Below are 55,282 nucleotides of genomic sequence, written 5' to 3'. Positions count from 1 at the left end.
ACATCGCGCGCCTGGTGGCCGACGGTTTGGGGTTGAAACTCAGGCTGGTGCCCACGTCGTGGGAAGACTGGCCGCTGGGTGTGGCCTCCGGCAAATATGACGCCGCGGTTTACAACATCACCGTGACCAACGAACGCAAGACCAAATTCGATTTCGCCACCTATCGGCAGGATACGCTGGGCTTCTACGTCAAGTCCGACAGTAAAATCACCCAGATCAAAACGGCGCCGGATATCGCCGGTAAAAAGATCATCGTCGATTCCGGCACCAATCAGGAAGCGGTACTGCTGGCCTGGGACAAGGAGAACCGCGCCAAGGGATTGGCGCCGCTGCAGCCGGTGTACGTCACCGATAAGGCCGCCTCCACGCTGGCCATTCAGTCGGGCCGCGCCGACGCCACCTTCGGGCCCAACGTCTCCGGCGCTTATCAGGCGCGGCTGACCGGTAAAACCCGGCTGGTGGGCATCGTGCCCGGCGGCTGGCCGAAGACCGCCAACATCGCCGTCACGCTGAAGAAAGGCAACGGCCTGGTGGACGCGGTGCAGGCTTCGCTCAACAGCGCCATCGCCAACGGCAGTTATCTGCAGGTGTTGGATCGCTGGGCGGAGAGCGACGAGAAGATTGCCCATTCCGAGATTAACCCGCCGGGACTGGGGGATTGAGAGAGCAACAAACAGGCCCCGCGCAGCGGGGCCTTATCGCCGGTCAATCGAGAAGCGTCATTCCTCTGCCGCTTTTCGCCTCCCCAGCTTGCGGTACAGCGTGCTGCGCGAAACGCCGAGCGCCTTCGCCGCCCGGCTGAGATTGCCGCCCGCCCTGTCGATCGCCGCCTGCAGATCCTCGCCGCCGGCGTCGGCGCATGCCTGGCGCGGCGACAGTACCGCGATCGACTGCGGCAGATCGTCCAGGGTGATCACCGCGCGATCGTCCGCCAGCGCCAGCAGCACCTTGAGCGTACTTAACAATTGCCGCACGTTGCCGGGCCACGGATAGCGCGCCAGCATCGCCAGCGCCTCCGGCAACAGGCGAATGTCGCGCCGCTCGCCGCCCAGCTCCCGCCACAGCTGTAGAATGAAGGTCTCCAATTGCGCCCGCTCTCTGAGCGGCGGGATGCGCAGGCTGTATTCCTGTATGCGATACAATAAATCTTCGCGAAACGCCCCCGTTTGCACCTGCCGATGCAGATCGTGGTGCGTCGCGCAAACCAGCGCGAAATCGACCGCATAGGCGTTGCGGCTGCCGAGCGGCGTGACCGTTTTCTCCTGCAACACCCGCAGCAGGCGCGTTTGCAGGCCCGCCGGCATGTCGCCGATTTCATCGAGGAACAGCACGCCGCCGTCCGCCTCGCGGATCTTGCCGATATAGCCTTTGGGGTTGGCGCCGGTAAACGCCCCCGGCGCATAGCCGAACAGTTCGGACTCGATCAGCGGTTCCGGCAGCGCCGCGCAGTTGATCGCCACGAAGTTGCCGTTGCGCCAGCGACTTTCCTGAAACAGGCGGCGGCTGAAGTGCTCCTTGCCGCAGCCGGTTTCGCCGGTCACACACAGAGAAAGGCCGGCGTTGAGAATGCGCAACGCTTTCTGATGCTGCTCGTCGTGCCGTTCCGCCGGCGGCGTCGAACGCAGAGCGCTAACGCGACGCTGGGGCGCCTCAAGCAGCGAATAATAGTGCCGTTGATTGCCGGCCAGCGTCTGGCGCGGCGCGCCGGAGGGTTGCCGCAACAGATCGGGGAACAGCTGAGCGAATTCAAGCGAGCCGAATGCGGCCGGCGAGAGTTGGAACTCGACCATCGCCAGCCGATTGGCGGCGATCAGCACTTCGTCGTGAAACACCAGCAGCAGTTCCTGCGCGCTGCCCAGGCGGCCAGCGTCGGCGTGCAGGCGCAGCGTCCAGTGACGATCGGCGATCGCGCTTCTGACCCAGCGGTGTTCGATATGGCGCACCGCCTGCATGATCAGACGCTGCGCATCAGGATACGGGCGCTGGGCCGGGGCAGAGAGATCCAGTATGCCGGCAATATGGCCATCCGGCCGGTAGATCGGCGCGGCGGTGCAGTTCAATCCGGCGTTTTGGTTGAGAAAATGCTGATCGCCGCGCACTTCGCAGAAAGCGCCCAGCGCCAGCGCAGTGCCGATGGCGTTGGTGCCCCGCTCCGCTTCTCCCCACTGGTTGCCCGGCGCCAGCGCAAAGCGCGACGCCTTGTGCAGAAAATCGTGATTGCCACGGGTTTCCAACACCAGCCCGTCGGCGTCGGCGATCACCACGATGGCCGGTTGACGCGTAATTTGCGCGCCCAACTGTTCGATCAGCGGCTGTACCCGTTGCGGCACCCAGTCGTTGCGGCTGCGCAGTTCTTCGAGCAGACCGGCTTTGATAAACGGGATATGTTGATCGGCGCGCGTCAGGCCGTAACTGCGGCTGCGCTGCCAGGATTCCGCCAGCGGGTGGGTCAGCAAACTGGCGCTCTCAGTGAGCAAGCGGTCGTCAGGCAACATGCGTTTCTCCCCCGGCTGCAAGTGTTGCAAATATGTATCATAGATGTGTATCAGGCGTTGCGACACGGAACACAAAAAATCATCGTCGGCAGCGGAACCGCTCGATTGGCCTACCCTCATCAATGCTTAACGTTTTAATAAATAGCCATTTTTTTAAGAACGCTACGTCCGTCGCTAATCTGGCACGGGGCGTGCTTCTCTGTGCTGCGGCGACAGGCCGCACTCACAGGCGCAGCGCAATAGCGCCGGTTATCATCCGCAGAGAGGTGCTTCACATGAAATATGTTCACCCCGGTTTGCCTGGCTCGCTGGTTTCGTTCCGTCCACGCTATGGCAACTACATTGGCGGCAAATTTGTCGAACCGGTATCCGGCAACTACTTCACCAACACCTCGCCGGTGACCGGCCAGCCGATCGCCGAATTCCCGCGTTCCGACGCCAAAGACATCGAGCTGGCGCTTGACGCGGCGCATGCGGCGGCGGACGCCTGGGGTAAAACCAGCGTGCAGGAACGCGCCAATGTGCTGTTGGCCATCGCCGATCGCATCGAGTCGCGGCTGGAGATGCTGGCGCTGACCGAAACCTGGGACAACGGCAAACCGATCCGCGAAACTCTGAATGCCGATCTGCCGCTGGCGGTCGACCATTTCCGCTACTTCGCCGGCTGCCTGCGCGCGCAGGAAGGCACCGCGGCGGAGATCGACCAAAATACCGTGGCCTACCATATCTATGAACCGCTGGGCGTGGTCGGCCAGATTATCCCGTGGAACTTCCCGCTGCTGATGGCCGCCTGGAAACTGGCGCCGGCGCTGGCCGGCGGTAACTGTGTGGTGCTGAAACCGGCGGAACAGACGCCGCTCGGCATCAGCGTGCTGATGGAAGAGATCGGCGATCTGCTGCCGCCGGGGGTGCTCAACGTGGTGCAAGGTTTCGGCGCCGAGGCCGGCGAAGCGCTGGCGCGCAGCAAACGCATCGAAAAAATCGCCTTCACCGGCTCAACGCCGGTCGGCCGCCACATTCTCGCCTGTGCGGCGGAGAACATCATCCCCAGCACCGTCGAGCTGGGCGGCAAATCGCCGAACATTTATTTTGAAGACATCATGCAGGCGGAGCCGGCGTTTATCGATAAGGCGGTTGAGGGGTTGGTGCTGGGCTTTTTCAACCAGGGGGAGGTGTGCACCTGCCCTTCACGCGCGCTGATCCAGGAGTCCATCTACCCGCAGTTCATGGAGAAAGTGCTGGCGCGTATCGCCACCATCCGCCAGGGCGATCCCTTCGACACCGAGACCATGATCGGCGCCCAGGCGTCAAAACAGCAGTACGACAAGATCCTGTCCTACATCGACATCGCTAAAAACGAGGGCGGCAAAATCGTTGCGGGCGGCGAGCCCGCTCAGCGCGGCGACGAAGTGCAAAACGGTTTCTACCTGCAGCCGACGCTGATCACCGGCGACAACAGCATGCGTTTCTTCCGCGAGGAGATCTTCGGGCCGGTGATTGGCGTCACCACCTTCAAGGATGAGGCCGAAGCCCTGGCGCTGGCCAACGACACCGAGTTCGGGCTGGGCGCCGGGCTGTGGACCCGCGACATCAACCGCGCCTACCGCATGGGACGCGCGATCAAGGCTGGCCGCGTATGGACCAACTGCTACCACCTGTACCCGGCGCACGCCGCGTTCGGCGGCTACAAAAACTCCGGCATCGGGCGCGAGACCCACAAGGCGGCGCTGTCGCACTATCAGCAGGTGAAAAACCTGCTGGTCAGCTACGACGCCAAACCGCTGGGCCTGTTCTGAAGCCGGCGTAATGAGATAACAAGAAGGCCACCCGCAGGTGGCCTTCTTTTTTCGCGTGGCCTACTTCGCCATGCCGAGATCGATCACCATGCGGCCGCGAATGGTGCCCGCCTTCATCTCCTCGAAGATGGCGTTGATATCGCCCAATGGCCGTTTGGTCACTTTCGGCGTCACTTTGCCTTCGGCGGCGAACTGGAACGCCTCTTTCAGATCTTCGCGCGTGCCCACCAGCGAACCCACCACCTGAATGCCGTCCAGCACCAGGCGCGGAATGCTCAGATCCATACTCTCCGGCGGCAGCCCCACGGCCACCACTTTACCGCCGGCGCGCACCGCATTGACCGCCGAGTTGAAGGCGGCTTTCGCCACCGCCGTCACCACCGCCGCGTGAGCGCCGCCGGTTTGCTGCTGAATGATCTCCTCCGCGTTTTGCGTTTTGGAGTTGATAGTCAGATCGGCGCCGATCTGTTTGGCGAACTCCAGCTGGCCATCATTGACGTCGATGGCGATCACTTTGGCGTTAAATACGTTCTTGGCGTACTGCAACGCCAGGTTGCCCAGCCCGCCCAGGCCATAGATGGCGATCCACTGCCCCGGCTTGATATCGGAAATCTTCACCGCCTTGTAGGTGGTGACGCCGGCGCAGGTGATGCTGCTGGCGGCGAAAGAATCGAGCCCGTCCGGCACTTTCACCGCGTAGTCCGCCACCACGATGCACTCTTCCGCCATGCCGCCGTCAACGCTGTAGCCGGCGTTTTTCACCGAGCGGCACAGGGTCTCGTTGCCGCTGACGCAGTATTCGCAGTGGCCGCACCCCTGGTAAAACCAGGCGACGCTGGCGCGGTCACCCACTTTTAACGAGGTGACGCCCTCACCGACGGCGGAGACCACGCCGATGCCCTCATGCCCCAACGTAATGCCCGGCACCTCGCCGAAATCGCCGTTTTTCACGTGCAAATCGGTGTGGCACACCCCGCAACACTCCATTTTCAACGCCGCTTCGCCGTGCTTCAGCGGGCGCAGTACTTTATCCTGAATGTCTACGGTATGGTTTTTCGTCACTACGGCAGCTTTCATGGTGTTTTCCTTAGCAGTGTGGGAAGTACAGTTGTTAATGTAGTGACTGTATTCGGCGAGGGCAAGCGCCGCGTGTTTTGTGTAAAAACAAATAATTAAATATGAATCAGTCTGATTATTTCATAAAAAACCATTAACAGACGGCGCGATCGCCTTGAGCTTGGCAGCCGTGAACGATCGCGCCTCTCTGGCTTGATTTACCCCTTGAAGCGATTAACAGGGATTTTGAGGTAGTGCCGCCCATCATCTTCGCAATCAGGCAGAACGCCGCCGCGAATGTTGACCTGCAGCGCCATCAGCATCAATTCCGGATGCGGCAACGTGGCGTCTCGCTGCTTTCTTTGCGCGATAAATTGGGCTTTATCCATGTTGGCCACCCAGGGGTTGTTCTCGCGCTGCTCTCGCACGGTGCTTTCCCAGCGGGCCTCACGCCCCGCCGGGCGATAATCGTGGCCGGTAAACAGGCGGGTATCCGCTGGCAGGCTCAAGATCCGCTGCAACGAATCCCACAGGGCTTCCGCATTTCCGCCGGGGAAATCGGCCCTTGCGGTGCCGCTGTCAGGCATGAAAAACGTATCGTGAATAAACGCCGCATCGGCAATGTGATACGTGACGGAAGCCAGGGTGTGGCCAGGAGACAGCAAGACTTCAGCGCGCAGGTTGCCGATAAAAAAGACGTCCCCATCCGCAAACAGCGCATCCCACACGGTCTCGGCGGGAGGCAGTTCCTTCAAATTATAGATGTCTTGCCACAGCCCCTGCACGGCGGTGATTTTTTCGCCTATGCCGCTGAGGGCGCCGGTTTTCTGCGCCAGCCAGGTTGCGGCAGAAAAATGGTCGGCATGCGGGTGCGTATCCAGCACCCAGGCCACGCCCCACCCTTGCTGCCGGATAAAGCTCAAAATGGTGTGCGCCTGCTGATGCGATACCGTGCCCGATCGGCGGTCAAAATCCAGTACCGGGTCGATGATGGCGCAGCGACGCGCCTCGGGATCGGCGACGACATACTGCAGGCTGCCGCTTTCCGGCTCATAAAATGCGTGCACTTGCGCATGAGACTGAACGGACTGATGCCGGCGATACCAGCTGAGCGCCTTATCGGCATCCGCGCCATATTCTTCGCATTGGCTGCGGAATCGCGCTTCATCGATCCGCCCTTCGCGCAGCGCATGTAGCAGAGCAAGGCAGGCTGAGCGCGCCCCGCTCCGGCAGTGCGCCAGGGTCTTCTTGCCCCGCCGCAACAGGTAATGGAAGGTATAAACAGTCTCCCAGGTCAGCGTGTCGAACGTGTAAGGAAGATAGACGTAGTCTATGCCCATGCCTTCAGCCAGCGTTTTCTCTTGCTGATGGGATAGATGCTCCCCCGGTTCTTCATCTGGTCGGTTGTTGACAATAAGCCGGTAGCCTTGTTGATGCAGGGTAGCGAAATCACTCGCTGCGGGCGCCCCCGAAAAGGAGAGCTGATGATGGTATGTACGGATGCGCATATTTTTTCCTTCTGTCTTATAAGCTTTTAAAAAGCATATAAAGGGCCAGCACCAAGAGCATGGCGGCGTAGAACACACGGATAATGTCCTCGCGTTTCTTCAGGCGCTCGGTGAGCGCAACCCCCACGACGCCCCCCAGAACACCGCCGACGATCAGCCAGCACGTGATGACGAGCGACACCTTGCCGGACAAGGCATAGCTTGCGCTCGTCGATAAACCCATGGCAGAAACCACCACCAGCGAGGTGGCCACCGCTTCAAGCAGCGAAAAGCGGAAAAACCAGAGCAGCGCCGGCACCACTAAAAATCCGCCGCCGATACCCAGAAAGCCGGCCACCGCGCCGAGCGCCAACACGCTGGGCCACACGATGGCGGGATGAAAGGTCGCACCAGGGGAAGCCAACCCGTTGCCGGCCCGGTGATTTTTTTTCAGCGTTAATCCGGCGACAATCAGCATCAGCAAAGCGAAAGGCAGGGTTAGATAGCGCCCGTCCGTGATTTTTCCCATCTGTGAACCTGCCAGCGTCCCGGCCACCGCGACCAGCGACACGACAATGCCGGTTCGCCACCGGACGTTTCCTTTGGCGGCGTGCGCAAAAAGGTTGAGCAGCGCACTGACGGCGACGGCCATGGCGCTGGTGCCTATCACCAAATGCGTATCCGGGATTTGCACCATATACAGCAGCAGCGGCACACAAACGATGGAGCCGCCTCCGCCTGTCAGGGCCAAGAGAAATCCGACTATTCCTCCGGTTATCACCAATAACATCAGGGTATAAAAAGTAAAATGGAAAAAATCCAATGCGTTAATTCCTGAACGGTGTTTGTGGCATTTATTAACGATCAGTTCGCATTGATTGTCAAATAACTTATTACATTTAGCTATTACATATAGCTAAATCGAATATGTGATTTTCAATATAACCATAAGTTCTATGAATTCCCTTTTAATTTGGGCATCAACCCCCTACTTTCTTATGAAAGGAGGCCTGCATGAAACCGGAAAAAATAAACACCCAGAAAAAAGTTGTTGTTATTGGCGGTGGTTCATCTGGAATAAGCGTCGTGGCAAGCATAAGGAAGCGAGTTAAAGGCATTGATATAACGGTAATTGAACCTGGCGACTGTCATTATTATCAACCGGCATGGACCTTGGTGGGCGGCGGGCTTTTTGATATCAATAAAACGCGGCGTTCCATGCGCGCCGTCATCCCCCCAGGAACCGCATGGATTCAGGATAGCGTGGTCAGAGTGGAGCCCGGCCAAAAATATGTCGAGACTCGCCAAGGGCAGAAAATAAACTACGACTTCCTTATTGTTGCCTGCGGCCTCGTTTTACGTTGGGATAAAATAGAGGGTCTTGAAGAAACGTTGGGAATGAATGGCGTCACCTCTAATTATCGTTTTGATCTTGCGGAATACACCTGGAAACTGGTTCGTGAAATGCAAGGCGGCGAGGCGATATTTTCTCAACCACCGATTCCGATAAAATGCGCCGGCGCGCCGCAAAAAGCCTTATACCTTTCATGCGATCACTGGCGGCGACAAGGTGTCCTTAATAATATTAACGTCAATTTTTGCCTGGCGGGCGCGGCGGTATTCGGCGTGCCGCAATTTGTTCCTCCGCTGACCGATTACTTGAAAAAATACCGCGCACAGGTCAACTTCCGGCATAATTTAGTTCGCGTTGATGGGCAGCGTCGGCAAGCAACCTTTTCTCTGGTCGGTGATGAAGAAGGCAAACGCGAAGTGACACTGCCCTTCGATATGCTGCACGTAGTGCCGCCGCAATCTGCGCCGGCGTTCATTTCGCAAAGTGGGTTGTCTGACGAGTCAGGTTGGTGCGACGTGGATAAATTCACCCTACGGCATAAGCAGTGGCAGACGATTTTTGCGGTTGGCGACTGTTGCGCCACGCCAAATGCCAAAACCCTGGCGGCGGCTCGCAAACAGGTGGTGGTGGTGGCAGAGAACATCGCGGCGCAGCTTAACGGCGCTCCTGATGCGGCACGGTATGATGGTTATGGCTCCTGCCCATTGACGGTAGAGAAAGGCAAGGTTGTTCTGGCGGAGTTTGGTTACGACAGTAAATTGCTCCCCACCTTTCCTCTGTTCGACAACACGCATCCCAGCCGTATGGCATGGTGGCTGAAGGCCTGGTTTTTACCCAAATTTTACTGGGCGGGCATGTTGCGCGGGGTCGAATGGTTTGCCAAAAGCAAGCCATAGCGACCGTCATCGTTATCCGCGCCTCGCGGCTTCCGCAGGCGCTTGACTATTTGGCGATACACAGCCACCATCGCTTGCGAGCCATCAGGCTGATTGCAAGCCGTCACCACTAACCGGTCGATCAACGATGAAAAATGCCCCCGCCGTTACGATTCACTACTGTTCACAATGCAATTGGTTGCTGCGCGCCGGCTGGATGGCGCAAGAGCTGCTCAATACCTTCGGCGACGATCTCGCCTCCGTCACCCTGATGCCGGGCACCGGCGGGGTGTATCAAATCAGCGTCGATGGCGTGATGATTTGGGATCGCAAAATTGACGGCGGCTTCCCCGATGCGGCGCAGTTAAAGCAGCGGCTGCGCGATCACAGCTTTCCCGAGCGTTCCCTCGGCCACAGCGACGGCAAAAAAGCCCGGCACTGAACGGCGTCAGCCCGCCGCCGGCGGCCGCGCGCCGAGAATGCGCGGCATCACTTCTTTCATCATTTCCATGAACTTGCGCAGGCGAGCCGGGTAATAGCTGGCGTAGGGATACAGCAGGTAGATAGGCAGCGGCGCGGCGCGCCAGGCCGGCAACACGGTTTGCAGCGCCCCGTCGGCCACATCGTCCCGCACCAGCCAGGAGGAGACAATCGCGACGCCCAGCCCCTCCAACGCCGCCTTGCGCACCGCGTACAGGCTGTCGGTGCTCAACCTCGGCGTGATATCGAACCGCCCCTGCTCGCCGTGCTCAACATGGGTCAGCACCACTTCATTGCGATAAAAACTGTTCAACGCCAGCCACGGCAACCGCGCCAAATCGTCAAGACAGCGAACCGGCTCTCGGCTCGTCAGCAGCGCCGGCGACGCTACCGTGCTGCGCGGCACCTCCGCCAGCAACACCGCCACGACCGACGGATCGGTCACCGCACCGACGTGAATGGCGCAATCCACGCCTTCGGGAATAAAGTCCGGAGAATGATCGTTCAGCGTCCACTCAACGTAAGTTTGTGGGTAGCGCCGCAAGTACTCGCCCAACGGACCGATCAGCTGATCCTGGCCGAAAGCGTGCGGCGCCCGCACGCGCAACACCCCGACCGGTTCGTCGCGCGCGCCGCCCAGCCCTTCTTCCAGGCTTTGCCATTGCTCGATCAGCCCCCGCGCCTGGCGGTAACAGCGCTCGCCGTCGTCGGTCAGTTTGAGGGCGTGAGTCGTCCGCTGGATCAGTTTGGCGCCCAGCAGCTGCTCCAACGCCTGCAGACGCCGACTGATCGTCGGTTGTGAGGTGCCCAGCTGCTGCGCCGCCGACGACAGGCTGCCGCTTTCGACGATGCGCACCAGCGTATGCAGCAAAGTTATGCGGTCGCCGTTGGGTAAATTAATTTTATTCATACGTTAAGTGTATAACAGTTTTACCTGCGAGGGGGCTACAGCGGAATGAAGCAAGCGGTAAAAATAGCCGCACATTCACTTTGCAGGGATCTTTGTCATGAGCACTTCCGCCACCTACGGCGCCCCGTCCGCCAACGTCGTGTTTCTGCTGGCCGCCGGCGCCGGCCTCAGCGTCGCTTCAATCTATTACAGCCAGCCCATGCTCGGCATGATGGGCGCCGATTTTCACGCCGGCGTCGCCGATGCCGGCATGGTGCCGACGCTGACCCAGTTGGGTTATGCGCTGGGCATTTTGCTGTTGGCGCCGCTTGGCGACCGATACGATCGCCGGCGGATCATTCTGATAAAAGGCGCGCTGCTGACGCTGACGCTGCTGCTTTGCGCGTTTGCCGCCTCGTTCCCGCTGTTGTTGCTCAGCAGCCTGGCGATAGGCCTGACCGCCACCGTCGCGCAGGACATTATCCCCGCCGCCGCCACGCTGGCGCCGGAGGCCAGCCGCGGCAAAACCGTCGGCGCGGTGATGACCGGGCTGTTGGCCGGCATTCTGCTGTCGCGCGTGTTCAGCGGCGCGCTCGCCGAGTACGCCGGCTGGCGCAGCGTTTACGCGCTGGCGGCGCTGGGCGTTTTGCCGATCACGCTGGCGATCTGGCGCATGTTGCCGCGTCTTCGCCCTCATAACGCGCTGAGTTACCCCGCGCTGCTGCGCTCGCTGGGGCATCTGTGGGCCGCGTATCCCGAGCTGCGGCGCGCAACGCTGGCGCAAGGTTTTCTGTCATTGGGCTTCAGCGCTTTCTGGTCAACGCTGGCGTTGATGCTGGCGGAGCGCTACCAGATCGGCAGCGCGGCGGCCGGCGCGTTTGGCCTGGCGGGGGCGGCGGGTGCGCTGGCGGCCCCGTTGGCGGGAAGTCTGGCCGATCGGCACGGCCCTGACGCCGTGACCCGCATCGGCGCGGGACTGGTTCTGGCCGCCTTCGCCCTGATGTTTCTGCTTCCGCTATTGCCGCTCCCGGCGCAGCTGGCGCTCATTGCGCTGAGCGCCGTCGGATTCGATCTGGGCATCCAGGCGACGCTGATCGCGCACCAAACCATCGTCTACGGTCTCGAACCGGCGGCCCGCAGCCGCTTGAACGCCCTCTTGTTCACCGGCGTATTCATCGGCATGGCGACCGGCGCCGTCCTCGGCAGCCGCATTCTGGCAAGCGCGGGCTGGCCGGGCGTCGTGGCGCTGGCGACGGCGGCGGGGGCCGTGGCGCTGTGGATCCGCAGCGGGCGCAAAACGGCGCGCGCAGCGGCCTGATATCGCCCTTTACCGGCGCAAGCGGTTGATTTCGTCCGGGTCTCCTGCGTTATACTGAGCGCTCTTTTAGCCACGTATTTAATAAAATTTTATGATTGAACGCTTGCTCGAAAACACGATGTACGCCTCCCGCTGGCTGCTCGCACCGGTTTATTTCGGCCTTTCACTGGCCCTGGTCGCCCTGTCTATCAAATTTTTTCAGGAGATCTTGCACGTCCTGCCCAACATTTTTTCTATCGCCGAAGCCGACCTGATCCTGACCCTGCTGTCGCTGGTCGACATGGCGCTGGTCGGCGGGCTGTTGGTCATGGTGATGTTCTCCGGGTATGAAAACTTCGTCTCGCAGCTGGATATCACCGAAGGGAAAGAAAAGCTGAGCTGGCTGGGCAAAATGGACGCCACCTCGCTGAAAAACAAAGTCGCCGCGTCCATCGTCGCCATCTCTTCCATTCACCTGCTGCGGGTGTTTATGGACGCCAAGAACGTGCCGGACAACAAGCTGATGTGGTATGTGATCATCCACCTCACCTTCGTGCTCTCTGCTTTCGTGATGGGCTATCTGGACAAGGTGACCCGCTCCAAGCACTAAACGCGCCGCCACGCCCGATCGTCAGGATCGGGTGTCTTCCCCTCCTTCGCTGTTTCCCAACCGTCGTCGCCGTCATGTCTTTCATCTGGCACATCTGATGATAATTTTATTATAATGTCATTACACTCATTATGGACCGAACGCCGGCCATCGCGCCGGATTCGCCGCAGACAGGATCACGCTCCCTCATGCCATTACATGGTCACCCCCTGCAATTCCACGATATTCAGGCGATTCTGCCTCATCGCTATCCCTGTCTGTTGGTCGATCGCGTGCTGCCCGCCGGCACCTGCATCGCCGAAGGGCGGCTGAGCGCCATCAAGAACATCACTGCCAATGAGCCGACGTTCTGGAGCGGCCATGCGCGCTTCGCCGGTTTTCCTGGCGTGCTGTTGGTGGAAGCGCTGGCGCAAAGCACCGGTCTGCTGGCGCATTACTATCTCGGGGCGCTGAACGAAGGGGAACATTACTACTTCGCTTCCATTCAGCGGGCGCGGTTTTATCGCGCCGCCCGTCCCGGCGACCAGGTGTTGATGGAGGTCGCCTTTGTACGCCGGCGCGGCGCGATCGCCCGCTTCACCGGCCGTGCCAGCATCGATGGCCGGCGCATTTGCACCGCCGATTTCATGTGCGCCCGTAAGTAAACAGGCCGCTTGCCAAAGGAGCCCTGCGAATACCATGTCTCTGGTTGACAGCTTACTCAGAACCCTCGATTTCTCCCCGCGTGGCCAGGTGATCGCTCGCGAAGCCGACGCCTGGGGCGAAATCATCGTTTCCGATCACAAGGACTACCGCACGCTGCGGTTTGACGGCATCTGCGAGCAAAGCAAGATGAGCCTCAGCAACCCCGCACAGCCGATCCACAACTACATCAAAGCGATGCTGATGGCGGTGGCCTGGCAGCCGCCGACGTCGGCGTTGATCCTGGGGTTAGGCGGCGGCAGCCTGCTGCGTGCGCTGCACGCGCTCGATCCGGCTATGCGCCTGGAGGTCGTCGAGCTGCGCGCCGCGGTAATCGCCGTCGCGAGCCGCTATTTTACGCTGCCGGCCACCGACACCATCAGCCTGCGCACCGCCGACGCCATGGACTTCGTGCGCCCGCCCGCCGAGACGCGTTACGATCTGATTTTCTCCGATCTCTATTCGGCGTTCGCCATGGATCCGCAGCAAGGCACCCAGACATTCCTGGAGAACTGCGCCGCGCGGCTAAATGACGGGGGCTGGCTGGTGCTGAATTACCACGATCTGCCCGACGAAAACAGCCTGCTGTACCACAGCCTGCACCGGATATTCGCCACCGTGCTGTTTTGCATCGCCCCCAGCGGCAACGTGATCATTTATGCTACGCCGGCCCAGGTGTCGCTGCCGCTCAGCACGCTGCGCACGCTGGCCGCCGGCAGCGGCGAGCTGTTCAACTGCGAACTCGGCTACCTGTCACGCAAGATAGAGCGGCTGCATTTCCGCTAAAGACGAGCGGCGGCGCGGTCTGGCTGGCCGCTTCGCTCACATGGTATTATCATTCAGTCATCATTCTCTGGAGGATCCTGATGGAAAAGAAAACGGCGCGGCTAACGGTGCTGATTGACCCGGACAAAAAGAAAGCCCTGGAAGAGCTGTGCCTGCAGCAGGACGTCACCCCTTCCCAGGTGGTGCGCCAGCTGATACGCGATTATCTGCACAAGCATCAGGTGGATTATCCCAGCCAGCCGACCCACGCCAATCCTCGCGTCGAGAGCAATTGAGGCGGCCCGCCCCACAAACCGTGAAGCGCGCTTTGCCCCCTGCGCGCGTCCCTAATCCGAATCCTCCACCGCGGTCTGTCCATCCTGCGCTATCGCTGCTACTGTTTTATCCGTTCATTATTCTCTCTTGGGAAAGGAAACGCGCCATGTTCAGCCATATTACCGTCGGCGTCAGCGATCTGGACGCCGCCGCCGCGTTCTACGACGCCATTTTGTTGCCATTGGGTTTACAACGGCGGGAAGTGACGCCGGACGGCGGCCCCGCCGCCCGCTGCTGGGTGATGCCGGGCCAAACGCTGCCGCGGTTTTATGCCTACCAACCCTTCGACAGACAGCCCGCCAGCGCCGGCAACGGCAGCATGCTGGCCTTTCTCGCCGCCGACGAGCTGGCGGTTAAACGCGCCTACGCCGCCGGCCTGCTGGCGGGTGGCAGCAGTGAAGGCGAACCCGGCGAGCGCGCGCACTACGGCAAAGGCTATTTCGGCGCTTACCTGCGCGATCCCGACGGCAACAAGGTCCATGTGGTTTACCGCGGAGATCTCGCCTGATGAAATGCTCGGTTTACATCGCCACCAGCGTAGACGGATTCATTGCCGGCCCGGACGGCGACATCGATTGGCTGCTGCGGCCCGAGTACGCGGTGTCGTTGCTCAATGGCCTGAGTTTTGAAGCGTTTATCGCCGACATCGACGCGCTGGTGATGGGCCGCCATACCTATGAAAAAGTCCGCGCATTTCCCGAATGGCCCTATGGAGAACTGCCGGTGGTGGTACTGTCGACGCAACCCGCACCGCACGGCGCAGAGCCTGTCCGCTGGATGAGCGGCGAACCGGCCAGCGTCGTGGCCCGGTTGGCCGAGGCCGGCTGCCGTCACCTGTATATCGACGGCGGCCAGACCGTGCAGCGTTTCCTGCAGGCCGGGTTGATCGACGAATTGACGATTACGCGCGTGCCGCTGCTGCTGGGCGGCGGCATTCCCTTGTTCGGCGCCGATGCCCCTGAGCAGCGCCTGCGTCTGCTCGCCGTCACCCAGTCGGACAACGGTTTCGTGCAAGAACGCTACGCCGTTCAGCGCGCGTCATAACGCAGCGCCAGTCGGCGGCCGCCGAAGGCGATAAGCAATGCCGCCAATGCCAGCAACGCCGCCGCGCCGTAGGTGACGCGCATGCCGTAAGCCGCGGCCGCCGCGGCGCCCGCCACCCGCTGCGAGGCCAGATAAAACAGCGCCCCCATCGCCGACGCGCCGGTGATCGCCCCCAGATTGCGCGCCAGATTGACCATGCCGGCGATCAACCCGCGTCGTTCGGGAAACAGATCCTTCATCAGCACCGTGTTGTTGGCCACCTGAAACAGCGCATAACCGGCGGTCAACAGCGCGATCGGCGCGACATAGCCGAGTACGCCCCAGCGGCCCAGCAGCGACAGCAATCCCGCCCCGGCGGCCACTGCCGCCAGCCCAAGCTGGGCGATGCGCTGCGATCCAAAGCGATCCACCAGATAACCCGCCGGAATACCGGTCAGGATCGCCACCGCCGGCCCCGCCGACATCACCAGCCCCACCTGCGCGGCGCTTAACCCCAGCGCGCGCGACAGATAAAACGGCCCGACCACCAGCGTGGCGGTCATCACCGTCATGACCAACGCGCTGGCCGCCAGCCCCGCCGTCAGGGCCGGATGGCGGAACATCGTCGGCGCCAACAGCGGCGACACGGCGCGGCGCTCCACGCGGATAAACAACCCTGCCGCCAACAGAGCGCCCAACATCAACGCCAGGTTAAGCGCGCCGAAATCGCCGCGTCCCAGAGTCATCGCCAGCGAGTAGCAAAGCAATGCGCCGCCCAGCAGCAGCGTGCCGGCGCGGTCGAAAGGTTCAGGGCGCGTCGCCGCCCGCGCCCCATCCGGCAAGTATCGCCAGGCGAGCCACAGCGCCAGCAGGCCCAGCGGCAGGTTGATCAAGAACATTGCCCGCCAGCCGAAGCCGGCGATCAGCGCGCCGCCCAACGACGGCCCCAGCGCGGTGCCCACGGCCGACATAGTGCCGAGCAGCCCCATCGCGCGGCCGATCTTTTCCGTGCCCAGCGCCTCGCCCGCCAGCGCCATGGTGATTGACATCATGACTGCGCCCCCCAGCCCCTGCGCCAGGCGCGCCGCCAGCAGCAGCCACAGCTGCGGAGCCAACGCACAAGCCAACGAAGCGGCGGTAAACAGCGCGATGCCCGCCAGCAGCAGGCGGCGACGATTGAGGCTGTCGCCCAAGCGGCCGATGCCGATGATGCAGGTGGTGACGGCCAACAAATAGCAGAGCAGCACCCACTGCACTGCCTGGAACGACGCATGGAATGCGGTGGCGAGCGCCGGCAGCCCGACGTTGGCGATGCTGATGCCGAGCGATGACAGCAGCATACACAGAGAAAGTGCGGCCAGTATGCCGCGGACGCCCTGCGGCGAAGGATGGGATAACATGATAAGCACTCCTGACATAGACTGAGGGTTAGCCTATGTCAGGGGTTGGGATGGCGGAAGGCGCATGCGATGCACTGTATCAATGCGTCTGACGCCTTATCTGGCGCGATGCGTTACCAGGCGGCGATCTCCGCCTCGGTGAGCGGCAGCGTTTGGGTTACGCCGGTTTCCGCCGCCAGGGTGGCCGCTTCCAGCACCGCCATCACCGCCAACGCCTGCGATGCGGTGACCGGGTTGGCGCCGGCGCCGCGCAGCGCGTCACGCACCTGGAAGTAATATTGGCGCTGATCGCCATCCGGCGTCGGCAGCGTACGCACCGGCTCCGTGCCGATAAACAGGCGCATCGCGTCGTCGTCTTTACCCCACTCCGCCGAACCCGGCGTTACGCCGGCCAGCAGTTGGCTCTCCTGCCCGTCGGCGCGCGCTTTGACCACGCTGCCTTTCTCGCCGTGCACGGTAAAGCGCGCGACGCCGCCCGCCACCAGCATGCTGCCATGTAAGATCACGCGGTGCGTCGGGTAGTTCAGCACCACATGCGCCCAGTCATTGATCTGCGCATTGGCGCGCAGCGTGGCGATGTTGGCCTGCACGCTGTGCGGCAAACCGAACAGCTGCAGCGCCTGATCGACCATGTGCGGCCCCAGATCGAACCACAGCCCGCTACCCGGCAGATTCTGCTCGCGCCAGCGCACCCGCACTTCTGGGCGGTAACGATCGATGTGCGACTCAAAGTGCGTTACCTTGCCGATCAGTCCCTGCTCGATCACCTGCTTCACGCCCAGGAAATCGCTGTCCCAGCGGCGATTCTGGAATACCGACAGCAGACGGCCGTGCTTCTCCGCCGCTGCAATCAGCGTGCGCGCCTGCGCCAAATCCAGCGTAAACGGCTTATCCACCACCACGTGCTTGCCCGCTTCCAGCGCAGCCAGCGCCAGCGGCGCATGGGTGGCGTTCGGCGAAGCAATCACCACCAGGTCCACTTCCGGCAAGCGGATCGCCTCCAGCGGATCGGCGATCACGCGCACGTGCGGCAGATCGGCATGGACTTTGGCGGCATCGCGCGAAGCCACCACGCTCAGCGCCAGACCCGGCACCGCGTTAATCAGCGGCGCATGAAACGCCTTGCCGACAAAGCCGTAACCAATCAGCGCCACCTGCAACGGTTGAGCGTTATCGTTCATCAGTGTTCTCCTCTAGCGGTCGTCGGCGACGACACAAAGTTCAATCATTGATTGCTCGTCCAGGTTATCCCACGGGCGATCGGTAAACAGGCGTTGGATCTGCGCCAGATCCGCCACGTGATGCGGCTCGCAGCGATCCAGCTTCATATGGTCGGCCACCAGCCAGCGCTCGCCGCTGTTGGCCAGCATGGCGCGTTTGACCTCTGCATCGGCTTCTTCGCCGGCGCTCAGCCCCAGCTGAGAATGCACCGCACAGGCGCCCAGCAAAGCGATGTCCGCGCGGTAGCGTTCCAGCAACGCCAGCGTCGCGCTGCCGGCGAACAGCCGTTGGCGCGCGTCCCACTGGCCGCCGAGCAGGATCAGTTGGATCTCCGGCTTATCGCTCAGGCACTGCGCGATATCCAGCGAGGCGGTGATCACCGTCGCCGGGCCGCGCAACGCTTGCGCCACCGCCAACAGCGTACTGCCCGCATCCAGCATCAGGGTGCTGCCGGGCGGGATCTGTGCGGCCACCGCGCGGCCGAGCCGCTGCTTGACCAGCGGCAACAGCGCCGCGCGCGCCTGGCGCGGCATGCCGGACGGTTCGAGCGCTATCGCGCCGCCGTGATGTTTCTGCGCCAACCCCTGCCGCTCGAGATCGGCCAAGTCGCGGCGCACGGTATCGACCGAAACACCGATGGCGCAGGCCAATTCCGCCACCGCCGCCTGCCCGCGTTCGCTGAGCAAATCCAGTAAATGGCGCTGTCGTGCCGCTTTGTGCATGGGATTATTCCGCATTAAAAAAGCATAAAACGGCAATATACAGCAGATAACAGCATTGGAGAAGCCGCAATTGTGCGCACCGGAGATCAAACATCTTTTCCCCTGCGGGACGATGATGAAGACATAACGCATAACAATCCGGAGAAACGCATGAACATCGATCTGACGTTTGAAGACCTGAGCGCCCGCGCCGCGCAATACAACGCCCGCGCTTCGGTGGAGGATTTTGACGCCTGCATGGCGGACTATGCCGCGCTGGCGCAGCGCGCCAAAGCGCAGACGCCGGGCATTTACGATCTGCGCTACGGCATGAGCGCCGCCGAGCGTCTCGATCTGTTCCCGGCCAGCGCACAACCCGCCCCGCTGCTGATCTTTATTCATGGCGGCTACTGGCATTCACAGCGCAAAGAGGAAGCCTGCTCGATGGCCGCCGCGTTCGCCCGCCGCGGTGTGGCGGTCGCCACGCTGGAATATACGCTGGCGCCGGAAGCGACGCTGGCGGAGATCGTGCATGAGGTGCGCAGCGCCGTCGCCTGGCTTTATCATCACGGGGCGCCGTTCGGCATCGATCCGGCGCGCATTTTCGTCAGCGGCAGTTCGGCCGGCGGCCACCTGTGCGGCATGCTGATCGCCGACGGCTGGCAGCAACGCTATCGCCTGCCGCCCGATGCAATCAAAGGCGCGCTGGCGCTGAGCGGCCTCTACGATCTGCGCCCGCTGTGCGATATCTACATCAACGACTGGCTGCACCTGACGCCCGAACAGGCGCAAACTCTCAGCCCGCTGTTTTTGCTGCCGGCGAGAGCGCATGCGCCGCAAATCCTGCTCGACGTCGGCCACCGCGAAACGCAAGGCTTCAAAAACCAGACGCAGGCCTATTATGACGCCTGCCTGGCGCGCGGTCTCGACGTCCACCTGCTGGCCGACCGCCACTGCAATCACTTTACGCTGGTCAACGAGCTGGCCGATGCGGAAAGCGCGATGTTTCGGCAGGTGATGGCGATGATCGACGCAACGCAACGGTAGCCTGCCGCTGCAACCGCAGCCTGGCGGCGATCGTAATCACCGCCAGCGCGGCGAATAAGGCTCCGCACAGCAGGCTGCCCTGTAGCCCCCACGCGGTGATGAACCAGCCGCCCGCCAGCGAGCCCAGCGCCACGCCCAGATTGATAAAGGCGATATACAGCCCGGTGGCGAACGCCGGCGCCTGGGGGGCTTCGGATGTCAGCCAGATCTGCGTCACGATCAAACCGCTGGTGTGCGCCGCTCCCCAATACAGACAAAGCGCTGTCATCGAACCGATATTCGCGCTGCCGTAGTGATACAGCAGCGCATAAGCCGCAATCAAGGCTAGCGGGTGCAGCAGCACCGTCAGCGCTCGATGGCGGCTCAACCCCTTGCCGGCCAACAGGTTGCCCGCGACTCCGCCCACGCCGAACGCCACCAGAAGAAAGCCGATGGCGCCGCCGCTGAGGCCGATTTCACGGCTGAGATATTCAGCCGCGTAAGCATAGACGGCGAACATGGCGGCAAAGATCAGCACGCAGGTGATGATATTCAGCCACAGCGTCCCGCTGCGCAGGATCGTCAGCTGTTTGCCATAACTGAGGCGCTGAACGGCGACGTCGGGCAACCGCATCAGCAATCCCGCCGCTGCCAGGAGATTGACCCAGGCACAGAACCGGAACGAGGCTTCATAGCTGAACTGCCCGGCGATCCATTTCGTCAACGGTATCCCCAACACCATGCCCATGCTGGTGCCGATGAACGCATAGGCGGTTGCTTTGGTGGCCTGATGCGGGGGATAAAGCGCCGCGGCCGCCACCATGGCCAGCGAAAAATAGATCGGATGAAACAACGCCGGCACAATGCGCAGCAGCATGAGCATGGTGAAGCTGTCCGTCTGAGCGGACAGCGCGCTGGCCGCCGCGAACACGGTCAACGCGATCAACAACATGCGTTTGCGATTGAATCGCGACGCCAACAGCACCAACAGCGGCCCGAGCAGCGCGATGGTCAGGGCGAAGATCCCGACCAGCCAGCCGGCCTGCGCCGTGGAGATGCCATACCGTGCGATGATCTGCGGCAAAATGCCCACCACGCCGAACTCGATGCAGTAGACGCCGAACAACCCCAGCGCGATAAAGAAAATCGGCGGCATCAGGCGCATTGCATCGCTCCCGTCGCGGCATAGACCGCCTGACAAATCTCGCCGACAAAGGCGCCGGACATGCCCTCCAGCGCCGTGTTGGTAAACGCGACGACGCTGAGCTGCCGGACAGGATCGACGAACCAGGAATGGCCATAGGTGCCGCCCATGCGCCAGGTCCCCACGGACTCCCGCGTTTGCGCGGCGATGGGGTCTTTCAGTACGGTAATGCCGAGGCCGAAACCGCGCCCCGGCCAAAACGGCATCGACAAATCACCGATCTGGTTGCTGGTGAACGCCGTCACCCAATCGGTTGGCAGCACCGGCGTTCCTCCCTGGCGCAACGCTTCCAGCAGGCGCAGGAAATCCTCGGCCGAGCCGACCATGCCGGCGCCGCCTGAGGCGTAAGCCAACGGATCCAACGCTCGCGCCGGCGACAGATGAAAACCGGCGCTGCCATCGATAAAGGGTAAATGATCCGGTTGGCGCAGGCGGCGCGGCTCGCCGGGATGATCGGCGTAAGCGGCCGCCAAACGTGCAGGATCCACCGCCAGGAAATCGGTATCCGTCATCGCCAGCGGCCCGGTCACCCATTTTTTTACTGCCTGCGCCAGCGGCAGGCCGCTCGCCTGTTCGATCGCCGCGCCCAGGACATCGGTCGCGATGGAATAGCGCCACGCCGCGCCGGGCGGAGCCAGCAGAGGGGCGCAGGCAATACGCCGCACGTTCTCCTGCAGGCTGACAGACGCCTCATCCATGCCGTCGGAGACCGCCGATTGGGCGTAGAATCCCCCTTCCGGCTGGAAAAAACGGTAGCTTAGTCCGGCGGTGTGGGTCATGAGATGCCGTAGCGTCATCAACGGCGTGGTGCCATCCGCCAGCCGCGGACGAAAATGCGGCAGCCAACGGGTGATGGGATCTTCCAGCTGCATACGGCCTTGCGCCATCAATGCCAGCGCCGCCGTGGACACGATCGGTTTGGATACCGAAGCCAGACGGAACAGCGTATTGAACGCCATCGGCCGGCCGGCTTCGCGATCCGCCAGCCCCGCCGCGCGGCGATAAAACGTATCGCCCCCCTGCGCCACCAAAACCACTGCGCCAACCAGCCGTTTTTCCGCCAGCGCGTTATCGATCGCCCGGTCTATCACGCCCGCGGTATGCCCATATGCACTCATCGTCATTGCTCCAGATAATCAGCCCATGCTGTAGTCACCGAGCATAGGGCCTGGCGATTAGCGGAAAAACAGGCTAGATTTCCCTTCATAACGGACATTAACGTCCGCAATAGGACAAACGATGGATAACTTAGCCGGCGTGAGCGCCTTCGTGCAGGCCGCTGAAACTCTCAGCTTCGTTGACGCCGGCCGCGTGCTCGGCATCTCGGCCTCGGCGGTGGGGAAAAGCATCGCCCGCCTGGAGAACCGACTGGGCGTGCGTCTGTTTCACCGCAGCACCCGCAGCATGACGCTAACCGCCGAGGGGCGGCGGTTTCTGCTGCGGTGTCAGCGTATTCTGGAGGAGATGGCGGCGGCGGAACGGGATATCAGTGATACGCATAGCGCGCCGCGCGGCAAACTGCCCGTCAGTCTGCCGCTGGTGGGAGGCCTGTTAAATCCGGTATTGGCGGAATTTGTCCGGAACTATCCCGATATTGAGCTGGAAGCCGATTTTTCCGACCGTCGGGTCGATGTCGTAGAAGAAGGTTTTGACGCCGTAATTCGGGTAGGCGAAACCGAGGACTCACGCCTGATGAGCCGCCAGTTGGGCACGTTTCATCTGCAGTTGGTGGCCGCGCCCGATTACCTGCATCGTGCCGGGATCCCGCTTCAACCGGCGGATCTGCATGGACATGCCGGTCTGTTATACAAATTCCCCTCTACCGGCAAAGTGGAACCCTGGCCGCTTGAAGGCTGGGAAAAGCGAATCGAGACGCTGGCGCACCGGTTGGTTTGCAACACCGTCGATACCCTGATTTATCTGGCGGAAAGCGGCCAGGGCATCGCCTGTTTGCCGGATTTTGCCGTAAAGCGTGCGCTGGAACAGGGACGATTGCAGCAGATATTGCGCGAGCATTGCCGCCACAGCGGCAGCTTTAAAGTCCTGTGGCCTTCCAGCAAACACCTGACGCCGAAACTGCGGGTGTTTATCGATACGCTGAGCGGGCGGCTTTTTCGGGATTAGATGGGGACTTACACCAGGAAGCAATCAGAGAGAAGAGAAATGCGAGGGAGCCGGAGGGCAACAATCGCCCCCTGGCACACTGACTCAGCCGTTTTTGCGGCCGATAGCGGAAAAGACGTTGAACACTTCACCCAGGCCGTAAATCGCGCCGAGCAAGACGGCCACCATTACCGGCACCAGGACCACCACGGTGGCCAAGCTTTCAATCATTTCTAACATCGTTCTCTCCTGGTTTATAAGCACAGCGAATCTGCGCCGGAAGAAAAGGTTTCCGGCCAAACGGTCGATTATCGTGGGGAGGCAGTCTAAAACGTGAGCTACATCACACTTGATGCGAGCTAATGTAACTTACACAATTACATTAACGCAATGCAAAAAATGCTCTGCGCGGAACGGGGTTTGGCGTGATTTTTTATTGCGTATCTGCTTGATATTGCGGTGAACAAGGGACGAAGGGATAGCCGGCGCGCAGCTCGACCTGCCCGGCCATTTCGGCGATGCTGGTCTGTGCCAGGCTGGCTTCCAGCGCGTGGCCGACGCGCGCAAACTCTTGCTCCAGCACCGGGGTAATGGCGTGGCCGATATAGCACGCCTCGTTAGGCCGGGAGCGATGCAGCGTGAAATAAGGTTGATCCTCCACCGCGCGATACACGTCCAGCAAAGAAATCGCTTCCGCCGGCCGCGCCAACAGCGCCCCGCCGCCTTGCCCCATCTGCGAATAGGTCAGCCCCGCCTCCGCCAACGCCCCGAGAATGCGCCGCACCACCGTCGGATTGGTGTTGACGCTGCGGGCGATATCTTCGGAACGCACCGTCTGGCCGCGACACAGCGTGATGTTGGTCAGAATATGGATGGCAACGGCAAATCGCGTAGAGGTAGACACCTTGGCACCTGCTCAGAGTTTCGCTTATGTCGGATTGAAACATAAGGAAAGCGTATCAATTTCCGGTAATACACATAATGAGTAGGGATAAGTGGAATGTCAACCTGCCCCCGCCCGAAGGCGGCGGCGGCTCAGGCTTCGGTACGGATCGCCGTGACTTTGTCGGGATAAAATGCCAGATGATCCTTGATCGCCACCACGGCGTTGTAAGGCATTTCATAGCTCCAGGCCACATTGTCCCCCTGTGGGCCGTTCAGCGTGAGGGAGAAATAACTGCAGTCGCCCTTATAAGGGCAGTAGCTCACATGCGTGCTTTTATGCAGCAGCCGCATATTCACATCCTCACGCGGAAAGTAAAACACCGGCGGATAGTTGGCTTCCTGCAAGATGAGCACATGACGGCTGTCGGCCAGGATTTGGCCGGCGCCGCGCACCACGACCCGCGTCGGATGGCGGGTCAGCGTAATCGGATGGTCCGGGCCGGGAATTTTCACCGGTTTGCCGGATGCGGAAACGAGCTCGGACATGGCGGCCTCCAGCGTGTGCGCCCCGCCCCTCGTGAGGCGTCTTCCCAGTATAGCCGAACGGTTTTGCCGACGGCCGCACATTCGGCGAGCGATCGCTTTTCACCGCGCCAAAATTAAGAATTTTTACCTGTTCGATTTTCTTTCGGAGGAATACATTCATCCCAACTTCTACCGGCGAGTTAATCGGATTATTTTTAATCCATTAATTAGCCAATTTACCAGGAACTCATTATGAATATTAAACGTGCCGCGGGTGTGTTGGTGGTGGTAATGGCGACGCTTTCCGTTACCGCATGTGGGCATATGTCCAATCGCGATCGCAACACGGCGATCGGTGCGGGCGTCGGCGCCGTGGGCGGCGCGGTATTGACCGACGGCAGCACGCTGGGCACCCTCGGCGGCGCAGCGCTGGGCGGCATCATCGGCCACCAGACCAGCCGTTAATTCTCCCGCCAAAAATAACCTCCGCAGGCCGACACTTTTTTAATCCATACGCGCCGGCCTGCTTTTATTTACTCCGCTGAAATTCCTCAGGGAGCGAACCTAAATAAATAACGTTAAGCGCGGCTTTATTATTCATTAACCTGCGCCAGGGTTATTTATTGCGCCGGCAGCCTGAAACGCGCCATCGCTTTTTCCAATCGTTCCGATTCGTCCTGCAGCAACTGCGAAGCCTCAGTCACCGCGTTCACCACGGCGCCGGTTTGCCGCGCCACCTGATTCAGCCCGGCGATGCGCGCCGTCACGTCCTGAATGCTCTCCCCCTGATTGAGCGACGCCAGCGAGATCTCCCCCATCAGTGCGCTAAACGTGTTCACCAGATCGATAATTTGACGCAAATTGCCCGCCAGCAGATCCACCGCTTGCGAACCCTGATCGATTTGCTGCAACGAGCGGTTGATCAGCTGCTGAATATCGCGCGTAGAATGGCTGCTCTTCTGCGCCAGCAGGCCCACTTCTTTAGCGACAATGGCGAAACCGCGGCCGTGAACGCCGGCGTGCGCGGCCTCGATCGCCGCATTCAGCGCCAGAATATTGGTCTGAAACGCCACGCTGTCGATCAGCGCCACAATGCCGCGCATCTCGGCCGATTGGTTGACGATCCCTTGCATCGAGACGTTGACGGTTTGCATCATCTTTTCACCGGCGCCGGCGCACTGCCTGGCCTGTTCGGTGCGTTGATTGGCCAGCTGCGCGTATTGGCCGTTTTCTTCCACCCGCGCCGCCAACTGCTGCACGTGCTCGGTCGCCAACTGCAATTCGCCGTCCTGCTTCGCCGACTGCGCCGTCAACTGTCGATTGCCGTCCGCCAGCCGCCCGACGCCGTTCAGGATCCCGCTCGCCGCATCGCGCACCTCACTCACCAGCCGCTGCAGGCCGTTTTGCATGTGGCCAATGCTGGTTTGCAACTGACGCATTTCGCGGTTAACCGCCCGTTCAGGCGGCAACGGCCGCGAAAGATCGCCGGCGGCCAGCACGTTGAGATGGGCGATCGCCCTTTGCAACGGTGCGATCACCCAACGAGCAACGCCGAACCACACGCCCAAGGCGATCAGCGCCAACGCCGCGAGCGCGCCGAGCGCATAGGTTTTGGCCTGCTCCAGCGCCGCCAATTGCCGCACGTTGACGTCATCGCCGCGTCGTTCGTTCAGCGCCTGATAAGCAAGATACTTCTCGTTGAAATCCGCCTGAAAAGCCTGGATCGGCACGGCGAAAAACGCATCGATGCTGTCGCTGCGTTGCAGCCCTTGCGCCTGCTCCTTCAAACCGTCATAGAACAGGCGATAACTGCCTTTCAGGGCGTCAGCGGCCTCGGGCGCCGTCTCGCTCAGACGCTCAAACCGGGCGAAGGCCTGCTCTGAAGCCTGCAACGCCGCCAGCGATTCATCCAGCAGGCTATGCCAGCTGCCGTCGGAGCCGGTGGCTTTATCCTGCAGATAGTAAATGCCCGCACGGTTCAGGGTATCGCTGGCCGTCAGCAGCGACAGCCTGGCGCGATCCATCGCCGCCTGCTGGCGATGCAAGGCGTCGCCCGTCACCAGGTTAATCTTGGCGTCGCGCAGAATATTGGAAATAAATACGGTGGAAAACAATTGCAGCAGAGAAAATAGCGCGATAACGCAAATTACGCCGCTTAATAACCCCATACTTTTGCCGAAGCCAAACGCGCGCGGCAGTGCCGCCGCAGATTTTACCCTGCGGCCCAGTGTCAGTTTTATGTTCATGATTTTTAGTCAGTAATACCAGGATGCCGCGAGTCTAACGAGCATTGATGACACTAATATTTCAGCCTGCTGTGTGCCGCCCCCGCCGACCAAAACAACCCAATAATCGGTATTGCCCGTCAACTCTCATTTTTACTTCTTGACTTGTTTAATACCGGATTTATAGTTTTCCCATTAAAAAAGAAACAAAGTTTCATATATTAACCGGCGCTAAATTTAATATATGAAACGCTCGATAAAATCGTCTCAAATATAAAACCGATGAGCGTAAGCACCCTGTTCACAGGTGAAACTCGCTCGCCTTAATAAACAGTCTACTTTCTTCAGGGGCCTGGCATGCGCAAGATTACGCTTTGTTTTTTCCTTGTTTCACCAGTGAGTTATGCAACCGTCGCCGCATTGTCCAACGACGTTGCCGCCACCGCGGCGCCGGTACAAAAAAGCCGTCCGGCATTTCCACATATTCATTGGCAAAGCGAGGATAATAAAAAGAATATTGATATCGGCGGCGCACTGCGCGCCAATTATCGCTATGAAGACTGGCACAGCAGCAATTATCGGAATCCTCCGCATTTACGCTTTGACGCCTTTCGCATCGATGCCGCCGGCCAGGTAAACGACGCGTTTTTCGATAGCGGATTCTGGTTTCAGGATCGGCGCAAATACGCCATCGACCGCGCCTATGTCGGCTACCATCTGTCTGAGCATTCCGCCGTGCAGCTCGGCGCGCCGTTCAAACCGTTCGGCCTGATGCCCTACCCGCAGTTCGGCTGGTCGTACGGCATTCCGTTTTACCTCGGCTTTGGCGTCAACACCGGGCTGGGCGCCAAATACCAATACCAGCATGACGATTGGGCCTTCGACGCCGCCTACTACCCGCGCATGATGCCGACCGGCGTGCGTTACGCCCCCGACGTCGCCAGCTACGACGATCTGAAAAACACCAACTACGCGTCACAGCACCTGCAGCGCAACGAAAAACGCGATCAGGTAAACCTGCGGCTGACGCGCGCTTTCCATCAGGGCGGCTGGAACAATGAGCTCGGCGGTTCGCTGGCGGCCTCGCGGCTCTACAACCAGGCGACCGGCGATAACGGCAGCTTCTGGGCGGCAGGCTTACATACGCTGGTGAATTACGATCCCTGGCATCTGTCCGGCCAGGTGATCCGCTACGGTTACGACGCCAAAGGCCCGGCCGGGGCCAACAATTCGGTGATCCTGATGGGGGGCAACGGCCTGACGCCGGCCTATCTGATCCCGTCGCAGGCCACCACCGCCGCCATCAACCTGGCGCGCGACGTCGACGTGCCCTGGGGGCCGGTGAAAAAGCTGCGGTTCTATAACGATTACAGCGTGCTCTGGAAGGACAGGCACGGCGGCTCCGACTCTAAAATGAACACGCTGGGGGTACAAGTGTTCGCCATGCCGGTGATGCTGTGGGTGGATCTGACCTGGGCGCAGAACGCCAACCCGTGGGGCGGCGTAGAAAACGCCACCGGTTGGACCGGCACCCAGTCCCCCGGCAGCAATAAATGGTATTTTCGCACCAACGTGAACATCGGTTACTACTTCTAAGCGCGGCGGGATCTACACTGAAGTATCGCCGCCAATCGGAGAAATCACGATGCTGAGCGCACAAACGCTGCATGTTACCATCAACCGCCCTTGTGACGAGGTGTATGCCTTTCTCAGCCAGCCGGAAAACTTCCCCTTGTGGGCCAAAGGGTTAGCCAACAGCTTGCGGCGAGAAGATGAAGACTGGGTGGCGGACACCCCGCAGGGGCGGATCCACATTCGCTTCAGCGCGCCAAATGCCTTCGGCGTGCTGGATCATTGGGTGACGCTGCCGGACGGCGGTGTGGTCTACGTGCCGCTGCGCGCGCTCGCCAACCGGCGCGGCACCGAGGTGATCTTCACTCTGTTCCGCCAGCCGGATATGGACGATGCGCTGTTCGCCCGCGACGCCGGGCTGGTGAACGCCGATCTGCAGGCGCTGAAGCATTACCTTGAGCCCAGCTAACCGCTTGTTGGAACATTTATTTCAATGAAAGACAGCAATTGCGTTCGGGAAAATAGAAAATAAATGTTGTTTTTAGATGTTGATATAAATATTCAATATAAATATCAATCAATGAATCAGGGCGCATCCATAATGAAATCTGCCGTAGACGTTATGCCAACAAATTAATACTCTCATTAGCGCTCGTCGTGTAACGGCAAGCATGGGACTCTATTTTCATTAATTAAGGAAGAATGATGAAGTTATCAAATCTGATGCTGCTCACAGCGATTTTAGCCACCACCGTTAGCCTCCCTCTCACCGTTAATGCTACCGAACGCCCGGCAGGCTACTGCTCAAGAATCTACTCACCGGTACCTTACATCACCAAAGAAGGTAAAACTATTCAGGCACCCAATGCTTGCGTAGCGAAATGGTGGGCAACTCAAGGGAAATAACGCGTAAGTCAAACTCGTTGTATTGAAGCGTGGGTCAGACATTTTCTGACCCACTCACTTCCCGCTTAAATCCTCACCCTTTAACCGACGACACCACATTGAGCGGCTGGGCATCCGGCAGGATATTCATGTGCTCCAGCACCTGGGCCATGATCTTGCCGAACACCGGCCCGGCTACCGAGCCGCCGAAGTGCTTGCCGGCTTTCGGGTTGTTGACCATCACCACCAGCGCCACCTGCGGATCGCTGGCCGGCGCCACGCCGGCGGTATAGTTGATATAGCCGCCGTCGTATTTGCCGCTGGGGCCCATTTTCTCGGCGGTACCGGTTTTGATCGCCAAACGGTAGCCGGGCACCGCAGCACTCACCCCGCTGCCGCCCGGCAAGGCGTCGCTTTCCATCATATGCACCACGGACCTGACCGTATCGGCCGGCAAAATGCGTTGCCCCATCACCGGCGGCGTCACCTTAGTGATCGACAGCGGCCGATAAATGCCGAAGGAACCGATCGCGGCATACTCGCGCGCCATTTGCAGCGGCGTCACGCGCAGCCCATAGCCGAAGGAAAACGTGGCGCGTTCGATATCGGCCCAGCGCTCGCGATGCTGCGGCAGGTAGCCGCTGCTCTCGTTGCCGATGCCAAGCTCGGTCGGCCGCCCCAGGCCAAAGCTGCGGTAGACCGCCGGCAGCACGGTGGCAGGTAGCGCCAGCGCAATGTGCGATACCGCGATGTCGCTCGATTTTTGCAGCACGCCGGTGATGGTCAGCTTCGACCAGTGGCCGACGTCCTTGATCAGGTGACCGTTCACCCGATACGGCGTGGTGTCCAACACGGTATCCGGCCGAATCAGCTTATGTTCCAGCCCCACCATCACCACGACCGGTTTCACCGTCGAACCCGGTTCGAAGCTATCGCTGCTGCACACGTTGCGGATATCTTTCGCCGGCGTGCTGCCATAGTTGTTCGGGTTGAACGACGGGTAGCTGGCCATGCCGAGGATTTCGCCGGTGTCGATTTTCACCAGCACCGCGCAGCCGGAGTCGGCCTGGTTAGCCACCACGCCGTCGCGGATCTGCGCATAGAGCACATACTGGATAAATTTGTCGATGCTGAGCGTCACATTCGGCGGTGGAACCGGATCCACGCTTTTAATCACGCCGATCACCGCACCGCTGCCGTCCTTCTGGTAGACCCGCAGGCCGTTTTTACCCTGCAGCAACGGGTTGAAGCCCAGCTCGATGCCCTCCAGCCCCTGATTGTCCTGGCCGACGATGCCGATCAGTCCGGCCGCGTCCTGGCCCATCGGATAGAAACGGCTGAAATCCTGCTCGGTGCTGACGCCGGTCAGGTGCAGTTTGCTGATATAAGCGGCGTTGTCGTCCTCCACCTTGCGCGCCAGGTAGACAAAGCGTTTGTGCGCGTTGCTCTGGATCAGATGCTGCACGTCCGCCAGCGGGATCTTCAGCACGTTGGCCATGCTCTGCCAGCGTTCGTTGCCGGTATCGGTCTGGGTATCGAGAATATGCTTCGGATCCAGCACGATGTCTTTCGACGACACGCTGACCGCCAGCGCCTCATTGTTGCGATCGGTGATCATGGCGCGGTTGGTCGGCACTACCTGGGTGCGAATCGAGCGCTGATCTGCCTGGTTCGCCAACTGCTGGTGTTCCAGCAGTTGCAGGTAACCGACCCTGAACGCCAACAGAAAAAAACAGACCAGCATGCCGGCGCAAATCCAGCCGAAGCGAACTGTGGAATAGGTTTTACCGCTCTTTTTGGTCGATGGCGCCACTGTTGTGTTAACCCTGCGTTTTTATTCGGTTTATCGTGTTATTTCAGTCTACCTTGCCGGAAATGGTCAGGAGATTGCAGTTTGTAAGAAAGTAAAAACAAACCGCATCACCGTTGCACATCCGCACTGTCGTTTAACTGCGGTTTAGTTTGCGCCGCGTCGCCGGGCTGCGGCGCGTTGGCCGGATCGAAAATGTGGTCGAGGATCGCGCGCGCGGTCGGCCCCGCCACCACGCCGTCGCCGCCGCCGTTTTCCAGGATCAGCGCCATCGCCACCCGGGGGTTTTTGTAGGGGGCGAACAGCGTATAAAAGATGTGATCGCGCAGCCGCACCGGAATCATTTTGGCGTTGTAAGTCTGGTTTTGCTTCAGGCTGAACACCTGCGAGGTGCCGGATTTAGCGGCAATCTGGTACGGCGCGGTATGGAACAGCTTGTATCCGGTGCCGTTCGGCAGGTTGGCCATGCCGTACATGCCGTTGCGCACAATGCCCCAGTAAGGCGAACGGGGATCGCCAATCTGCAGCGCCTGCGTCGGCGGCTGATAACGCGTGACCCGGTTGCCCTGCTGCAGCGAATACAGCAGGTGCGGCGTTTTCACCTTACCGTTGTTGATCAGCGTAGTCAGCGCTTTCACCATCTGAATAGGCGTCGCCACCCAATATCCCTGGCCGATGCCGACCGATACCGTATCCCCCTGATACCAGACTTTTTTGTGCACCTTCAGCTTCCAGTCGCGGCTTGGCAGCACGCCGCGGTACTCTTCGTTCAGATCGATGCCGGTCGACTGGCCGTAACCAAACTGGCTCAGCCAATGGTGAATGCGATCGATGCCCATCTCATACGCCACCTGATAAAAGAAGGTATCGGCGGACTCTTCTATCGCTTTGGTGACGTTGAGCATGCCGTGACCGGTCTTCAGCCAGTCGCGATAGCGCCGCTCGGTGCCGGGCAGCGTCCAGGTCGGCGCGCCGAAAAAGGTGGTGGTAGGCGTGATCACCCCGGCAAACAGCGCCGAAACCGCCATGTAGGGCTTCACCGTCGACGCCGGCGGGTACAACCCCTGGGTGACGCGGTTGATGAGCGGCAGATCCGGGTTGCGGAGCAGCGCCTTATAGGCCTGATAGCCGATGCCTTTGACGAAGGGATTGGGATCGTAACTGGGGCTGGAGACCATCGCCAGAATGCCGCCGTCGCGCGGATCTTCCACCACCACCGCGGCGCGTTGCCCCTTCAGCACCGATTCGATGTACTGCTGCAGCGGCAGATCCAGCGTCAGGTAGATGTTTTTGCCGGCCTGCGGCGGCTGCTCCTTCAGCAAGCGGATCACCCGCCCGTGGTTATCCACCTCCACCTCCTGATAGCCGGTGGTGCCGTGCAGCTCGGACTCGTAATAGGCCTCGATGCCCTGTTTGCCGATGTTGCGATCGGCGGCATAGTTCTCGCTCAACCCGGCCTTGTCCAAGCGCTTGAGATCGCTGTCGTTGATCTTCGACACATAGCCCAGCACGTGCGCCAGCTGCGCGCCGTAAGGATATTCGCGCTGCTGATAGGTATCGATAGTCACCCCGTCGAAACGGTATTGATTGACGGCGAAACGCGCCACCTCGGTGTCGTTCAGCCCCGCTTTTAGCGTTATCGGCTTGTAGCGGCTGTTGTGGTGCATGTCGTCGCGAAACGCGCTGATATCTTCCGGCGTCAGATCGACGATCGGCGTCAACGCCTGCAGCAGCGCGGCCATGTCGGTGATTTTGCTGGGCGTGATCTCGATGCGATACAGCGTCACGTTTCGTACCAGCGGAATGCCGTTGCGATCGAAGATCAGCCCGCGGCTCGGGGCGATCGGCAACATCTTGATGTCATTCTGGTTGGAGCGCGTCTGGTAAAAGCCGTGCTGGCGAATTTGCAGCCGGTAGAGGTTGACGACCAGCGCGCCGAAACAGACCACCACCAGCGCCAGCGCCACGGCCGCCCGGCGGATAAACAGCATCTCTTCCGCGGAGTGGTCGCGAATTTTTTCTTTTAACAGGGCCATGCGGAGCCGATACCTTTTGCGTCACATTTCCCCGCAAAATCAGGGAACTGAAAAGCCGGCAAGCATAGCGTTATCGGGCGCGACGCCCCATGAAAAGGTTGCTAATGAAATGGCATAACTGTTTCAGCATATTGGAATGTTACCGGCGGCGATTTTTTCACCGCGCGCCCCATTGAGCCGCCGTTCCTCTCAATGCTACAATGTGATCCTTATCACACTATTACCGTTATTCTCCTCCGCATTTTCCTGTCGGCGCCCTGCCGGATGCGGCTTTTTGTTACATAGGATCGAGTTCGATGAGTACCATTGCCACCGGTTTAATCATGATGCGCTGGGAGTTGCTGAGCGCCGTGATGATGTTCTTCGCCAGCCAGTTAAACGTCGTTTGCCGTAAAACCAGCCGCAATGGCATGGCGTTCATGTTCAGCAGCCTGGGCCTGTTTACCGCCTGCTGGTTCGTGATGGGCCTGATGGGCATTCACTTCACCCTCGAAGCCTTCGCCCAATTCTGGTCATCGGCCTGGGATCGCTACGTGGACGTGGTCAGCACCATGCCGGTCGATTGGCCGATGCCGTAATCTCGCCGCTGGGGGGCAACTCAGGCCGCCCCTGCAATCAGTCCGCTTCCGCAGACGGCGCCGCCGCCAGCCGCGCCATCAGCACCCCCGCTTCGAGCAACAGCGCCTGCTCCCGCTCGGACAGACAGCTTTCCATCGCCGCCAGCAACCACGCCTCGCGTCGGACGCGGCTTTGCTGCAGCAAACCCAGCCCGGCGGACGTCAGCCGCACCCGCACCCGGCGTTTGTCTTCGGCATCCGGTGTGCGCACCAGCAGCCCATCGGCTTCCAGCTCGCGCAACGCGGCCGCCAGGTTTGAGGAGCGCATACGCTCCGACTCCGCCAGCAACGACGGCGTCGCCTCGCCGCCATGGCGATCGATAGCCCCCAACAGCATCAACTGGGCCCAGGATTTTTCGTCGCTGCGCGACTCGCGCCGCATGCGGCGCACCAGCGACATTAACTGCGTGCGCAGCAGCGTCACGTCTTCAGGATGATCTTTTTTCATTGGCATCAGTCGATAACGTTCAGTTTGTCCCTACTTCCACATCGCCGGATCGCGCAGTCAATGGCGCCCCGTTCGGCCACCGCGCGCTTCTGGCTTAACCCATTTATCTATGATAATATAGCTATTAATATATAGCAAAAAGACACTGCAGCTGGCAGGGTTACGTTTGCTCACGCATTTGCCCCCTCGCTGACTAATTCGCAGTGTTATTATTATTTTGCTTAACAAATCCCTCCTCATTCAACGTGGTACGATAAGCCGATGGAAGCGTGGAAAGTCAATCTGATCTCGGTCTGGCTCGGGTGTTTCTTCACCGGGCTGGCGATGAGCCAAATCCTCCCTTTTCTGCCGCTGTACGTCGAACAACTTGGCGTCAGCGATCATCAATCCCTCAGCCTGTGGTCCGGGCTGGTATTCAGCGGCACCTTTTTGGTCTCGGCGGTGGTGTCGCCGCTGTGGGGCAGCCTGGCCGACCGCAAAGGCCGTAAGCTGATGCTGCTGCGCGCTTCGCTGGGCATGGCGATCGTCATCGCGCTGCAGGGGCTGGCCACTAACGTGTGGCAGCTGTTCGCGCTGCGCGCCCTGATGGGGCTGACGTCCGGCTATATTCCCAACGCCATGGCGCTGGTCGCCTCGCAGGCGCCGCGCGATAAAAGCGGCTGGGCGCTGGGCACGCTCTCGACCGGGCAGATCTCCGGCGTGATCGCCGGGCCGCTGCTGGGCGGGCTGATGGCCGACCATCTGGGGCTGCGGGTGGTGTTTTTCGTCACTTCCGGGCTGATGTTCGTCAGTTTCCTGGTGACGCTGTTCCTGATTAAAGAGCGGCGCATCACGGTGAAAAAAGCGGATCAGCTGAGCGGCAAGGCGGTATTCCGGTCGCTGCCCTATCCGGCGCTGATCGTCACCCTGTTCGTTTGCACCCTGATGATTCAGCTGGCCAACTCCTCCATCAGCCCGATCCTGACGCTGTTCATTCGCGAACTGTCGGGCAACGTCAGCAATATCGCCTTCGTCAGCGGCATGATCGCCGCCGTGCCCGGCATCGCGGCGCTGATCTCCGCGCCGCGCCTCGGCCGGCTCGGCGATCGCATCGGCACCGCGCGCATTCTGATCGCCGCGCTGCTGTTCACCACCGGCCTGTTCGCCGTGATGGCCTGGGTGAATACGCCGCTGCAGCTGGGCATTCTGCGTTTTCTGCTGGGCTTCGCCGATGGCGCGCTGATGCCGGCGGTGCAGGCGCTGCTGCTGAAGTATTCCTCCGATCAGGTGACCGGGCGCATCTTCGGCTATAACCAGTCATTTATGTATCTGGGCAACGTGGTCGGCCCGCTGCTGGGTTCGGGCATTTCGGCGATGATGGGGTTCCGTTGGGTGTTCGCCGTGACGGCGGTATTGGTGCTGTTCAATGCGCTGCAGCTGCGCCATCAGTTCAAAAAAGTGCAGCCTAAACGCGCGGGATAGCGGGGAATGCGAGGGAAGCGCCTCAAGCAGTGGCGGGACAATGACGCCCATCAACCGTGCCGCCACTGCCAAAGGCGGCCGTAGCCTACTCGACGCGATGAGCGTTTGGTATTTATGTAAGTAAATAAAGTGTTGCAGGCGCGTAGAGGGCCGCCGCAGCGGCCCTTTTGCATCAGAACATGGTGTTGTCGTTGGCCGATTTTTCCGGCACATCCTGATTGACGTCCCAATGCTCGGTGATTTTCCCCTGATCGTTCACCCGATAAATATCCACGCTGGCGGTGCCGCGATCCTGCGGGTTATTTTGATATTTGACGTGAACGTAGACCAGGTCGCCGTTGACCGCGCTGCGGTATATTTTAGCGCTGTACTGCGGGTTGTCTTTGAAGGTCTGGCTGAAGAAATCGAGGAACGGCTTGATGCCGTCGCCGACGAACGGGTTATGCTGCTTGTAGTTTTCCACAATCAGCTTCCGCGCCACGCCGATGTCATGGCGGTTGAAGAAACCCGCGTACAGATCTTCCACCACCTTCAGCTTTTGCTGAGCATGATGATAACCGCCCTTGCCGGCCGATTTGTAAGACGCCGCCTGATCCGTTGACAGCGCCGGGTAACTCGCCAGCAGGCCGCCGACGATCGCACAGGTGATCAATGCCTTTTTCATAACTGCTCCTTAGTTTCCTGAGTGACCTACGATTTTCAGCTGCCCTTTCAGATGGGTAAAGCTGCCGTCCTTGGCGGCGATGTTGGTGTACACTTCGCCGCGCTCGAAGTCCTCGATATGCGTCACGTTGTCGCCGGACTGCGGCTCATGCCAGTAGACCATGTAGACCTTCGGTCGAATTTCCACCGCGGTGTACTGCACGGTATCGGTGATGCCCTGCGACGCCTCGCCGATGCCGGTGAAGGTCATGGTCTTGTCATCGGTAAAATCCAGCTTGAAGGCGAAATCGCCAAAGGTCACCTGCACCACTTTACCAACCGCAATAAACTGCCCGTGTTTTTCCGTCATCGTCGCCGCCTTACTGTTTGTCAGGGAGGTTTGCGCCGCCGTAGCGGCAGGCAATGCCAGGGGGAAAGTCAGGGCTATCGCCAACGCGATGCCCGTTCGCTTCACTGTTTTCATCGTTCCTTCTCCTTTCCGTGGTTGAAAACGAGAATCATTATTATTTCTTAACGGTTAGCGGAAATATAAGAATAATCTCTATTCCCATCAGGCACCTGACGACGCCAAAAGAGGGTGAAAAATCGCCGTGAAATGGCGTGGCAATAGCGCGTTCTGACCCCTGGTTTTTACGCAATGAACGGGATTACTGTTTTCAGGATGAGGGATAGCTCGGGGATTCGGTAGGTCTATAGCGCAGATAGCTTTAAGCTAATGCGAATTTGTTCTTAAGCCGCCCGCCGCAGGGAAACGGCGGCGAACGGCGCGGCGTTTAACGCAGCCAGGGCGTATAGGTGACGCCAACCAGCAACCCTTCCGGGCTGAGCAACCGGGTAACGCTTTGCCCCCACGGCTCTTCACGGTTGGCGACCAGCAGCCGATAACCGCGATCGATTAGCCCTTGGGTGGCTATCGCCATGTCGGCCACGTCAAATTCGATCCACGCCTGCGGCGCCGCGAGATCCGCCGGCCAGCGATCGTCGCCAAAACAGGACTGCGCCGCCTGCGCCAGCGGCCACAGGGCGAAGTGTTTCACCCCGTTCAGCGCGCCCTGCTCGGCCAGCAGATAGCTCTCGTTGCCCGGCATCGGCTTAAGCGGCAACCCCAGCGCCTCGACATAAAACGCCTTGCTCGCGTCGCTCTCACGCGTGATCGGCCCGAATCCGGCGACGAACAACACGCCCAGGCTCGCAAATTGTTGATCCATGCTTGCACTCCCTTCCGGTTAGCGCCCCTGCCGCACCTGCAGCGGAGCAAATCCATAGGCCGCCTTGAAGCGGTTGCTGAAATGGCTGGCGGAGCTGAAGCCGCACGCCAGTGCGATCTCGGTGATCGGCTGTTGGCTATGCCGCAACAGCTGTTCCGCCCGTTGCAGCCGCGCACGCATCACGAACTGGTGCGGCGCCAGGCCGGTGGCGTGCTTGAACATGCGGGCGAAGTGGTACTCGCTCAATCCGGCCTGCGCCGCCAGATCGGCCAGCAGCAGCGGCCGATCGAGATGGCTTGCGATATATTCCCGCACCCGCCTGGCTACCGCGGGGGCCAGGCCGCCGCGCGCCGTCGGCAGCGTCCACTGCAGCTGGCTGTAGCGTTGGATCAGGTGCGACATCAGCAGGTTCGACGCGCTGCTGAGCGCCAGCAGATTGGCGCTGTCCCGCCAGTCGCAGTTAAGCAAAAACTGGCGATACAGCAGCGTAATTTGCGGATCTTCGCCAAAGCTGCGCGGCTCTACGTTGATCGCCACCGGGCTGCGATCCCAGGTTTGCTCCGCCAGCCGGCGCAAATGCCCGTCGGTGCAATACAGATGCACGAACGACAGATCGCTGCGCACATCCCAGGTAGATGCATACTGGCGCGGCATGATGCAGAACCGATCCGGCCCGCCGCCGTTGCGCCAGCCGCCCGGCACCTGCTGGTAGCACTCATAGCCATCGGCGACGTACAGGCTCAGGGTATGGTGGTCGGCGCTTTCCTGCGTGACGCGATCGTTGCAGTTGGACCAGGCGGCCAGCTCCACGCCGGTGCCCAGCAGCACGCGGCCGTGCAACCGCGCTTTATGCTCACGCAGTGTTTCAAACGCCTGATAGTTGGACATCGTCGGCCCCGTTGTTCGACATGCCGACAGTGTAAAGAGTGGCGCCTCGGCATGCCAGCGGCCGCCCCGCGCTTTTGGCAAAAAAAGCGCAAGAATATGCAACTGGGCGCAAGGCGCTGCAAGCGCGGCCGCAAGCCAAAGCGGATACTGCGCCATCGGCTTTTTCGGAGTGAATAGAATGAATGCGCTGTTGTACCTCGCCGTGGTGCTGATTTGGGGCACCACCTGGATTGCGATCACCCTGCAACAGGAAGGCCCGGTGGCCATTCCTGTCTCGATCGCTTACCGCTTCGCCATTTCCGCCGCGGTGATGTTCGTCGTCTTGGTGTTGCTGCGGCGTCTGCGCCGCATCGCCCCCCGCGATCATCTGTTCTGCGTGCTACAGGGCTGCTGCGTGTTCGGTTTCAACTTCTTCTGCTTTTACCACGCGGCGGCTTATATCAGCAGCGGGCTGGAATCGGTGATCTTCTCGATGGCGGTGCTGTTCAATGCCCTCAACAGCCTGCTGTTTTTCCGCCAGCGCCCCAGCCCCAACCTGCTGCCGGCGGCGCTGCTGGGGTTGACCGGCATCGTGGCGCTGTTCTGGCAAGACCTGGCCGCCACCCACATGGCGCCGGAGCTGCTCAAAGGCATCGGTCTGAGCGCGCTCGGCACCTACGGCTTCTCGCTGGGCAATATGATCAGCGCGCGTCATCAGCGCCGCGGGCTGGATATCTTTTCCACCAACACCTACGCCATGACCTACGGCGCGATGCTGATGGCGCTGATCGCCCTGGCGCAGGGCGCATCGTTCCAGATCGAATTCAGCAGCCGTTATATCGGCTCCCTGCTGTACCTGGCTGTCTTCGGATCGGTGATCGCCTTCGCCGCCTACTTCAGCCTGCTCGGCCGCATCGGCGCCGGCGCGGCGGCTTACAGCACCCTGCTGTTCCCGCTGGTGGCGCTGACCATCTCGACGATCTACGAAGGCTACCAGTGGCACTTCAACGCCGTGCTGGGGCTGTGCCTGATTCTGCTGGGCAACCTGGTGATGTTCGCCAAGCCGGGGCTGAGGCGGCGACGGGCAGGTATGCCAAAACAAAATTCAACCCTTTGAAGCCATTGGCGAATATCGTTATCATCAGGTTTTATTGATAACGGATGATGGCCAATGCTCAGAAGCGATGATGTGACACCCCGCGCCTACAAACAGGTGGACGTTTTCACCGCCACGCCGCTGCTCGGCAATCCCGTGGCGGTGGTGCTGGAAGCCGAAGGGCTGAACGACGCGCAGATGCTGGCATTGGCCCGTTGGACCAACCTTTCGGAAACCACCTTTGTGCTTAAACCGACGCACCCTGCGGCGGATTATAAGGTGCGCATCTTCACTACCGAAAAGGAGCTGCCCTTCGCCGGCCACCCGACGCTGGGCACCGCACACGCCCTGCTGGAAGCCGGATTGGCGCCTAAACGCCCCGGAACGGTGATGCAGGAATGTGGCGTCGGCCTGGTGGCGATCAATATCCTGCCGGAAGGCGCATTGGCGTTCGCCGCGCCCGAAGTCAGTTTTCGCGCGATGGCGGTTGAAGAAACAGAACGGCTGATGGCCGCTTTACAGCCGGCGGTGATTGAAGCCGATACCCTGCCGGTTATTGTCGACATGGGCATCCGCTGGCTGATGATGCGCCTGCCGGATGCGCAATCTTGCCTGGCGGTGATGCCGGATCAGGCCATGATCGAACGGTTGCAAACCGCCTGTGATGTGGATGGCGTAGTGATTTATGGCGCCTGTTCCGCGGCCGAACCGGCAGATTATGAAATGCGCGCATTTATGGTGGAATGCGGCGCCTTGATCGAAGATCCGGTAACGGGCAGCGCCAACGCCTGCCTGGCGCGCTTGCTGAAGGCCAACCGCTTCCCCGACGGCGACCGAACCGCGCAGGGCTACCTGGTGCGCCAGGGCACCCAACTGAAGCGAGATGGCCGCGTGAGCGTGCGCTTTATTGACGGCGAGCCCTGGATCGGCGGGCAGTGCTGCACCCTGATTAACGGCACATTGGGTATTTAGTTTGGGGATGTAGGATAAGGAAGGCGTTGGACATTTGGAGGGGTGTTTACCCTATCGGATCGCGATTCATGAATTGCTAAAAACAAAGCTTTCCTCTGCTAAGTTATGTTCTTTCCTATGTTGCACATCCCAGTCAAAGTAGCCATAAGGCTGTTTGGATTCTACGCCTTTCAGCCAATACTGTTCACCATAAGCTATCAGCATTGCCCAATGATATTCAATTTCATGGCTCCTGAGACAGACAGCCGTATAACTGTTGATAGGCTTGCACACTAAGCTCGATGATAAAACCAATAACTCCGCGTCACTTTCAGACTTTTGCGCATATTTAACAATGATCGCTTTAAGCATTTCCACCCAAGTATAAAAATTGAAAACTACAGTTTCATTCGAGTCATTCTCATCTCGAAAAAGGATACCATCAACCAGACTAGATTTGTTAATCATTGGTAATCTGCATCAAATTAAAAACTCATTGATTATTAGGCTTAATACTAATGATGTCAATTAGAAAAATATCACTCATTTATTTTTCAGAAAAATATCATTGTCAGCGATACCGAAGTCAAGATAAAAACCCAACGTGGACTTTATATGCAGCCGACCGTTTAACCTTATAACATCAAGAAATGGGTTAGAGGTCGTAGAGTACATGAACCATTTCAATTTATTATACTTATCTGCTCTGACAATAAAACCATCACTCCCCATTTCGCCCTCCCCGCAAAATAAAACGTCACCATCAGGAAGCAATACCTTGTTGTTTATTTGAATTTCAGACCACAAATCATCACGTTTCTTAATGAATGAGCTTAACGAAATAACACTCCCATATGAAATGCCATACTCCTTATTAAAAGTATTTTTGAAGCCATCACTTTCTTCAGAGTAAATATTTATCTCTCTTGCTGTATTGTTTTTACTTGCGATGAGATCCACTCCAATTAACTGACCATGATCCCATTTCTCTTGTATTTTCTTGATATCCATTTTACTTCCCGCCAATTATTTTATCAATTTTTGACCGCCACAAAAGCACCCACCTATTTTCCAATGCCACAGAGTAGTTTTCAATTAAATAATAGTCATTTTCATCATTATGGGATGTAAAACACTGATCAACACCATTGACAATCCATGATAGCAAATTTAAAACATCCTTATCACATTCGTTTTCTTTTAAAAATGCCCCTGAATTATTTATTAAGTCACTTAACAGCTTTTCATCAAAGAACGACCTCTCAAAAAGCGAGTGGCAAAAAGTCCCTTCAATCAAGTCATTTTTGTTATTCATAACATCAAGCTTTAATTCCTTGCTCACATTGAACTCCTAATCATTCCATGGTTTTTTTCTATGAAATCAAAAAGCAAAAAAAACTCTTTGGCTCTAAATACAGTGAATTTTCATGGTCACCATCTTTATAGCTGACGATGAACACTGAGAACGGTTCTTCACTATAATTCACTGCAATTATTTTAACTTCCCGTTCAGTTTTAAAAGCTTGTGAATAGATTGACATCATGGAAAATTGATCATCCACATCTACTTCAAACCACGGAGAGATGTTTTCAACTAAATGTGAATTAACAACCCCATCATCATCAATGTAAAATTCAAATATAACCTCACCGGATATAAAGTAAACCCTGTCATACATCGGATGAAAAACCGGTGGTGTATCCGAATCTATGTAGCCAGTAACAATTATATCACCACCCCATATTTAATTATATTCTCACTAAATTCACTCATATGTTCCATAAGCTAACGCCAGAATGAAAAATCAGATACGAAAATTTCGTTTATTATCACCCCGCCAGGAATATCGTTTATCGCATCGGCAATCTCATCATATGGGCATGGGAGGATAAACGAAATACCAAAGTCATCATTAATAACTATTGAACCATTGTATATTTTCTGTGATATCGTCAGCTTGATTATATCTGTTATTTCCATTCCGGGGAATATGATTCCATTGTAGCCCCCTTGGTAATGAGCATTACATCCAAGTGACAAAATGACACCGTCTTTATCAGTTATGACGGATAAGGTATTATCGGCTGTATATGACTTTCGCTCACTCCCGTCAGGTAGGGAGTGATTTTTAATCTTAACGCTAAATCTGGATTGCATCTCATTAATATATAATGAAATATTTTCATTTAGAACGACGTTCCCTATGGAAACACCAGACACAATCCTAGCGTTAAAATCAATCATGTTAGATACCGTAATATAAAATGATTTATCAATGTTTATGGATGGATATTTCAAAATTATCAAACCTGCTTTTAGATACTTTTTTACTCTAGATATTTAGAACCGACTGAGAATTGTCGGCTCTAACGCAGATTTAGAAATAGTTACATTGTTAACGTGAACACTAAGAGTCAGGATAGACGACTCTATAATCCTCATCCCTATGAAGCTTAGTCCAAATTCCATCCTTCCACTTCACATCTCCATCTCTTAGTATTTTTTTTATTTTTCTCTCAAAGTCTGGATTAAAAAAATCATTAGATTTTATTTTCACGTCGATCACATGATTATCATCACAAAGAACATCCCCTAATCTATCAACTCTATCTATAACCTCTATATTATAATCATCTAGTTCTGCTTTTGCCACATAGCGCCCCTTATCATCTTCACAAGGAAGTGAAACACCAAACGCCCTTTCCAGCTTAATAAGCAGCTTATCAAATGGAATGTCTTCCAATAATAAAATACCTAATTGCCTATTCTCGTTCACAGCCACTCTCCATTTCATGAACATCCGGAACGCCCTAACCTTCTTTGGACGTCGCCTTTTCTAGCCAGATCATCTAACTCATGGGTGTAGAACACCCTAAACCCAAATGGTTCATTTCTTAACCCTGGGAATTTCTGCCTTAACTTCGAATCGATAGACTCCTCTATTGATTTCATCCCCCCAAGCTTAGATGCGTCCCGGCGTCTGTTCCTAAACTCAGGTGAACTCGCTAAGTAATCCGACTTAATAAATCCATCAACATCGAAATCATTCATGTTAATAGGTCTAGCAATCGCAGGATCATGGGACTTACTTATTCCACTTGCAGCACTACCTCTATATCCAACGGTTGCGTTTGGATCTATCTTCTGTATAGCAGGAAGATGTTCCAATAGAATCTCATCAATTTGTTGCTGAAGGCTATTTAAGCCACTAAGTCCTAGAGGATCTATCCATCCCAAAGGATTTGGAGCATATCTATACAGGTTCAACCCGCCGCGCAACCCTATCGGATCCTGCGTGGTGAAACGCCCCACCTCGGGTTCGTAGTAGCGGAACAGGTTGTAGTGCAGGCCGCTTTCGTCGTCCTGATATTGCCCGGCGTAGCGCAGCGGCTGCTGATATTGCGCGCCCTGCCGCTTCGCCGCGCCGGCCACCGTCTGGCCCTGCAGCTTGCCGAAGGTGTCGTATTGCCCGGACCAGCACAGGTTGCCCGCCGCGTCGGTCACTTCCAGCGGCGCGCTGTTCAGATCGGTGTGATACCAGTAAATATCCGCCGAGCGGCTGTCGCCCGCCTGCTCCAGCGCCGCCAGCGGGCTCCACGGGCTGGCCGGATCGTAGCTCCAGCTGCGGCGGCTGCCGTCGTCGCGCTGCTCCTGCAGCAACCGATAACCCTGCCACAGGAAACGGGTCGTCTGTTCGGTTTTGCCCTTGTAGCGCACCGCCTTGCGGCTGCGGCGGCCCAGCGCGTCGTAATGATACTGCGCCTCGAACTCGCCCTGCGGGCCGCGGCCGTGCGCCTGCACCAGCCGGTTGTCGGCGTCGTAGCGGTAGTGCTGTTCGTACAGGCCGTTGCGCCGGCTGATCAGGTTGCCCCAGGCGTCATAACGGTAAAACAGTTTTTGCCAGTGCGTCAGGCGGTTATCGGCGATCGGCACCAGCGGCAGGTGCGCGTCGATGTCGCTCTGCGGGCTGCGTTCGCCCAGCAGGTTATCCGCCAGATCGTACACCAGCCGCGCGCCCGGTTTGCTCTGATTGGGCTCGCGGTGTTACAGCAGACTGCCTGCTCTACAATAAATACTTGGAATATTTAATTTCATATATTTTTTAAAGAGCTGGGCATTGTTTTTTCACGACTTAATTAATCAAAGAAAGGATTCCTATGAACGTTCTGGCTTCATCATCTCTATGAAATTTACTTTATCTAGATATATCTAGCGTTTAATCGCCAAGTAATAGTCGAGAAGCCGTGAAGCCTTTTCGACTATATCAAGCTACCTCAACAATAAAACAATCGAAGGCTCCTGGCCTTTTTCTTTGCATTTTAAGCTTACATTTTCAATAGTGAATATTAATGTTTCCTTTATTTCCTCTGATGCTAAAGAGAAGTGATGAAGCTCCATTAATAAATACTCAGAAGCTGCTACATGAATCTTCGTCATTTCATCTTGCGGATAGCGCAAGCTGAAAAAACAATCAATTAATGCATTGATATTCCTACCAAAAAAATCAGGAAACCCAAATAAACCAGACAACTCAGTATAAAAATCATCCAGCGTTTTTATCTTGGCAAAATCTATTTTGACTTTCCGCCCTATTTCCATTATTTCCACCCTCCAAGATCGATCTCTATAAACGAATCATAATGATCATGAGTATAATAAGCTTTACCTGTCTTCGTATCAACTACCACACGCCTCGCTCCATTCCCACCTACATCTGGTGTCTTAACAGTCCATTCTTTATATGGTCCACTACCAGTGTTAAGACGCTGGCTATTAGAGTTGCCAATAGAGTGCGTATTGCTAAATGTTGTTCCATCATTTGAATAATGAGGTTTGTTTAATTTAATTCTATCAACTGTGTTTTGTAGCTCACGCATATCTCTTTTAGACATTGCGTGCCCCCATTTATCTTTAATGACCGCATGTGCCTGCTTAGGATTTTTAGCAGAATGGCTACATGTCAACCCCAACGGATCCACCCACATCAGCGGGTTCGGCGCATACTGATACAGGTTCAACCCACCGCGCAGCCCTATCGGATCCTGCGTGGTGAAACGCCCCACCTCGGGTTCGTAGTAGCGGAACAGGTTGTAGTGCAGGCCGCTTTCGTCGTCCTCGTATTGCCCGGCGTAGCGCAGCGGCTGCTGATATTGCGCGCCCTGCCGCTTCGCCGCGCCGGCCACCGTCTGGCCCTGCAGCTTGCCGAAGGTGTCGTATTGCCCGGACCAGCACAGGTTGCCCGCCGCGTCGGTCACTTCCAGCGGCGCGCTGTTCAGATCGGTGTGATACCAGTAAATATCCGCCGAGCGGCTGTCGCCCGCCTGCTCCAGCGCCGCCAGCGGGCTCCACGGGCTGGCCGGATCGTAGCTCCAGCTGCGGCGGCTGCCGTCGTCGCGCTGCTCCTGCAGCAACCGGTAACCCTGCCACAGGAAACGGGTCGTCTGTTCGGTTTTGCCCTTGTAGCGCACCGCTTTGCGACTGCGGCGGCCCAGCGCGTCGTAATGGTACTGCGCCTCGAATTCGCCCTGCGGGCCGCGGCCGTGCGCCTGCACCAGCCGGTTGTCGGCGTCGTAGCGGTAGTGCTGTTCGTACAGGCCGTTGCGCCGGCTGATCAGGTTGCCCCAGGCGTCGTAACGGTAAAACAGTTTTTGCCAGTGCGTCAGGCGGTTGTCGGCGATCGGCGCCAGCGGCAGGTGCGCGTCGATGTCGTTCTGCGGGCTGCGCTCACCCAGCAGGTTATCCGCCAGATCGTACACCAGCCGCGCGCCCGGTTTGCCCTGATTGGGTTCGCGGTGTTGCAGCAGGCGGCCCTCGGCGTCGTAACCGTAGTGCACTTCGCCGCGCAGCGCGTCGCTCACCCCGGCCAGCTCGCCGCGGCCGGTGTAGCGATAAGCGCGCCACAGCACGCCGTCTTCCGGCCGGGTCAGTTTGTCGTGACCGAAGGCGCTGCTCTGCCAGCTGCGGCGGCCCAGGGCGTCGTAACGCCGCTGCTGCTGCAGCGCGCCCTGGCTGCGGCCGGTTTCCCGGTGCAGGCGATCGCGGGTGAAGTCGCTCACCACCTGCTGGTTGAATTTGATGGCGCTGGCGTGGCCGGAACCGTAATACAGCCACTGCAGGCGATCGCCCTGGGGCAGCGTCAGCGCCTGCAGGTTGGCCAGCGCATCCCATTGGTATTGCAGTTCGCCATTCACGCCCTGCTCGCCGAGCAGCCGCCCGGCGGCGTCATAGCGCATCTGCACGCTGTCCGGCTCGATGCCAAGCGCCGCGCCGCTCGCCGTCGGCAGGCGGTTCAGCTCGCGCAGCCGCCCCATGGCGTCGAAACGGTAATGCCATTCCGCGCTGGCGTTGCCGCGCCAGACCAGTTGCCCGGCCTCGTCGAAGCGGAAGCGCTGTTCGCGCTGCGTCAGCTCGCCCGCGCTGCCCGGCAAGCCGACCTCGCGGTGCTCCTCCAGCAGCCCGGCCGCGCCGTAGCGATAATAATGGCGGGTGTCGTCCGGGCGCTCTTCGGTCAGCACGCGGCCCACCGCATCGTAGCTGAAGCGGTATTCGCCGCCGTTGCCGTTCTCCAGCCGCGTCAGCCAGCCCTGCGGGCTGTAGTGATAGCGCCGGGTGCGGTTGATGCGATCGGTGATGCTGACCGGCAGCCCCAGGGCGTTGTACTGCCAGCGGGTCAGGCTGCCCAGCGCGTCCTGATGTTCGGCCAGCTGGCCGTGCGCGTTCCAGTTAAAGCGCTCTTCGCCGCCGTCCGGGTGGATCAAGGTATGCAGGCGGCCGCCGTTATCCCACAGGTAGCGCGTCTGGTGGCCTTCGGCATCGGTCTGCGTCGTCAGTTGCCCCAGCGCATCGTAGGTATAAGCCGTAACGCTGCCGGAACAGTCGGTGTAGCGCGTCAGCTGGCCGCGGGCGTCCCACTCCAGCTTCACTTCCCCGCCCAGCGCGTCGATCACGCTGGCCGGCAGGCTCTCTTCGTCATCTGGATAGCGGTACAGCGTGGCATTGCCCAGCGCATCGACATAGCGCGTCGGGCGCCCCAGCGTGTCCCAGTGCTGCGCTTCGCTGCTGCCGTCCGGGTAGGCGACGGCGAACAGCCGGCCGCTGTTGCGCGAATATTGATAGCGCGTCACGCGGCCGAGCGGATCGGTCTCCGACAGCAGGCGGCCGTAAGGATCCCATTCGCTCCGGCGCTGCGCGCCGCCGGGCAGCAGCACGCTGCACAGTTCGCCGCGTTGGTAGATAAAGCCGTAGCGGCGCTGGTCGAAATCGGTGTACTGCGCCACGTTGTCGTCGTCATCCAGCCGCCACTCCGCCCGTTTGCCGTCGCCGCGCACCGCGCTGCGGCGCCCCCCGGCGAAGTCATAGCCGAACTCAAGGGATTCTCCGGCGCTGTTGCGATAGGCCGTCACGCGCGGCACGCCGTCGATCTCTTGCCATTGGTATTCGTTCAGCAGTCCGGCGGCGTCCTGGTGGCTGATCATCAGGCCGTCGCGCCAGCCAAAGCGGCGCGTCACCTCACCGGCGCGGTTGCTCACCGTCGTCAGTTGGCCCTGCTCATCGTAACCGTAGCGCGCCAGCGTCCGTTCGCCTTCGGCGGTTTGCAGCGCCACTTCGCACAGGCGGCCCTGCGCATAGCGGCACATCAGGCGCTGCCCGGCGCTGTCCACCAGTTCATTCAGCAGCCCCTCGTCGTCGTAGAACAGCGAGGTGGCGTTGCCGATGGCGTCGGTGATCATGCTGAGCCGGCTCGGCCGATCGCCCGCCAGCGGCGGATAGTGGAAAATCTGTTCGCCGACGTCAAACAACTGCCAGCTGCCGTCGTCGTTGTGCATCAGCCAGCATTTTTCGGCTTCGCAATAGGTTTTGTGGCCGCGCGGCACCCTAGGGAAAGCGACGAAGTCGCCGGAAGGCGCGCGCCACACCAGGCCGTCCTGATACGGCTGCAGGCTGCTCTCCCAGAACAGGTTCCAGCCGCGGCCCAGCACGCCGTCGCCGGGGTTGCCGCTGCGCCAATAGCGCTGCCAGGCGACCGGCAGGCGCGATGGCAGCACGAAATCGAGATCGTCTTCGCCGTCGAGGAATTTCTGGCCGCTGACGATATCCACCGGCCGGGCGATAATGCCGACGGCGGCGGTCGCGGTCATCAGGGTGCCGGCTCGGCAGGCGATGCGCGCCAGTTTGTTGATACCAGGCAGTTTGCCCAGCAGTTTGCCGAGCGCCCCCAGCTTGCCGGCGGCGCCGCCCACGCCGCCCACCAGGCCGGCGAACAGCAGCGTCAGGTCGGAGACCTTATACAGCCAATCCGGCACTTCGGGCTTGATCGGCAAGGTGGTGACGGTGCCGCCGCCGATAAACACGTTGGGCGAACCTTCCATCACCTGCGCGTCGCAGTTGGTTTTGTCCCCCACGCGCGAGGCGGGCTGGCCGTTGATGCTGACCTTGTCGGAGCCCTGCGCCATCTGCATGCTCGGGCCGTCGTCGCTGCAGGCCACCTGGCTGTTGGTGGCGAGCGCGGCGGGTTTGCCGTTGATGAAGACGTTGGGGGAGCCGGTGACGATATTGCCTTTTGGGGTCAGGCTACCGGCACCGGCGTCGGCAATGCCGTCGCGCGCCGCGGTGGCCGCCTCCCCGGTGAGATACCCCACCGCCAGGCTGGCGCCAATGAGCAGCACGCCGACGCCGATACAGGAAGCCGCCAGGCCGGCGACGAACAGCGCACCCGCCGCCAATGCGCCTGCGGCGGCGATCAGGCCGCCGACAAGGGTGCCGGCAATCATGCCGGCCAGGGCATGGGAATGCCCGATGGTATCGCCGACGCGGGCCGCTTCGGTCATCGTAAGTTCCTTTTACGCAAAGAGTTCATCGTTAGGGCGCCCGGTAGCTGTTCAGCACCTGCTGCAGCAGCGCGTCGTCTTGCGGCGTCAGCTTGCGCGCCATCGCCAGGGTGAACACCAGCACCCGGCCTTCCGCCAGCGCGAACACCGCCTGGTTCTGCCAGATGCGTTTGCCGTCGCGCAGGTAGCTGGCGCGTACCCACTCACCGGCGGCCAGCCCATCGCCCAGCGACGCCGGCTCGCGGCTTTTGAACGCCCAACCTTTCAGCCCCTGCGCCAGCGCATCAAGCTGGCGAGTGACGTAGCTTTCCAGATTCTCCGCCGGCTGCAGCGCATCGCGGGAAATATTGACTGAGGGGGAAACATCGTCGCCGGCCAACAGCACGTTGACGGTGCGATCGGCATAGCCTTCCGGCAAAGCGACGCTGCCTTCGCTGAAAGCGCAGCGGGATAAAGCGGACATGCGAGGATCCTTTTGCATAAATAATGCTTAAGCATCGCATAACTTAGCCTTGAAATAAAACCATCAGATACAGCGAATGTTGCACGGCGTGACCCCGTTCACTGTGAAAAAGAGCGTTGTCGGAAACTTGCCGGGAATCAAACCTTAATATTACAGAATTATCTGAAACCACTGGCGCGCCGACGCGCCGATTGTGGCTATACTCGGCTATCGCCCTTTTCAGGAGATCAGGATGCTGAGATTAACCCGCCGCGCGCTGCTGTGCGCCACGCTGGCCGCGTTCACCGCCGGCGCCGCCGAAACGCCGAAATTCGGCCCGGAGCTGCAGGGCTTTCACTACCCCTACCCGTTGCAACAGTTCAGCTTCACCTCGCAGGGGCAGCCGTTAAAAATGGGCTATATGGACGTGCCGCCGGAAGGCGCCGCCAACGGCCGCACCGCGCTGCTGCTGCACGGTAAAAACTTCTGCGCCGCCACCTGGCAGGACACCATCAAGGCGCTGAGCAAGGCCGGTTACCGCGTCATCGCGCCCGATCAAATCGGCTTTTGCTCCTCCACCAAGCCGGCGCATTACCAGTACAGCTTCCAACAGCTGGCGCAAAATACCCACGGCCTGCTGCAGAATCTGAACATCAGCAAGGCCATCGTCATCGGCCACTCCACCGGCGGCATGCTGGCCACGCGCTACAGCCTGATGTATCCGCAGGGGGTGGAACGGCTGGTGATGGTCAACCCGATCGGCCTTGAGGACTGGAAGGCGAAAGGCGTGCCGTGGCGCAGCGTCGATCGGTGGTTCGAGCGCGAGCTGAACACCACCGCCGAGGGTATCCGTAACTATGAGCAGCGCACCTACTACGGCGGCCGCTGGAAGCCGGAGTACGATCGCTGGGTGGATATGCTGGCCGGGCTGAACAACGGGCCGGGCCACAGACTGGTGGCGTGGAACTCGGCGCTGATCTACGACATGATCTTCACCCAGCCGGTGTATTACGAGTTCAAGGATCTGCAAACGCCCACCACGCTGATGATCGGCACCGCCGACACCACCGCCATCGGCAGCGATATCGCCCCGCCGGCAGTCAAGGCCAAGATCGGGCACTACGCGGTGCTGGGCAAGCAGGCGGCGAAACTGATCCCGCACGCCACGCTGATCGAATTCGCCGGGCTGGGCCATGCGCCGCAAATGGAGGAGCCGGCGCGCTTCCATCAGGCGCTGCTCAAGGCGCTGCAACCCTGAACGGCCGGTTGGCGCAGCCGGCGCGCGGCGGCTAAACTTTCAGCTGGCACTCAATTGCAGGAGACAGCCATGCGACAGATTATTGCCAGCGCGTTCGTCAGCCTCGACGGCGTGATGCAGGCGCCCGGCGGGCAGGACGAAGACCGCAGCGACGGCTTTCGCTTCGGCGGTTGGACCGCCCCCTACTGGGATGACGCCGTCGCGGAAACAATGGGCGAACTTTTCTCTGCGCCTTTCGATCTGCTGCTCGGGCGGCGCACCTACGATATCTTCGCCGGCTACTGGCCGCATATCACCGACGAGGCCGACCCGTTTTCCGCCGATATCGCCCGCACGTTCAATCAGGCGGCCAAGTACGTCGCCACCCACCACGGCGAGACGCTGACGTGGGAGAACAGCCAGTGGCTGGGGCAAGACATCCTCGCCCGGCTGCGCGAGCTGAAGCGCACCCAGGGGCCGGTGCTGCTGGTGCAGGGCAGCAGCATGCTGATGCAACAGCTGCTGGCCAACGATCTGGTGGATGAACTGCGCTTGCTCACCTACCCGGTGCTGCTCGGTGGCGGCAAGCGGCTGTTCGATGACAACGCGGCGCCGGCGGCCTTCACGCTGACCCACTCGGTGGTCTCGCCCGGCGGCGTCATTGTGGCTCACTACCGCCGCGCCGGCGCGGTGAAAACCGGCTCTTTCGTGGCGGAAAGCGCCGCGGCGGCCCAGTCGTAAAAAAAGGGCCGGTCGGCCCTTTTCTCTTCCCCGTACTCACCTCAGGCAAACAAAATATCGCTCTGCTCCACCTGCCCGACCACGTGGATCTTGAAGTCGGCGGCATAGCTGTTGCTCTGGGTGTTCATCAACAGATCGGTGGTGCCGTTGAAGGCGTCGAAGTTGAGCTGGATCTCGCCTTTCTGGCCGCTGAAGGCGCTGCCGCTGTCGATAAAGCGCAGCTCGCTCAGGCTGTTGTTGAAGCGCAGGCCGGAGAGATCGATCTTGTCGATGCCGTGCTCGAAGTCTTCAATCACGTCGAACGCCGCCACCGTCGACTCTTTGGCGTTGAGATAGACGAAATAGTCGGTGAAGTTGTTGGCGTCTTTGCCGCCCCACAGATGGTCCGCCCCCCGCCCGCCGTACAGGATGTCGGAACCGGCGTTGCCCGCCAGCAGGTTGTCCTGATCGTTGCCGATGAGCAGATCGCGCCCGCTGCCGCCGATGGCGTTCTCGATGATCGCCCCGCGCGCGATGGCGACGTTCTGCGTGCCGCCGCCGACGCTGGAGAACGCGCCGTCGTTCAGGTTGATCATCTGCTGCTGGCTGTAGCCGGAGAAGTCCAGCGTGTCGTTGCCGCCGGCGTCCCACACCGCGAAGTTGACCGGTTTGCCGTTGTCCGCCGTGGCGGTCAGGAAATCACGGCCGCTGTTGGAGTTGAAGCCGTACACCGTGTCGCCGGTGCGGGTGTTCATGTTGGCGCCGTACAGTTTCTGGATCGCGGCGATGTCATCCACCATCGGCCCATAGCCATACACCCCTTTGGTGTCAGCGCCGGTGTAACCGGCGTTGAAATAGCTCATGATCGAGTATTGCAGCGAATCCTGATAATAAGCCGCGTCATTCTGGTAACTCGGGTTGCCTAACGATGCGTCATATGATCCCGGATGCGCCAGCCCCAGGGCATGCCCCAGTTCGTGGGTGAAGGTCTGGCTGCTGAAGTCGCCGCTAACCGGCGCCTTATGGGTGGCGAAATTTTTGTTGAACCACACCGTGCCCGCAAAGGCGTTATCGCTGCCCAATTCGGAACTCGGCGGGTAATAGGCGTAAGCGTTGATGGCATTCGGGCCGCTGCCGGCTGCGGTGCTGCCGTCGGCGCGCTGCGTGAAGTAGGCGAAGGTGATGTCCGCGCGGTGGTTGATATCGGTGGACGCCGCCTCGGTGAAGGTTACGTTCGCCACGTCGGCCCACGCCTGCATCGATTTCAGCGCCTGAGCCTGCGCCGCCTGGGTCAATGGCTGCAGCCCCTTGTCGCCGTCACCGGTCTGGCCGATGCGGTTCAGCGCGCTTTGCGTCAGGAAGGAATAGGTCAGCGCGACCGGCTGGTGATACACCTGGTCGCCGTTGTGCGTCAGGCCCGGCCGCGTCAACTGATCGGCGGCGCGATCGAAGCTGAAGTTATCGCGGATTTTACCCAAATTATTAATCGCCGCCCCGCCGCGCTGGTTGCTGTACAGGTTAGCGTTGTCCAGCGTGAACAGCGCGCCGTAGCCCAATCCGTCATAGGAGCTGCCGGGCTGGTGATAGTAAAACTGATAGTTATGATCGTTGGGGGATGTGGCGGCCAGGCTGGTGAACTCATCGTCATCTTGCAAAATGTCGTTGTGGCGACTGCTCATTGCATTCTCCTTTTACACACTAGGAATCCACTCGATTTGTAAGACTATTCATCAGTCGTTCTTATCTAAGCCGAGGCTTAGGATTGACCAGTATAGTGACTCACTCCGGCGGCGCGAGCCCGCCCAGCCTGGCTTCACCGCGCCGGGCGTTAAGAAGGAGATAACCATAACAATTTGTATTCTCACTATATTAATGAGAAAAATAAGCGCAATAACAGGTTAATCACTCGTCTTTTTGCGCGTTTTAGCGACGGTTAGATCAGAATAATCGAGGATTAAAAAACCTAATCCTTGCCTCATCATCCCGCCGGGAACGTGCTAAGGTGTGAACGGACAGCCGAAAGGAGTGACCCGATGCCAACCCATTTCCTTATGCGCGCCTTGCGTCGCGCCAGCCTGACAGGAGTCGTTATGAGCGTATTGTGCAGCAGTGCCCTGGGCAGTTCACTGCCGTTGCTGGAACCCGCCGCGCTGAAGGGTGACTGGCAGCTCGCCGCCATCGGCGACGGTAAAGCCGTCTGCGAGGTGCAGCTGAGCGACGAAGCGGTAGCCAACACCAACGCTTTCCGCTTCAGCGCCTCCGCCGAGTGCCTGCAGCCGCTGGCGCTGCACGCGCTGCCAGTCGCCTGGCGGCCGACGCCGGACGGCATGACGCTGACCGACGCCGAAGGGAGCATGGTGGCGTTTCTGGCCCTGACCGCGCCGAAGCGCTATGAGCTGATCGACCGCAACGGCCCTTCACGCTTTGTGCTGATCCCGCGCTAATCCTTCAGGCAAACAGCAGGCCGAGTAGCGCGCCGCCCGCCAGCACCCACAGCGGATGGAGGCGCTTGCTCATGCTCAATCCCGTCGCCAGCGCCACGATCGCCGCCAGCCGCCAATTGGGCGCGGAAGCCTCGGCGATCAAAAGGCCGCTGGCCACCACCAGCCCCACGGTCAGCGGCACCAGCCCGGCCTGCACGATGCGGCGCCACGGACGATCCTTAAAGCGCCGCCAGGCGCCCATCACCAATAGCGTAACGATGGAAGACGGCCCGAACTTGGCGATCGAAGAAACCAGCAGCCCCGCCCAGCCAGCCACGTGCCAACCGACCAGCGGTACGATCATCATGTTCGGCCCCGGCGCGGCCTGCGCCATGGCGAACAGCGCGCTGAACTCCTGGGCGCTCATCCACTGATGCACCTCTACCACCTGCCGCTGCATCTCCGGCAGAATGGTCATGCCGCCGCCGAACGCCAATAAAGAGAGCTCGGTGAAGATCAGCGCCAACGCCATCAACACCCCGCTCATGACGGCCACCGCCACATCAGCAACATGCTCAGCGGCGCCAGCACCAGCATGGTTGGCAACAGCGGCAGGCGCAGCCAGGCAATGGCGATCAGCGCCAGCGCGACGATCGCCAGCGCCGGCCATTTGCCGCGCAGCGGCAGCAGCATCTTGATCCCGGTCGAGAGCAGCAGCCCGGCGGCCGCAGCGGCCAGCCCGGCGAACACATGCTGCACATGGGGATCGTTTTGGAAGCGGGCGTACACCACGCCCAGTCCCACCACGATCGCCGTCGGCGCGCTGATGAGGCCCAGCAAGGCGCACAGCGCGCCGCGCAGCCCGCGAAATTCCATCCCCACCGCCACCGACAGGTTGATCACATTGCCGCCGGGCAAAAACTGGCACAGGCCGAGCAGCTCGGTGAACTGTTCCGCGTTCAGCCAGCGCCGGCGTTCCACCAACATGCTGCGCGCCATCGGCAGCACGCCGCCGAAGCCGATCAGCCCCAGCCACAGAAAGCCCAAAAACAGCGCCGCGTTGCCCGGCGCTGCCGCCGGGTGCGGTTTTAACGTATTGATATCTGACATGACATTGCCGTTCCACATCGCTTGTTTTGATGTCTGGTATCATGCGCGCCGCCGTGCCATGATGTCCAATGCATTCCGGAGCAACGAAAGATACCTTTGAGGTATGGCTATGATTGAACTGCGTCGCCTGCGGGCGTTCGTCACCGTGGTGGAAGAAGGCAACATCACCCGCGCCGCCGAGCGGCTGTTTATCCAGCAGCCGCCGCTGACCCGCCTATTGCAGGGGTTGGAAGAGGAATTGGGCGTGAAGTTGTTACAGCGATTGCCGCGAGGCGTGCGCGTCACCGAAGCGGGCGGCGTGCTGTTCGAAGAAGCCCGCGCCCTGCTGGCGCGCGCCGAACGCCTGCGCGAAGCGGTGCAGCGCGCCGCCCGCGGCGAGCAGGGCCACATCGCCATCGGTTTCACCAGTTCCGCCGCGCTGCACCCGTTCGTGCCCAACCTGCTGCGCCGCTACCGCGACATCCTGCCGGGCA

At 59.5% G+C, this 55,282-nt stretch carries 58 protein-coding genes and 1 pseudogene (2 of these 59 cut by a window edge); 25 read left to right on the top strand and 34 right to left on the bottom strand.

Going from position 1 to position 55,282, the window contains the following annotated elements; genetic code table 11:
* On the top strand, positions 1–662 hold the 3' portion of the coding sequence (locus ACSBQV_RS03460; RefSeq protein ID WP_099783049.1) for an ABC transporter substrate-binding protein. The gene continues 256 nt to the left of window position 1, outside the view; only the last 662 of its 918 coding nucleotides appear in the window; its start codon lies beyond the left edge, outside the window; the stop codon is at positions 660–662.
* 57 nt (positions 663–719) lie between these two features.
* Here ACSBQV_RS03460 and ACSBQV_RS03455 read toward each other — a convergent pair whose 3' ends face one another.
* Entirely contained in the window at positions 720–2,495 is a 1,776-nt protein-coding gene (locus ACSBQV_RS03455) for a sigma-54-dependent Fis family transcriptional regulator (protein WP_099789532.1), read from the bottom strand.
* 275 nt (positions 2,496–2,770) lie between these two features.
* On the opposite strand from ACSBQV_RS03455, the gene exaC reads away from it, so the two are divergent.
* Positions 2,771–4,291, top strand: coding sequence for an acetaldehyde dehydrogenase ExaC (gene exaC / locus ACSBQV_RS03450; RefSeq protein WP_042784478.1), 1,521 nt, complete (start codon positions 2,771–2,773; stop codon positions 4,289–4,291).
* Positions 4,292–4,351: 60 nt separating this feature from the next.
* Here the strand turns inward: exaC and adhP are convergent, their stop codons facing one another.
* The 3 genes from adhP to ACSBQV_RS03435 form a co-directional block, all read right to left on the bottom strand.
* Complete coding sequence (gene adhP / locus ACSBQV_RS03445; RefSeq protein WP_033643042.1) at positions 4,352–5,368, bottom strand: alcohol dehydrogenase AdhP; 1,017 nt, start codon at positions 5,366–5,368, stop codon at positions 4,352–4,354.
* 197 nt (positions 5,369–5,565) lie between these two features.
* Entirely contained in the window at positions 5,566–6,855 is a 1,290-nt protein-coding gene (blh, locus tag ACSBQV_RS03440) for a bifunctional sulfur transferase/dioxygenase Blh (protein WP_033643041.1), read from the bottom strand.
* A gap of 16 nt (positions 6,856–6,871) precedes the next feature.
* On the bottom strand, positions 6,872–7,657 hold the full coding sequence (locus ACSBQV_RS03435; protein ID WP_099783043.1) for a sulfite exporter TauE/SafE family protein: 786 nt from the start codon (positions 7,655–7,657) through the stop codon (positions 6,872–6,874).
* A 191-nt stretch (positions 7,658–7,848) separates the two neighbouring features.
* Here ACSBQV_RS03435 and ACSBQV_RS03430 point away from each other — a divergent pair, with 191 nt between their 5' ends.
* Together ACSBQV_RS03430 and ACSBQV_RS03425 are read left to right on the top strand one after the other, a co-directional pair.
* Entirely contained in the window at positions 7,849–9,084 is a 1,236-nt protein-coding gene (locus tag ACSBQV_RS03430; RefSeq protein WP_099783041.1) for an NAD(P)/FAD-dependent oxidoreductase, read from the top strand.
* Between the two features lie 127 nt (positions 9,085–9,211).
* Positions 9,212–9,505: a SelT/SelW/SelH family protein gene (locus ACSBQV_RS03425; protein ID WP_025159743.1), complete on the top strand. Its 294-nt coding sequence runs from the start codon at positions 9,212–9,214 to the stop codon at positions 9,503–9,505.
* Positions 9,506–9,511: 6 nt separating this feature from the next.
* Here the strand turns inward: ACSBQV_RS03425 and ACSBQV_RS03420 are convergent, their stop codons facing one another.
* Positions 9,512–10,453, bottom strand: a complete 942-nt coding sequence (locus tag ACSBQV_RS03420; RefSeq protein ID WP_099783039.1) for a LysR family transcriptional regulator — start codon at positions 10,451–10,453, stop codon at positions 9,512–9,514.
* 97 nt (positions 10,454–10,550) lie between these two features.
* Here ACSBQV_RS03420 and ACSBQV_RS03415 point away from each other — a divergent pair, with 97 nt between their 5' ends.
* From ACSBQV_RS03415 to ACSBQV_RS03385, 7 genes are all read left to right on the top strand, one after another.
* A complete protein-coding gene (locus ACSBQV_RS03415; RefSeq protein WP_099783037.1) occupies positions 10,551–11,750 on the top strand; it encodes an MFS transporter in 1,200 nt (399 codons plus the stop codon).
* A 94-nt stretch (positions 11,751–11,844) separates the two neighbouring features.
* Positions 11,845–12,339 carry a TIGR00645 family protein gene (locus tag ACSBQV_RS03410; RefSeq protein WP_099783211.1) on the top strand — a complete coding sequence of 165 codons (495 nt, stop codon included), beginning with the start codon at positions 11,845–11,847 and terminating at the stop codon, positions 12,337–12,339.
* A 188-nt stretch (positions 12,340–12,527) separates the two neighbouring features.
* Positions 12,528–12,983, top strand: a complete 456-nt coding sequence (gene fabZ / locus ACSBQV_RS03405) for a 3-hydroxyacyl-ACP dehydratase FabZ (protein ID WP_033643035.1) — start codon at positions 12,528–12,530, stop codon at positions 12,981–12,983.
* Between the two features lie 34 nt (positions 12,984–13,017).
* Entirely contained in the window at positions 13,018–13,806 is a 789-nt protein-coding gene (locus ACSBQV_RS03400) for a spermidine synthase (protein ID WP_099783035.1), read from the top strand.
* An 80-nt stretch (positions 13,807–13,886) separates the two neighbouring features.
* Positions 13,887–14,081 (top strand): ribbon-helix-helix protein, CopG family, encoded by a 195-nt coding sequence (locus ACSBQV_RS03395; RefSeq protein ID WP_004928567.1) that lies wholly within the window; start codon positions 13,887–13,889, stop codon positions 14,079–14,081.
* Positions 14,082–14,227: 146 nt separating this feature from the next.
* Positions 14,228–14,629 (top strand): VOC family protein, encoded by a 402-nt coding sequence (locus tag ACSBQV_RS03390; RefSeq protein WP_015377846.1) that lies wholly within the window; start codon positions 14,228–14,230, stop codon positions 14,627–14,629.
* Complete coding sequence (locus ACSBQV_RS03385; protein WP_181937736.1) at positions 14,629–15,165, top strand: dihydrofolate reductase family protein; 537 nt, start codon at positions 14,629–14,631, stop codon at positions 15,163–15,165. Before ACSBQV_RS03390 ends, ACSBQV_RS03385 begins: the two co-directional genes overlap by 1 nt.
* On the opposite strand, the gene ACSBQV_RS03380 is transcribed toward ACSBQV_RS03385, so the two are convergent.
* The 3 genes from ACSBQV_RS03380 to ACSBQV_RS03370 form a co-directional block, all read right to left on the bottom strand.
* A complete protein-coding gene (locus tag ACSBQV_RS03380; RefSeq protein ID WP_099783031.1) occupies positions 15,150–16,544 on the bottom strand; it encodes an MFS transporter in 1,395 nt (464 codons plus the stop codon). The two genes, ACSBQV_RS03385 and ACSBQV_RS03380, sit on opposite strands and share 16 nt — an antisense overlap.
* Before the next feature lie 113 nt (positions 16,545–16,657).
* Positions 16,658–17,725, bottom strand: coding sequence for an oxidoreductase (locus ACSBQV_RS03375; protein ID WP_099783029.1), 1,068 nt, complete (start codon positions 17,723–17,725; stop codon positions 16,658–16,660).
* Between the two features lie 12 nt (positions 17,726–17,737).
* Positions 17,738–18,487 (bottom strand): DeoR/GlpR family DNA-binding transcription regulator, encoded by a 750-nt coding sequence (locus ACSBQV_RS03370; protein WP_099783027.1) that lies wholly within the window; start codon positions 18,485–18,487, stop codon positions 17,738–17,740.
* Positions 18,488–18,637: 150 nt separating this feature from the next.
* Here ACSBQV_RS03370 and ACSBQV_RS03365 point away from each other — a divergent pair, with 150 nt between their 5' ends.
* Complete coding sequence (locus tag ACSBQV_RS03365; protein WP_099783025.1) at positions 18,638–19,513, top strand: alpha/beta hydrolase; 876 nt, start codon at positions 18,638–18,640, stop codon at positions 19,511–19,513.
* Here ACSBQV_RS03365 and ACSBQV_RS03360 read toward each other — a convergent pair.
* Positions 19,440–20,657 (bottom strand): MFS transporter, encoded by a 1,218-nt coding sequence (locus ACSBQV_RS03360; RefSeq protein WP_099783023.1) that lies wholly within the window; start codon positions 20,655–20,657, stop codon positions 19,440–19,442. The two genes, ACSBQV_RS03365 and ACSBQV_RS03360, sit on opposite strands and share 74 nt — an antisense overlap.
* Positions 20,648–21,814, bottom strand: a complete 1,167-nt coding sequence (locus ACSBQV_RS03355) for a serine hydrolase domain-containing protein (RefSeq protein WP_099783021.1) — start codon at positions 21,812–21,814, stop codon at positions 20,648–20,650. The genes ACSBQV_RS03360 and ACSBQV_RS03355 overlap by 10 nt, the downstream gene beginning before the upstream one ends.
* 121 nt (positions 21,815–21,935) lie before the next feature.
* On the opposite strand from ACSBQV_RS03355, the gene ACSBQV_RS03350 reads away from it, so the two are divergent.
* A complete protein-coding gene (locus tag ACSBQV_RS03350) occupies positions 21,936–22,820 on the top strand; it encodes a LysR family transcriptional regulator (RefSeq protein WP_099783019.1) in 885 nt (294 codons plus the stop codon).
* Positions 22,821–22,904: 84 nt separating this feature from the next.
* Here the strand turns inward: ACSBQV_RS03350 and ACSBQV_RS03345 are convergent, their stop codons facing one another.
* The 3 genes from ACSBQV_RS03345 to ACSBQV_RS03335 all read right to left on the bottom strand — a co-directional run bounded on the left by ACSBQV_RS03345 (position 22,905) and on the right by ACSBQV_RS03335 (position 24,230).
* Entirely contained in the window at positions 22,905–23,039 is a 135-nt protein-coding gene (locus tag ACSBQV_RS03345) for an AcrZ family multidrug efflux pump-associated protein (protein ID WP_033643027.1), read from the bottom strand.
* A 193-nt stretch (positions 23,040–23,232) separates the two neighbouring features.
* The gene (locus ACSBQV_RS03340) at positions 23,233–23,703 is read right to left on the bottom strand and encodes an Rrf2 family transcriptional regulator (RefSeq protein WP_099783017.1); all 471 of its coding nucleotides are present in this window, start codon (positions 23,701–23,703) and stop codon (positions 23,233–23,235) included.
* A gap of 131 nt (positions 23,704–23,834) precedes the next feature.
* On the bottom strand, positions 23,835–24,230 hold the full coding sequence (locus ACSBQV_RS03335; protein WP_099783015.1) for a DUF427 domain-containing protein: 396 nt from the start codon (positions 24,228–24,230) through the stop codon (positions 23,835–23,837).
* Positions 24,231–24,461: 231 nt separating this feature from the next.
* On the opposite strand from ACSBQV_RS03335, the gene osmB reads away from it, so the two are divergent.
* Positions 24,462–24,674 (top strand): osmotically-inducible lipoprotein OsmB, encoded by a 213-nt coding sequence (osmB, locus tag ACSBQV_RS03330; protein WP_004940700.1) that lies wholly within the window; start codon positions 24,462–24,464, stop codon positions 24,672–24,674.
* A 155-nt stretch (positions 24,675–24,829) separates the two neighbouring features.
* Here the strand turns inward: osmB and ACSBQV_RS03325 are convergent, their stop codons facing one another.
* Entirely contained in the window at positions 24,830–26,377 is a 1,548-nt protein-coding gene (locus tag ACSBQV_RS03325; RefSeq protein ID WP_210403943.1) for a methyl-accepting chemotaxis protein, read from the bottom strand.
* Between the two features lie 414 nt (positions 26,378–26,791).
* On the opposite strand from ACSBQV_RS03325, the gene ACSBQV_RS03320 reads away from it, so the two are divergent.
* The 3 genes from ACSBQV_RS03320 (at position 26,792) to ACSBQV_RS03310 (ending at position 28,912) form a co-directional block, all read left to right on the top strand.
* Positions 26,792–28,030, top strand: a complete 1,239-nt coding sequence (locus ACSBQV_RS03320) for a hypothetical protein (protein ID WP_099783011.1) — start codon at positions 26,792–26,794, stop codon at positions 28,028–28,030.
* Between the two features lie 49 nt (positions 28,031–28,079).
* Entirely contained in the window at positions 28,080–28,475 is a 396-nt protein-coding gene (locus ACSBQV_RS03315; RefSeq protein ID WP_060439980.1) for a polyketide cyclase, read from the top strand.
* A 236-nt stretch (positions 28,476–28,711) separates the two neighbouring features.
* Positions 28,712–28,912, top strand: a complete 201-nt coding sequence (locus ACSBQV_RS03310) for a hypothetical protein (protein WP_071605288.1) — start codon at positions 28,712–28,714, stop codon at positions 28,910–28,912.
* 73 nt (positions 28,913–28,985) lie between these two features.
* On the opposite strand, the gene ACSBQV_RS03305 is transcribed toward ACSBQV_RS03310, so the two are convergent.
* A complete protein-coding gene (locus tag ACSBQV_RS03305) occupies positions 28,986–30,704 on the bottom strand; it encodes a penicillin-binding transpeptidase domain-containing protein (RefSeq protein ID WP_033643023.1) in 1,719 nt (572 codons plus the stop codon).
* Between the two features lie 107 nt (positions 30,705–30,811).
* Positions 30,812–32,737, bottom strand: coding sequence for a penicillin-binding protein 2 (mrdA, locus tag ACSBQV_RS03300; protein ID WP_162997223.1), 1,926 nt, complete (start codon positions 32,735–32,737; stop codon positions 30,812–30,814).
* A gap of 296 nt (positions 32,738–33,033) precedes the next feature.
* Between mrdA and ACSBQV_RS03295 the strand changes: the two genes are divergently transcribed.
* Positions 33,034–33,315: a YjcB family protein gene (locus tag ACSBQV_RS03295; RefSeq protein ID WP_046898399.1), complete on the top strand. Its 282-nt coding sequence runs from the start codon at positions 33,034–33,036 to the stop codon at positions 33,313–33,315.
* A gap of 37 nt (positions 33,316–33,352) precedes the next feature.
* Here ACSBQV_RS03295 and ACSBQV_RS03290 read toward each other — a convergent pair whose 3' ends face one another.
* Complete coding sequence (locus ACSBQV_RS03290) at positions 33,353–33,802, bottom strand: MarR family winged helix-turn-helix transcriptional regulator (protein WP_099783009.1); 450 nt, start codon at positions 33,800–33,802, stop codon at positions 33,353–33,355.
* A gap of 261 nt (positions 33,803–34,063) precedes the next feature.
* Here ACSBQV_RS03290 and ACSBQV_RS03285 point away from each other — a divergent pair, with 261 nt between their 5' ends.
* Positions 34,064–35,263, top strand: a complete 1,200-nt coding sequence (locus tag ACSBQV_RS03285; RefSeq protein WP_033650443.1) for a multidrug efflux MFS transporter — start codon at positions 34,064–34,066, stop codon at positions 35,261–35,263.
* Positions 35,264–35,435: 172 nt separating this feature from the next.
* Here ACSBQV_RS03285 and ACSBQV_RS03280 read toward each other — a convergent pair whose 3' ends face one another.
* The 4 genes from ACSBQV_RS03280 to ACSBQV_RS03265 form a co-directional block, all read right to left on the bottom strand.
* Positions 35,436–35,927, bottom strand: a complete 492-nt coding sequence (locus ACSBQV_RS03280; protein WP_033643018.1) for a nuclear transport factor 2 family protein — start codon at positions 35,925–35,927, stop codon at positions 35,436–35,438.
* Positions 35,928–35,936: 9 nt separating this feature from the next.
* On the bottom strand, positions 35,937–36,389 hold the full coding sequence (locus ACSBQV_RS03275) for a MoaF-related domain-containing protein (RefSeq protein ID WP_099783007.1): 453 nt from the start codon (positions 36,387–36,389) through the stop codon (positions 35,937–35,939).
* Between the two features lie 310 nt (positions 36,390–36,699).
* The gene (locus ACSBQV_RS03270) at positions 36,700–37,134 is read right to left on the bottom strand and encodes a glyoxalase (protein ID WP_099783002.1); all 435 of its coding nucleotides are present in this window, start codon (positions 37,132–37,134) and stop codon (positions 36,700–36,702) included.
* A gap of 18 nt (positions 37,135–37,152) precedes the next feature.
* On the bottom strand, positions 37,153–38,022 hold the full coding sequence (locus ACSBQV_RS03265; protein WP_099783000.1) for a helix-turn-helix domain-containing protein: 870 nt from the start codon (positions 38,020–38,022) through the stop codon (positions 37,153–37,155).
* 178 nt (positions 38,023–38,200) lie between these two features.
* Between ACSBQV_RS03265 and ACSBQV_RS03260 the strand changes: the two genes are divergently transcribed.
* Entirely contained in the window at positions 38,201–39,118 is a 918-nt protein-coding gene (locus ACSBQV_RS03260) for a DMT family transporter (protein WP_099782998.1), read from the top strand.
* 54 nt (positions 39,119–39,172) lie between these two features.
* Entirely contained in the window at positions 39,173–40,069 is an 897-nt protein-coding gene (locus ACSBQV_RS03255; RefSeq protein ID WP_089194727.1) for a PhzF family phenazine biosynthesis protein, read from the top strand.
* Between the two features lie 66 nt (positions 40,070–40,135).
* Here ACSBQV_RS03255 and ACSBQV_RS03250 read toward each other — a convergent pair whose 3' ends face one another.
* From ACSBQV_RS03250 to ACSBQV_RS03205, 10 genes and pseudogenes are all read right to left on the bottom strand, one after another.
* Complete coding sequence (locus tag ACSBQV_RS03250) at positions 40,136–40,516, bottom strand: hypothetical protein (RefSeq protein WP_099782996.1); 381 nt, start codon at positions 40,514–40,516, stop codon at positions 40,136–40,138.
* 75 nt (positions 40,517–40,591) lie between these two features.
* Complete coding sequence (locus ACSBQV_RS03245) at positions 40,592–41,059, bottom strand: hypothetical protein (protein ID WP_099782994.1); 468 nt, start codon at positions 41,057–41,059, stop codon at positions 40,592–40,594.
* Position 41,060: 1 nt separating this feature from the next.
* A complete protein-coding gene (locus ACSBQV_RS03240; RefSeq protein WP_016927797.1) occupies positions 41,061–41,390 on the bottom strand; it encodes a hypothetical protein in 330 nt (109 codons plus the stop codon).
* Between the two features lie 31 nt (positions 41,391–41,421).
* The gene (locus ACSBQV_RS03235; RefSeq protein WP_241900240.1) at positions 41,422–41,727 is read right to left on the bottom strand and encodes a hypothetical protein; all 306 of its coding nucleotides are present in this window, start codon (positions 41,725–41,727) and stop codon (positions 41,422–41,424) included.
* Between the two features lie 107 nt (positions 41,728–41,834).
* On the bottom strand, positions 41,835–42,293 hold the full coding sequence (locus ACSBQV_RS03230; RefSeq protein ID WP_072270938.1) for a hypothetical protein: 459 nt from the start codon (positions 42,291–42,293) through the stop codon (positions 41,835–41,837).
* Between the two features lie 163 nt (positions 42,294–42,456).
* Positions 42,457–42,825, bottom strand: coding sequence for a hypothetical protein (locus ACSBQV_RS03225; RefSeq protein WP_197783095.1), 369 nt, complete (start codon positions 42,823–42,825; stop codon positions 42,457–42,459).
* A 14-nt stretch (positions 42,826–42,839) separates the two neighbouring features.
* Positions 42,840–44,093, bottom strand: a pseudogene (locus tag ACSBQV_RS03220) (RHS repeat domain-containing protein); the annotation flags it as partial.
* Positions 44,094–44,318: 225 nt separating this feature from the next.
* Positions 44,319–44,648, bottom strand: coding sequence for a barstar family protein (locus ACSBQV_RS03215; RefSeq protein ID WP_048323379.1), 330 nt, complete (start codon positions 44,646–44,648; stop codon positions 44,319–44,321).
* Complete coding sequence (locus ACSBQV_RS03210; protein ID WP_099782992.1) at positions 44,648–48,877, bottom strand: RHS repeat-associated core domain-containing protein; 4,230 nt, start codon at positions 48,875–48,877, stop codon at positions 44,648–44,650. Before ACSBQV_RS03210 ends, ACSBQV_RS03215 begins: the two co-directional genes overlap by 1 nt.
* 31 nt (positions 48,878–48,908) lie before the next feature.
* On the bottom strand, positions 48,909–49,340 hold the full coding sequence (locus ACSBQV_RS03205; RefSeq protein ID WP_099782990.1) for a DcrB-related protein: 432 nt from the start codon (positions 49,338–49,340) through the stop codon (positions 48,909–48,911).
* A gap of 232 nt (positions 49,341–49,572) precedes the next feature.
* Here ACSBQV_RS03205 and ACSBQV_RS03200 point away from each other — a divergent pair, with 232 nt between their 5' ends.
* Together ACSBQV_RS03200 and ACSBQV_RS03195 are read left to right on the top strand one after the other, a co-directional pair.
* Positions 49,573–50,577: an alpha/beta fold hydrolase gene (locus ACSBQV_RS03200; protein ID WP_099782988.1), complete on the top strand. Its 1,005-nt coding sequence runs from the start codon at positions 49,573–49,575 to the stop codon at positions 50,575–50,577.
* Between the two features lie 69 nt (positions 50,578–50,646).
* Positions 50,647–51,297, top strand: a complete 651-nt coding sequence (locus tag ACSBQV_RS03195) for a dihydrofolate reductase family protein (protein WP_099782986.1) — start codon at positions 50,647–50,649, stop codon at positions 51,295–51,297.
* 41 nt (positions 51,298–51,338) lie between these two features.
* On the opposite strand, the gene ACSBQV_RS03190 is transcribed toward ACSBQV_RS03195, so the two are convergent.
* Entirely contained in the window at positions 51,339–52,955 is a 1,617-nt protein-coding gene (locus tag ACSBQV_RS03190) for a serralysin family metalloprotease (RefSeq protein WP_099782984.1), read from the bottom strand.
* 411 nt (positions 52,956–53,366) lie between these two features.
* Here ACSBQV_RS03190 and ACSBQV_RS03185 point away from each other — a divergent pair, with 411 nt between their 5' ends.
* The gene (locus ACSBQV_RS03185) at positions 53,367–53,720 is read left to right on the top strand and encodes a protease inhibitor Inh/omp19 family protein (RefSeq protein WP_047575881.1); all 354 of its coding nucleotides are present in this window, start codon (positions 53,367–53,369) and stop codon (positions 53,718–53,720) included.
* A gap of 4 nt (positions 53,721–53,724) precedes the next feature.
* Here ACSBQV_RS03185 and ACSBQV_RS03180 read toward each other — a convergent pair whose 3' ends face one another.
* Both ACSBQV_RS03180 and ACSBQV_RS03175 read right to left on the bottom strand, forming a co-directional pair.
* Complete coding sequence (locus ACSBQV_RS03180) at positions 53,725–54,246, bottom strand: chromate transporter (RefSeq protein WP_046688471.1); 522 nt, start codon at positions 54,244–54,246, stop codon at positions 53,725–53,727.
* Entirely contained in the window at positions 54,243–54,809 is a 567-nt protein-coding gene (locus tag ACSBQV_RS03175) for a chromate transporter (protein ID WP_048233682.1), read from the bottom strand. The genes ACSBQV_RS03180 and ACSBQV_RS03175 overlap by 4 nt, the downstream gene beginning before the upstream one ends.
* Before the next feature lie 103 nt (positions 54,810–54,912).
* Here ACSBQV_RS03175 and ACSBQV_RS03170 point away from each other — a divergent pair, with 103 nt between their 5' ends.
* On the top strand, positions 54,913–55,282 hold the start of the coding sequence (locus ACSBQV_RS03170; protein ID WP_099782982.1) for a LysR family transcriptional regulator. It continues 542 nt past the right edge of the window; the window shows 370 of its 912 coding nt (coding positions 1–370); its start codon is at positions 54,913–54,915; the stop codon falls past the right edge of the window.

Origin of the sequence: Serratia sp. B501, from assembly GCF_051172315.1 — a bacterium.
GTDB classification, from domain to species: Bacteria; Pseudomonadota; Gammaproteobacteria; order Enterobacterales; family Enterobacteriaceae; genus Serratia; species Serratia ureilytica.
The sequence above is the reverse complement of the archived record's forward strand: the minus strand, read 5'-3'. Positions and strand labels throughout refer to the sequence as shown.

Bases quoted from the DNA above. Each gene is read 5' to 3' on its own strand.
- ACSBQV_RS03455 (WP_099789532.1), bottom strand. From the start codon at position 2,495: ATGTTGCCTGACGACCGCTTGCTCACTGAGAGCGCCAGTTTGCTGACC.
- exaC (WP_042784478.1), top strand. From the start codon at position 2,771: ATGAAATATGTTCACCCCGGTTTGCCTGGCTCGCTGGTTTCGTTCCGT.
- adhP (WP_033643042.1), bottom strand. From the start codon at position 5,368: ATGAAAGCTGCCGTAGTGACGAAAAACCATACCGTAGACATTCAGGAT.
- blh (WP_033643041.1), bottom strand. From the start codon at position 6,855: ATGCGCATCCGTACATACCATCATCAGCTCTCCTTTTCGGGGGCGCCC.
- ACSBQV_RS03430 (WP_099783041.1), top strand. From the start codon at position 7,849: ATGAAACCGGAAAAAATAAACACCCAGAAAAAAGTTGTTGTTATTGGC.
- ACSBQV_RS03425 (WP_025159743.1), top strand. From the start codon at position 9,212: ATGAAAAATGCCCCCGCCGTTACGATTCACTACTGTTCACAATGCAAT.
- ACSBQV_RS03420 (WP_099783039.1), bottom strand. From the start codon at position 10,453: ATGAATAAAATTAATTTACCCAACGGCGACCGCATAACTTTGCTGCAT.
- ACSBQV_RS03415 (WP_099783037.1), top strand. From the start codon at position 10,551: ATGAGCACTTCCGCCACCTACGGCGCCCCGTCCGCCAACGTCGTGTTT.
- fabZ (WP_033643035.1), top strand. From the start codon at position 12,528: ATGCCATTACATGGTCACCCCCTGCAATTCCACGATATTCAGGCGATT.
- ACSBQV_RS03400 (WP_099783035.1), top strand. From the start codon at position 13,018: ATGTCTCTGGTTGACAGCTTACTCAGAACCCTCGATTTCTCCCCGCGT.
- ACSBQV_RS03395 (WP_004928567.1), top strand. From the start codon at position 13,887: ATGGAAAAGAAAACGGCGCGGCTAACGGTGCTGATTGACCCGGACAAA.
- ACSBQV_RS03390 (WP_015377846.1), top strand. From the start codon at position 14,228: ATGTTCAGCCATATTACCGTCGGCGTCAGCGATCTGGACGCCGCCGCC.
- ACSBQV_RS03385 (WP_181937736.1), top strand. From the start codon at position 14,629: ATGAAATGCTCGGTTTACATCGCCACCAGCGTAGACGGATTCATTGCC.
- ACSBQV_RS03380 (WP_099783031.1), bottom strand. From the start codon at position 16,544: ATGTTATCCCATCCTTCGCCGCAGGGCGTCCGCGGCATACTGGCCGCA.
- ACSBQV_RS03375 (WP_099783029.1), bottom strand. From the start codon at position 17,725: ATGAACGATAACGCTCAACCGTTGCAGGTGGCGCTGATTGGTTACGGC.
- ACSBQV_RS03370 (WP_099783027.1), bottom strand. From the start codon at position 18,487: ATGCACAAAGCGGCACGACAGCGCCATTTACTGGATTTGCTCAGCGAA.
- ACSBQV_RS03365 (WP_099783025.1), top strand. From the start codon at position 18,638: ATGAACATCGATCTGACGTTTGAAGACCTGAGCGCCCGCGCCGCGCAA.
- ACSBQV_RS03360 (WP_099783023.1), bottom strand. From the start codon at position 20,657: ATGCGCCTGATGCCGCCGATTTTCTTTATCGCGCTGGGGTTGTTCGGC.
- ACSBQV_RS03355 (WP_099783021.1), bottom strand. From the start codon at position 21,814: ATGAGTGCATATGGGCATACCGCGGGCGTGATAGACCGGGCGATCGAT.
- ACSBQV_RS03350 (WP_099783019.1), top strand. From the start codon at position 21,936: ATGGATAACTTAGCCGGCGTGAGCGCCTTCGTGCAGGCCGCTGAAACT.
- ACSBQV_RS03345 (WP_033643027.1), bottom strand. From the start codon at position 23,039: ATGTTAGAAATGATTGAAAGCTTGGCCACCGTGGTGGTCCTGGTGCCG.
- ACSBQV_RS03335 (WP_099783015.1), bottom strand. From the start codon at position 24,230: ATGTCCGAGCTCGTTTCCGCATCCGGCAAACCGGTGAAAATTCCCGGC.
- osmB (WP_004940700.1), top strand. From the start codon at position 24,462: ATGAATATTAAACGTGCCGCGGGTGTGTTGGTGGTGGTAATGGCGACG.
- ACSBQV_RS03325 (WP_210403943.1), bottom strand. From the start codon at position 26,377: ATGGGGTTATTAAGCGGCGTAATTTGCGTTATCGCGCTATTTTCTCTG.
- ACSBQV_RS03320 (WP_099783011.1), top strand. From the start codon at position 26,792: ATGCGCAAGATTACGCTTTGTTTTTTCCTTGTTTCACCAGTGAGTTAT.
- ACSBQV_RS03315 (WP_060439980.1), top strand. From the start codon at position 28,080: ATGCTGAGCGCACAAACGCTGCATGTTACCATCAACCGCCCTTGTGAC.
- ACSBQV_RS03310 (WP_071605288.1), top strand. From the start codon at position 28,712: ATGAAGTTATCAAATCTGATGCTGCTCACAGCGATTTTAGCCACCACC.
- mrdA (WP_162997223.1), bottom strand. From the start codon at position 32,737: ATGGCCCTGTTAAAAGAAAAAATTCGCGACCACTCCGCGGAAGAGATG.
- ACSBQV_RS03295 (WP_046898399.1), top strand. From the start codon at position 33,034: ATGAGTACCATTGCCACCGGTTTAATCATGATGCGCTGGGAGTTGCTG.
- ACSBQV_RS03290 (WP_099783009.1), bottom strand. From the start codon at position 33,802: ATGAAAAAAGATCATCCTGAAGACGTGACGCTGCTGCGCACGCAGTTA.
- ACSBQV_RS03285 (WP_033650443.1), top strand. From the start codon at position 34,064: ATGGAAGCGTGGAAAGTCAATCTGATCTCGGTCTGGCTCGGGTGTTTC.
- ACSBQV_RS03280 (WP_033643018.1), bottom strand. From the start codon at position 35,927: ATGAAAAAGGCATTGATCACCTGTGCGATCGTCGGCGGCCTGCTGGCG.
- ACSBQV_RS03275 (WP_099783007.1), bottom strand. From the start codon at position 36,389: ATGAAAACAGTGAAGCGAACGGGCATCGCGTTGGCGATAGCCCTGACT.
- ACSBQV_RS03270 (WP_099783002.1), bottom strand. From the start codon at position 37,134: ATGGATCAACAATTTGCGAGCCTGGGCGTGTTGTTCGTCGCCGGATTC.
- ACSBQV_RS03265 (WP_099783000.1), bottom strand. From the start codon at position 38,022: ATGTCCAACTATCAGGCGTTTGAAACACTGCGTGAGCATAAAGCGCGG.
- ACSBQV_RS03260 (WP_099782998.1), top strand. From the start codon at position 38,201: ATGAATGCGCTGTTGTACCTCGCCGTGGTGCTGATTTGGGGCACCACC.
- ACSBQV_RS03255 (WP_089194727.1), top strand. From the start codon at position 39,173: ATGCTCAGAAGCGATGATGTGACACCCCGCGCCTACAAACAGGTGGAC.
- ACSBQV_RS03250 (WP_099782996.1), bottom strand. From the start codon at position 40,516: ATGATTAACAAATCTAGTCTGGTTGATGGTATCCTTTTTCGAGATGAG.
- ACSBQV_RS03245 (WP_099782994.1), bottom strand. From the start codon at position 41,059: ATGGATATCAAGAAAATACAAGAGAAATGGGATCATGGTCAGTTAATT.
- ACSBQV_RS03235 (WP_241900240.1), bottom strand. From the start codon at position 41,727: ATGTATGACAGGGTTTACTTTATATCCGGTGAGGTTATATTTGAATTT.
- ACSBQV_RS03230 (WP_072270938.1), bottom strand. From the start codon at position 42,293: ATGATTGATTTTAACGCTAGGATTGTGTCTGGTGTTTCCATAGGGAAC.
- ACSBQV_RS03215 (WP_048323379.1), bottom strand. From the start codon at position 44,648: ATGGAAATAGGGCGGAAAGTCAAAATAGATTTTGCCAAGATAAAAACG.
- ACSBQV_RS03210 (WP_099782992.1), bottom strand. From the start codon at position 48,877: ATGACCGAAGCGGCCCGCGTCGGCGATACCATCGGGCATTCCCATGCC.
- ACSBQV_RS03205 (WP_099782990.1), bottom strand. From the start codon at position 49,340: ATGTCCGCTTTATCCCGCTGCGCTTTCAGCGAAGGCAGCGTCGCTTTG.
- ACSBQV_RS03200 (WP_099782988.1), top strand. From the start codon at position 49,573: ATGCTGAGATTAACCCGCCGCGCGCTGCTGTGCGCCACGCTGGCCGCG.
- ACSBQV_RS03195 (WP_099782986.1), top strand. From the start codon at position 50,647: ATGCGACAGATTATTGCCAGCGCGTTCGTCAGCCTCGACGGCGTGATG.
- ACSBQV_RS03190 (WP_099782984.1), bottom strand. From the start codon at position 52,955: ATGAGCAGTCGCCACAACGACATTTTGCAAGATGACGATGAGTTCACC.
- ACSBQV_RS03185 (WP_047575881.1), top strand. From the start codon at position 53,367: ATGAGCGTATTGTGCAGCAGTGCCCTGGGCAGTTCACTGCCGTTGCTG.
- ACSBQV_RS03180 (WP_046688471.1), bottom strand. From the start codon at position 54,246: ATGAGCGGGGTGTTGATGGCGTTGGCGCTGATCTTCACCGAGCTCTCT.
- ACSBQV_RS03175 (WP_048233682.1), bottom strand. From the start codon at position 54,809: ATGTCAGATATCAATACGTTAAAACCGCACCCGGCGGCAGCGCCGGGC.